This is a genomic window from Shewanella woodyi ATCC 51908, assembly GCF_000019525.1.
Taxonomy (GTDB): Bacteria; Pseudomonadota; Gammaproteobacteria; order Enterobacterales; family Shewanellaceae; genus Shewanella; species Shewanella woodyi.
The window spans coordinates 4,440,710-4,498,380 of record NC_010506.1; the positions used below are offsets into that span (position 1 = coordinate 4,440,710).

General features: G+C 44.2%; 45 protein-coding genes, 10 tRNA genes and 1 pseudogene (2 of these 56 running past the window's edge). 16 read left to right on the top strand and 40 right to left on the bottom strand.

Annotated features, from left to right (window positions below):
• The 3 genes from SWOO_RS18745 to SWOO_RS26090 all read left to right on the top strand — a co-directional run.
• Nucleotides 1–848, top strand: partial view of a ketopantoate reductase family protein gene (locus SWOO_RS18745; RefSeq protein WP_012326243.1) — the 3' portion only. 112 nt of this gene lie to the left of the window's left edge; 848 of the gene's 960 nt are visible here — the last part of the coding sequence; its start codon lies off the left edge, out of view; it ends in the stop codon at nt 846–848.
• Nucleotides 849–1,004: 156 nt separating this feature from the next.
• Nucleotides 1,005–2,489: a sodium-dependent transporter gene (locus SWOO_RS18750; RefSeq protein WP_041418265.1), complete on the top strand. Its 1,485-nt coding sequence runs from the start codon at nt 1,005–1,007 to the stop codon at nt 2,487–2,489.
• A complete protein-coding gene (locus SWOO_RS26090; RefSeq protein WP_195742814.1) occupies nt 2,486–2,587 on the top strand; it encodes a MetS family NSS transporter small subunit in 102 nt (33 codons plus the stop codon). The genes SWOO_RS18750 and SWOO_RS26090 overlap by 4 nt, the downstream gene beginning before the upstream one ends.
• Nucleotides 2,588–2,620: 33 nt before the next feature.
• On the opposite strand, the gene SWOO_RS18755 is transcribed toward SWOO_RS26090, so the two are convergent.
• Nucleotides 2,621–4,069, bottom strand: a complete 1,449-nt coding sequence (locus SWOO_RS18755) for a sulfatase (protein WP_012326245.1) — start codon at nt 4,067–4,069, stop codon at nt 2,621–2,623.
• A gap of 69 nt (nt 4,070–4,138) precedes the next feature.
• Nucleotides 4,139–5,623: a sulfatase family protein gene (locus tag SWOO_RS18760; protein WP_041417796.1), complete on the bottom strand. Its 1,485-nt coding sequence runs from the start codon at nt 5,621–5,623 to the stop codon at nt 4,139–4,141.
• 397 nt (nt 5,624–6,020) lie between these two features.
• On the opposite strand from SWOO_RS18760, the gene SWOO_RS18765 reads away from it, so the two are divergent.
• Nucleotides 6,021–8,210: a cytochrome c3 family protein gene (locus SWOO_RS18765; RefSeq protein WP_012326247.1), complete on the top strand. Its 2,190-nt coding sequence runs from the start codon at nt 6,021–6,023 to the stop codon at nt 8,208–8,210.
• A gap of 86 nt (nt 8,211–8,296) precedes the next feature.
• Here SWOO_RS18765 and SWOO_RS18770 read toward each other — a convergent pair whose 3' ends face one another.
• The 6 genes from SWOO_RS18770 to SWOO_RS18795 all read right to left on the bottom strand — a co-directional run bounded on the left by SWOO_RS18770 (nt 8,297) and on the right by SWOO_RS18795 (nt 19,113).
• On the bottom strand, nt 8,297–9,382 hold the full coding sequence (locus tag SWOO_RS18770; protein WP_012326248.1) for a hypothetical protein: 1,086 nt from the start codon (nt 9,380–9,382) through the stop codon (nt 8,297–8,299).
• Between the two features lie 444 nt (nt 9,383–9,826).
• Nucleotides 9,827–11,296, bottom strand: a complete 1,470-nt coding sequence (locus SWOO_RS18775) for a sulfatase (protein ID WP_012326249.1) — start codon at nt 11,294–11,296, stop codon at nt 9,827–9,829.
• 1 nt (nt 11,297) lies between these two features.
• Nucleotides 11,298–12,878, bottom strand: a complete 1,581-nt coding sequence (locus tag SWOO_RS18780; RefSeq protein WP_012326250.1) for a sulfatase family protein — start codon at nt 12,876–12,878, stop codon at nt 11,298–11,300.
• Nucleotides 12,878–14,704 (bottom strand): alpha-1,3-galactosidase-related protein, encoded by a 1,827-nt coding sequence (locus SWOO_RS18785; RefSeq protein ID WP_012326251.1) that lies wholly within the window; start codon nt 14,702–14,704, stop codon nt 12,878–12,880. Before SWOO_RS18785 ends, SWOO_RS18780 begins: the two co-directional genes overlap by 1 nt.
• A 12-nt stretch (nt 14,705–14,716) precedes the next feature.
• Nucleotides 14,717–16,201 carry a sulfatase family protein gene (locus SWOO_RS18790; protein WP_012326252.1) on the bottom strand — a complete coding sequence of 495 codons (1,485 nt, stop codon included), beginning with the start codon at nt 16,199–16,201 and terminating at the stop codon, nt 14,717–14,719.
• A gap of 227 nt (nt 16,202–16,428) precedes the next feature.
• Nucleotides 16,429–19,113: a TonB-dependent receptor gene (locus SWOO_RS18795; RefSeq protein WP_012326253.1), complete on the bottom strand. Its 2,685-nt coding sequence runs from the start codon at nt 19,111–19,113 to the stop codon at nt 16,429–16,431.
• A 296-nt stretch (nt 19,114–19,409) separates the two neighbouring features.
• Between SWOO_RS18795 and SWOO_RS18800 the strand changes: the two genes are divergently transcribed.
• On the top strand, nt 19,410–20,864 hold the full coding sequence (locus tag SWOO_RS18800) for a sulfatase (RefSeq protein WP_012326254.1): 1,455 nt from the start codon (nt 19,410–19,412) through the stop codon (nt 20,862–20,864).
• A 58-nt stretch (nt 20,865–20,922) separates the two neighbouring features.
• Nucleotides 20,923–22,494, top strand: coding sequence for a sulfatase family protein (locus SWOO_RS18805; protein ID WP_012326255.1), 1,572 nt, complete (start codon nt 20,923–20,925; stop codon nt 22,492–22,494).
• A gap of 93 nt (nt 22,495–22,587) precedes the next feature.
• On the opposite strand, the gene SWOO_RS18810 is transcribed toward SWOO_RS18805, so the two are convergent.
• The 6 genes from SWOO_RS18810 to SWOO_RS18835 form a co-directional block, all read right to left on the bottom strand.
• Nucleotides 22,588–24,090, bottom strand: a complete 1,503-nt coding sequence (locus SWOO_RS18810) for an arylsulfatase (RefSeq protein WP_012326256.1) — start codon at nt 24,088–24,090, stop codon at nt 22,588–22,590.
• Nucleotides 24,087–25,274, bottom strand: a complete 1,188-nt coding sequence (gene galK / locus SWOO_RS18815) for a galactokinase (protein ID WP_049774490.1) — start codon at nt 25,272–25,274, stop codon at nt 24,087–24,089. Before galK ends, SWOO_RS18810 begins: the two co-directional genes overlap by 4 nt.
• Before the next feature lie 285 nt (nt 25,275–25,559).
• Nucleotides 25,560–26,570, bottom strand: coding sequence for a UDP-glucose 4-epimerase GalE (gene galE, locus SWOO_RS18820; protein WP_012326258.1), 1,011 nt, complete (start codon nt 26,568–26,570; stop codon nt 25,560–25,562).
• Nucleotides 26,571–26,848: 278 nt separating this feature from the next.
• The gene (locus tag SWOO_RS18825) at nt 26,849–27,763 is read right to left on the bottom strand and encodes an SMP-30/gluconolactonase/LRE family protein (RefSeq protein WP_012326259.1); all 915 of its coding nucleotides are present in this window, start codon (nt 27,761–27,763) and stop codon (nt 26,849–26,851) included.
• 109 nt (nt 27,764–27,872) lie between these two features.
• Entirely contained in the window at nt 27,873–28,820 is a 948-nt protein-coding gene (locus tag SWOO_RS18830; RefSeq protein WP_012326260.1) for a 2-dehydro-3-deoxygalactonokinase, read from the bottom strand.
• A complete protein-coding gene (locus SWOO_RS18835) occupies nt 28,821–29,588 on the bottom strand; it encodes an SDR family NAD(P)-dependent oxidoreductase (protein ID WP_012326261.1) in 768 nt (255 codons plus the stop codon).
• 441 nt (nt 29,589–30,029) lie between these two features.
• On the opposite strand from SWOO_RS18835, the gene SWOO_RS18840 reads away from it, so the two are divergent.
• Nucleotides 30,030–30,767 (top strand): FadR/GntR family transcriptional regulator, encoded by a 738-nt coding sequence (locus tag SWOO_RS18840; RefSeq protein WP_012326262.1) that lies wholly within the window; start codon nt 30,030–30,032, stop codon nt 30,765–30,767.
• A gap of 96 nt (nt 30,768–30,863) precedes the next feature.
• On the opposite strand, the gene SWOO_RS18845 is transcribed toward SWOO_RS18840, so the two are convergent.
• Complete coding sequence (locus SWOO_RS18845; RefSeq protein WP_012326263.1) at nt 30,864–31,709, bottom strand: LysR family transcriptional regulator; 846 nt, start codon at nt 31,707–31,709, stop codon at nt 30,864–30,866.
• A 167-nt stretch (nt 31,710–31,876) separates the two neighbouring features.
• On the opposite strand from SWOO_RS18845, the gene SWOO_RS18850 reads away from it, so the two are divergent.
• From SWOO_RS18850 to SWOO_RS18860, 3 genes are all read left to right on the top strand, one after another.
• Entirely contained in the window at nt 31,877–32,257 is a 381-nt protein-coding gene (locus tag SWOO_RS18850) for a DUF413 domain-containing protein (protein WP_012326264.1), read from the top strand.
• Nucleotides 32,244–34,262 carry a flavohemoglobin expression-modulating QEGLA motif protein gene (locus SWOO_RS18855; protein ID WP_012326265.1) on the top strand — a complete coding sequence of 673 codons (2,019 nt, stop codon included), beginning with the start codon at nt 32,244–32,246 and terminating at the stop codon, nt 34,260–34,262. The genes SWOO_RS18850 and SWOO_RS18855 overlap by 14 nt, the downstream gene beginning before the upstream one ends.
• 391 nt (nt 34,263–34,653) lie before the next feature.
• Nucleotides 34,654–35,295, top strand: coding sequence for a phosphatase PAP2 family protein (locus tag SWOO_RS18860; protein WP_012326266.1), 642 nt, complete (start codon nt 34,654–34,656; stop codon nt 35,293–35,295).
• Nucleotides 35,296–35,310: 15 nt separating this feature from the next.
• Here the strand turns inward: SWOO_RS18860 and SWOO_RS18865 are convergent, their stop codons facing one another.
• From SWOO_RS18865 to SWOO_RS18890, 6 genes are all read right to left on the bottom strand, one after another.
• Nucleotides 35,311–36,183, bottom strand: coding sequence for a multidrug transporter (locus tag SWOO_RS18865; protein WP_012326267.1), 873 nt, complete (start codon nt 36,181–36,183; stop codon nt 35,311–35,313).
• 289 nt (nt 36,184–36,472) lie between these two features.
• Nucleotides 36,473–38,029, bottom strand: a complete 1,557-nt coding sequence (locus tag SWOO_RS18870) for an AbgT family transporter (RefSeq protein WP_012326268.1) — start codon at nt 38,027–38,029, stop codon at nt 36,473–36,475.
• 524 nt (nt 38,030–38,553) lie between these two features.
• Nucleotides 38,554–39,402, bottom strand: coding sequence for a 3-deoxy-8-phosphooctulonate synthase (gene kdsA / locus SWOO_RS18875; protein WP_012326269.1), 849 nt, complete (start codon nt 39,400–39,402; stop codon nt 38,554–38,556).
• Between the two features lie 75 nt (nt 39,403–39,477).
• The gene (locus tag SWOO_RS18880; protein WP_012326270.1) at nt 39,478–40,731 is read right to left on the bottom strand and encodes a DUF819 family protein; all 1,254 of its coding nucleotides are present in this window, start codon (nt 40,729–40,731) and stop codon (nt 39,478–39,480) included.
• Nucleotides 40,732–40,857: 126 nt separating this feature from the next.
• A complete protein-coding gene (locus tag SWOO_RS18885) occupies nt 40,858–41,646 on the bottom strand; it encodes a transglutaminase family protein (protein ID WP_012326271.1) in 789 nt (262 codons plus the stop codon).
• Complete coding sequence (locus SWOO_RS18890; protein WP_012326272.1) at nt 41,646–42,041, bottom strand: SirB2 family protein; 396 nt, start codon at nt 42,039–42,041, stop codon at nt 41,646–41,648. Before SWOO_RS18890 ends, SWOO_RS18885 begins: the two co-directional genes overlap by 1 nt.
• 232 nt (nt 42,042–42,273) lie before the next feature.
• Between SWOO_RS18890 and SWOO_RS18895 the strand changes: the two genes are divergently transcribed.
• On the top strand, nt 42,274–42,705 hold the full coding sequence (locus SWOO_RS18895) for a GNAT family N-acetyltransferase (protein WP_012326273.1): 432 nt from the start codon (nt 42,274–42,276) through the stop codon (nt 42,703–42,705).
• Between the two features lie 125 nt (nt 42,706–42,830).
• Here SWOO_RS18895 and SWOO_RS18900 read toward each other — a convergent pair whose 3' ends face one another.
• Complete coding sequence (locus SWOO_RS18900) at nt 42,831–43,964, bottom strand: hypothetical protein (protein WP_012326274.1); 1,134 nt, start codon at nt 43,962–43,964, stop codon at nt 42,831–42,833.
• Between the two features lie 403 nt (nt 43,965–44,367).
• Between SWOO_RS18900 and SWOO_RS18905 the strand changes: the two genes are divergently transcribed.
• Nucleotides 44,368–44,670: a DUF6482 family protein gene (locus tag SWOO_RS18905; RefSeq protein WP_012326275.1), complete on the top strand. Its 303-nt coding sequence runs from the start codon at nt 44,368–44,370 to the stop codon at nt 44,668–44,670.
• Between the two features lie 142 nt (nt 44,671–44,812).
• Nucleotides 44,813–44,945, top strand: a pseudogene (locus SWOO_RS26520) (IS110 family transposase); the annotation flags it as partial.
• 22 nt (nt 44,946–44,967) lie between these two features.
• Here the strand turns inward: SWOO_RS26520 and SWOO_RS18910 are convergent.
• The 5 genes from SWOO_RS18910 to hemA all read right to left on the bottom strand — a co-directional run bounded on the left by SWOO_RS18910 (nt 44,968) and on the right by hemA (nt 50,852).
• The gene (locus SWOO_RS18910) at nt 44,968–45,369 is read right to left on the bottom strand and encodes a hypothetical protein (RefSeq protein WP_041417797.1); all 402 of its coding nucleotides are present in this window, start codon (nt 45,367–45,369) and stop codon (nt 44,968–44,970) included.
• A gap of 328 nt (nt 45,370–45,697) precedes the next feature.
• Complete coding sequence (locus SWOO_RS18915) at nt 45,698–46,921, bottom strand: ISL3-like element ISShwo4 family transposase (protein ID WP_012325263.1); 1,224 nt, start codon at nt 46,919–46,921, stop codon at nt 45,698–45,700.
• Between the two features lie 681 nt (nt 46,922–47,602).
• Nucleotides 47,603–48,445: a peptide chain release factor N(5)-glutamine methyltransferase gene (prmC, locus tag SWOO_RS18920; protein ID WP_012326276.1), complete on the bottom strand. Its 843-nt coding sequence runs from the start codon at nt 48,443–48,445 to the stop codon at nt 47,603–47,605.
• Nucleotides 48,446–48,500: 55 nt separating this feature from the next.
• Nucleotides 48,501–49,586 carry a peptide chain release factor 1 gene (gene prfA / locus SWOO_RS18925; RefSeq protein ID WP_012326277.1) on the bottom strand — a complete coding sequence of 362 codons (1,086 nt, stop codon included), beginning with the start codon at nt 49,584–49,586 and terminating at the stop codon, nt 48,501–48,503.
• Nucleotides 49,587–49,601: 15 nt separating this feature from the next.
• Nucleotides 49,602–50,852, bottom strand: coding sequence for a glutamyl-tRNA reductase (hemA, locus tag SWOO_RS18930; RefSeq protein ID WP_012326278.1), 1,251 nt, complete (start codon nt 50,850–50,852; stop codon nt 49,602–49,604).
• 270 nt (nt 50,853–51,122) lie between these two features.
• Between hemA and lolB the strand changes: the two genes are divergently transcribed.
• From lolB to SWOO_RS18945, 3 genes are all read left to right on the top strand, one after another.
• Nucleotides 51,123–51,764 (top strand): lipoprotein insertase outer membrane protein LolB, encoded by a 642-nt coding sequence (gene lolB, locus SWOO_RS18935; protein ID WP_012326279.1) that lies wholly within the window; start codon nt 51,123–51,125, stop codon nt 51,762–51,764.
• A 2-nt stretch (nt 51,765–51,766) separates the two neighbouring features.
• The gene (ispE, locus tag SWOO_RS18940; protein ID WP_012326280.1) at nt 51,767–52,621 is read left to right on the top strand and encodes a 4-(cytidine 5'-diphospho)-2-C-methyl-D-erythritol kinase; all 855 of its coding nucleotides are present in this window, start codon (nt 51,767–51,769) and stop codon (nt 52,619–52,621) included.
• Between the two features lie 70 nt (nt 52,622–52,691).
• Entirely contained in the window at nt 52,692–53,639 is a 948-nt protein-coding gene (locus SWOO_RS18945; protein ID WP_041418273.1) for a ribose-phosphate pyrophosphokinase, read from the top strand.
• Between the two features lie 335 nt (nt 53,640–53,974).
• Here SWOO_RS18945 and SWOO_RS18950 read toward each other — a convergent pair whose 3' ends face one another.
• The 13 genes from SWOO_RS18950 to ychF form a co-directional block, all read right to left on the bottom strand.
• Nucleotides 53,975–54,388, bottom strand: a complete 414-nt coding sequence (locus SWOO_RS18950; RefSeq protein WP_012326282.1) for a hypothetical protein — start codon at nt 54,386–54,388, stop codon at nt 53,975–53,977.
• A gap of 11 nt (nt 54,389–54,399) precedes the next feature.
• Entirely contained in the window at nt 54,400–54,861 is a 462-nt protein-coding gene (locus tag SWOO_RS18955) for a hypothetical protein (protein WP_229377253.1), read from the bottom strand.
• A gap of 150 nt (nt 54,862–55,011) precedes the next feature.
• Nucleotides 55,012–55,086 (bottom strand) — tRNA-Gln (locus SWOO_RS18960).
• Nucleotides 55,087–55,134: 48 nt separating this feature from the next.
• Nucleotides 55,135–55,219: transfer RNA gene (locus SWOO_RS18965), tRNA-Leu, on the bottom strand.
• A gap of 84 nt (nt 55,220–55,303) precedes the next feature.
• A tRNA-Gln gene (locus tag SWOO_RS18970) sits at nt 55,304–55,378 on the bottom strand.
• Between the two features lie 22 nt (nt 55,379–55,400).
• Nucleotides 55,401–55,485 (bottom strand) — tRNA-Leu (locus SWOO_RS18975).
• 99 nt (nt 55,486–55,584) lie between these two features.
• Nucleotides 55,585–55,659: transfer RNA gene (locus SWOO_RS18980), tRNA-Gln, on the bottom strand.
• A gap of 48 nt (nt 55,660–55,707) precedes the next feature.
• Nucleotides 55,708–55,792, bottom strand: a tRNA-Leu gene (locus SWOO_RS18985).
• Between the two features lie 125 nt (nt 55,793–55,917).
• A tRNA-Met gene (locus tag SWOO_RS18990) sits at nt 55,918–55,994 on the bottom strand.
• Between the two features lie 20 nt (nt 55,995–56,014).
• Nucleotides 56,015–56,089, bottom strand: a tRNA-Gln gene (locus SWOO_RS18995).
• 48 nt (nt 56,090–56,137) lie between these two features.
• A tRNA-Leu gene (locus SWOO_RS19000) sits at nt 56,138–56,222 on the bottom strand.
• Between the two features lie 194 nt (nt 56,223–56,416).
• A tRNA-Met gene (locus tag SWOO_RS19005) sits at nt 56,417–56,493 on the bottom strand.
• A gap of 277 nt (nt 56,494–56,770) precedes the next feature.
• On the bottom strand, nt 56,771–57,671 hold the 3' portion of the coding sequence (gene ychF / locus SWOO_RS19010) for a redox-regulated ATPase YchF (RefSeq protein WP_012326284.1). 191 nt of this gene lie beyond the right edge of the window; the window shows 901 of its 1,092 coding nt (coding positions 192–1,092); the start codon falls outside the window, past its right edge — the gene reads right to left on this strand; the stop codon is at nt 56,771–56,773.

A 57,671-nucleotide genomic window follows, 5' to 3' on the forward strand; every position in this document is an offset into this window, starting at 1 on the left:
TTACTAGAAAAGAGACATTGAGTAAGCAAACGCTTACTTTCACCTCCCTTGAAAACAAGGTTAGTGACTCAGAAGCTCAACTCCTCTCCAGCGCAACTCAGTTACACTCAGATGATCAACTTGCCAGCACATTAGCTGGCACAGAGCTCATCATAGTGTGTGTTAAGGCTTATCAAGTCAGAAGCGCCATCGATGCTATCCTCTCACGGCTACCTAAACAGTGTCATATCCTACTGCTCCATAACGGAATGGGCCCACACCTTGAAGTCGCCAAACAGCTATCAACTCAAGGACTAAGTGTCGGCACCACTTCTCAAGGTGCGCTCAAACTCGCCCCTTGGCATATACAACAAACTGGTTCAGGTAGCACTCAGTTCGGTCATGTGAGCGGCTCAAAACTGCCAGAAACACTCAAAGCGCTATTGCTAAATGCCATTACACACAGCCAATGGTGCGATCCCATATTACCGCTGCTTTGGCAAAAATTGGCCATCAATGCAGTGATTAACCCGCTGACCGCCATTGAACAGTGTCGCAACGGTGACTTAGCAGCTCCCCACTATCAGACAATGCAGGGTAAAATCATCTCAGAGCTTGTTGAGGTCGCCCATGCTGATGGAGTAGAACTCGACAAGTTAGTGCTCACAAACCGAATAGATGAGGTGATAAAGCTCACCGCCAATAACTTCTCCTCCATGCATCAAGATGTGGCAAATAAGCGGCAAACAGAGATAGAGGCCATCAGCGGTTATATTATTAAACGAGCAGCCATTCATGGGCTTACATCAGAGGCCAATCAGCAGCTTTTCGAGCAAGTAAAAGTCCTCGAGTCCCGCTACCTCAGTTAAGCCCCATTGAGATAGACCTCAAGCTTAAAACTCAGTATTTTTCTCAACAACTAGAAATAGCCATAATTAGCCTCGAGTAAATTAGCCCTAGACGCCATACTTCTTATCTGTCTACTATGATGGAATAATAAATAGACAGATATCATGGTAGAGTTTATGAAAAGAGAGCAATGGAACTCGCGAATAGGCTTTATTCTCGCCGCCGTAGGCTCGGCAATTGGACTGGGGAATATTTGGCGCTTCCCCTATATGGCCTACGAGAATGGTGGCGGAGCCTTTTTTATCCCCTACCTTTTCGCCATGCTTTCAGCCGGGATCCCATTTATGATAATGGAGTTCAGTCTAGGACATAAACTCCGAGGCGCTTCACCTAAAATTTTCTCTAAATTAGGTGAAAACTATGGGCTCAGGCTCGAATGGTTGGGCTGGTTTCAGGTCTTTATCGCCGCCATTATTGCTATCTACTATGTAGCTGTTATCGGTTGGGCTATCTCCTTTTTCAGCTTCTCATTTGATCAAAGCTGGGGGGGCGACACCAACGCCTTCTTCTTTGGCGAATACCTTAAAATTGGCGACCACTCCCCCACCAGCCTAGGCGGTTTTCAACTGCATATCGCCATCCCTATGGCCATTGCTTGGTCGATCACCTTTATGGCCATATTTACTGGTGTAAAAGGGGGCATTGAGCGAGCCAGTAAGATAATGATGCCACTGCTCTTTTTTATGGTATTAATATTGATTGGACGAATCGTCTTTCTACCTGGCGCCCTAGAGGGACTTAACTACCTGTTTCAACCTGACTTTAGTAAAATCATGGATGCAAAAGTCTGGTCAGCAGCTTACGGGCAGATCTTCTTCACTTTAAGTGTTGGCTTTGCCATCATGTTGGCCTATTCGAGCTACCTTCCTGAAAAGTCAGATATTAATAACAACGCCTTTATGACGGTGCTGATAAACTGCGGCTTCTCAATACTTGCAGGGGTACTCATCTTTGCCATCTTAGGTTATATGGCACAGGAGCAGGCAAAGCCCCTAACCGAAGTGGTCTCATCTGGGGTCGGTTTGGCTTTCGTCACCATCCCCGCAGCAATTAACTTACTTCCAGCCCCCTACATTTTTGGCCCACTCTTCTTCTTTGCCTTAGTCGTTGCGGGGTTAAGTTCCCACATATCGATTATTGAAGCGGTCACCTCCGCCCTGATTGATAAACTCTGTATGCCACGTAAAAAGGCGGCCATCATAGTGTGTGGCAGCGGCTTTATTATCTCCATGGCGTTTGCCACCAATGGCGGATTACTGCTACTGGATCTAGTTGATTACTTTATTAATAATGTCGCCCTACTCTTTAGCTGCTTTGCAGAGCTGATAATACTGGCTTGGCTGTTTAAGATTGCCGATGTTCGAGAATACGCGAATCGAATATCTGATTTCACCATTGGCAGCTGGATGGATCTCTGTCTGCGCTTTATCAGTCCCGCCATGTTAGCGATTATCTTAGTTAAAAACCTGATCAACACGGTCAACAACGGTTATGGTGATTACCCCATTACAGATCAGCTGATATTGGGCTGGGGACTTATCGCCTTTATGTTGTTTGTCTCCCTTATCATCAATCTAGCATCCAACAAGGAGGAGCTATGAGTACTGGCGCCTTAATCATGATGACATTAGCACTACTGATAACCTGGGGCGGCGCAGGGGTATGCATCGCTATTGCGATGAAAAAATCCAAAACTTAATCCAGTATAAAAAGCCCCTTTCGGGGCTTTTTATTACTCAAGCAAGCTGACTTGCTCGATATCATTATCACGATACCACTCATCCAGTAGTGCAAGTAAATGCGCTCGTCGCTTAGGCTCTAACTGCTCAAGATTGACCTGCTCAGCGATGTCATTGCTTAGGTTGTATAACTCCACCCTATCTTGCTCGTAAAAATGCAATAGTTTCCAATCTCCCACACGAATAGCGGCACTTGGCTTGTTACCGCTGCCATGATAATGCGGATGATGCCAGACTATGACTCGCTGCTTAGCAAGTTCAGGCTCCTCATCCAATAAGAAGATATCTGAGCCATCAATCCCCTCTGGGATCTTAGCACCAGCAACATTAGCCAATGTTGGATAGAGATCAGCCGATGTCGTCAAGGTATCGTGCTGACTCTGAATTTGCTGACCGGGTTGATGAATAAGCAGAGGAATACGCACTCCCCCTTCATAGACCCAACCTTTACCAGAGCGCAGTGGTAGATTGGCAGTCGATGTTACTCTTTCATCCCCCTGATGACGTGTTGAGAAACCACCATTATCAGAGGTTAGTACCACCAAAGTGTTCTTATCTAGCCCCTGCTTTTCAAGCGACTCAAGTATACGGCCAACAGACTTGTCTACCGCCCAGATCATGGAGGCGTAGTTGGCATCGACTTGATTTATCTGAGTTCGGCTTTGATGGCCCTTATCGATTAGAAAAGCTTTCTCACCTGCCACGGTATTGGTTTTCTCCTTAAAGTAAGCCAACTTATCAGGCCCCGCCTGCAGGGGAGTATGCACCCCGTAATATGACAAGAGGGCAAAAAAAGGTTTCTCATGCTTTTGAGATAAAAAGTCTATGGTTTCATCGGTCAGCCGCTTAGTCAGGTGCTCACCTTTGTTACGATTCGGAAGATTAGGGTTTTTATAGGGATCATAATACCCACCAGGTGGAGAGCCACGATGCATGCCACCAATATTGATATCAAAACCTTGATCTGTCGGTAGGTAGCCCTCACCTCCCATATGCCACTTCCCCGCAAAAAAAGTCTCGTAGCCTTGGGATTTAAAGGCTTCGGCTAAGGTGAGTTCAGTTAATGCCAAGTGATCTGCTTTCCACGGTTCCTTCAACTTAGGAGACTTAGCTTTATAACCTGGAAAATGGGTCGTAATTTTGAGTTTACTGGGGTGTTTTCCCGTCATTAAGGCTGCACGAGAGGGAGAACAAACAGGGGATGAGGAGTAAGCTTGAGTATAGAGCCGACTCTGTGATGCTAAAGCATCTATGTTTGGAGACTCGTAATATTGACTGCCATAGGCGCCCAAATCTGTCCATCCAAGATCATCTATCAGCAGGACAAGCACGTTTTGATCAGCGCCATTAGATGACTTCTCAAGTTGCAATTCAGGTTTAGAGTCAGCAAACGCACAGAAGCTGACAAGGCTTACTAATAAAAGAGGATAGTGTTTCTTCATCACAACAGATCCATATTATCAAATTAACATCATAGCTGGGCTCGATTAAGCCCTGCTAAACACAGAGATTTACTTAACTTCTAGCTGCTCCCAATAACGTTTGTCCCAGCCAGCTGGCTTTGCCAACGTATCAAACCAGACTTTGTAATCCGCAGTCAGTTGCTTCACAACTTGAGGATGCTTATTGGCAATATCGTGGTGCTCAGCATGATCTGTACTCACATTAAACAGCTCAGTCTTCTTGCTATCGGCCCAATATCTAAGCATCCACTCACCACTTCTGACGGCCCAAGCAGGCTCTGCGGTGGATTTGTCATCAATCTTCTTCCCCTTGGCATCACGAATGAATCCCCAGTGATGAGACAACTGACTTGCCCAGAAAAGCTGACGCTCATCCTCTTCAACCCTCTTCAGCTTAGGCAGTAAATTGTTTCCATCAAGATTGTCTGATAAATCCACACCAGCAGCTGCGAGAGCAGTCGGTATCAAATCCATTGAAGAGATAACGGCATCATCAACACGCCCACCATTAACTAAGGCTTTAGGCCCCCAAATGACGACAGGAACCCTAGTACCGCCTTGCCATACCTGTCCCTTATAACCGGTAAAAGGGGCATTGGCAGGTAGAGGGAAAGGCTTACCACCCGGCGCACCATTGTCACTTAGAAACATGATGATGGTGTTGTCTAGCTGACCATTACTGTCCAACTGCTTGATAATTTTGGCCACTCCTTGATCTAACGCGTAGAGGTAGGAGTAGAAATAATCCAGATATCGATCACCACTGTTAAAAGGTGCCTGATACTCTTTGGGAGCTGCCTTATTTAAGGGGCCGTGTACGGCGTTATAAGCCATATAGAGGAAGAAAGGCTTACTCTTGTCTTGGTTAATGAAATCAATAGCATGATTGGTCAGCTGATCGGTCAGATAGCCTTCAGCCTTCACAGGTTTACGATTAAGTTCGAGAATTTTGGAGTCATAATAGGGGGTGCCTGAACGGTCAAAACCGAAAAAGAAATCGAACCCACGATCTAGCGGGTGCTGAGCTAACGTATAAGAGGCTTTTTTCTCTCCCTTTGTCAGATGCCACTTACCAACAGCGCCAGTACGGTAACCCGCTTTACGGAAGTTGTTTGCCAGTACATTTTCCTCAACGGGTAAACCAGCAGCCTTAACATCTGCATTATTATATATACCAAACCTTTGCGGGTAGCGACCAGTCATCAAGGCTGCTCGGCTAGGACCGCATAATGGGCTAGGAACATAAGCATTAGTAAAGCGAACCCCTTCATTGGCTAATTGAGTTAAGGTTGGCGTCGCTTTTTTTGCGTAAGAACGAGCAAGCTCTGGTTTATGACGCTGACTATCCCGTTTAAGATTTTGAGGGTTATAGCTATCAGCTGTTGCCAAGTCCAGGTTCATGGCCACATGACCAAATCCCATGTCATCAGCCAACACGATGACAACATTGGGCGGTGTCTGCTGCGCTGCTATAGCTGAGCTACCAAGCATCAGACCCATCAAGCTCCAGCGTAAGGAGGTTATTAAACTCATGACTTCTCTCTTTCGTTGCTATCATTATCATTTAGGTTTGAAGATTCACCTTAACAATTAAATACTATTTATAACACATAAAGGTCAGGGCTTTACCTTTTTTTACAAATCAGCCACATTTAGATCTACCTGTGTAGTGTGGCACTAGAGCCCTTATCACCTAAACAACTTAACCGACTAATTAATAAAACAATAAATTAATAACCGACTTATATTCCAGTCAAGATCTCCTTGGCGATAGATTCCCTGACAGGGTGATTTAAAAGCGGACAAGCAATGAAATATTTAACAAGTGTATGGTTCTTCCTCTATAAAATATATATGATAATTAGAAAATAATAACATCTTGGCAGTCGTTCCTCTTGCAGGTATTGGTTGCAAAAGACTTGGAGTCATTGTGCTGCGTTTCTCTATTCTCATCATGCTAATCTTATCCCTTGAGCTCTCTGCCTCAGAAAAAGCGCAGCCAAAAAGTAATGCTAGCTGCATCGGCTGCCACCAACCGGAAGCTGGCCATTGGCAACAATCTGATCATGCTAAAGCGATGGCAATTGCAACTGAAGCCAATGTACTGGGCGATTTTTCCTCAGTCGACATCAAGCACTATAGCCAGAAAGCTCATTTTCACCGCAAGAGTGGAAAATACTTTGCCGATATCAGCTATGACAAAACTGAAAAGCAGCAGGGTAAAGCTAAACAAAGCTTTGAGGTAAAATACAGCTTTGGCCACTACCCCTTGCAGCAGTATCTGGTTGAGACAGGCAAAGGAAAGCTACAGGTGTTGCCATTTGCATGGGACAGCCGACCAAAAACTCAAGGTGGACAGAGGTGGTACCATAACTATCAAAATGAGGAGATCGCTCCCAACGACAGACTACATTGGAGACAACCACTACAGAACTGGAATGGCATGTGCGCTGATTGTCATTCTGACGGACTCAAACGACACTTCTCTTTAAATGAGCAATCTTTCGATACCCAATGGGATAATATCAATGTCGGTTGCCTATCCTGCCACGGGGATATGTCGGCCCATAGCCAAGCGCAAACAACCAAGAGTCGTAGCCCAAGTAAGTTATCACTCCGCGATAACCCCATGCATAGAGACGATAAAGGAGTATGGAAACGAAAAGTCGAGGAAAAGGTAGCCACTTGGCACGGAGAGCCCAGAGATAACCGCTTTATGGAAACCTGCTTCGCCTGCCACTCCCTAAGATCGCCACTAACCGACGGAATAGAAGCGCAAAAGCCGTTTCTGGATCAATTCTCCCCTAGATTTATCAATGCCCCCAGCTATTATCCTGACGGCCAAATTAAGGAGGAGGTCTATGTGTATGGCTCCTTTATGCAGAGCAAGATGCAAGCTGCTGGCGTCAACTGCCTAGATTGCCATGATAGCCATACCATGAAACTTAAAGCTGAAGGGAATAATCTCTGCCTGCAGTGCCATAGCCCAGCGCACTTTAATACTCAAGAGCACCTTCACCACAAAGCGGGAACCGCCGGCAGCCAATGTGTCGATTGCCATATGCCGCAAACTCGCTATATGGGCGTTGATGATAGACGAGACCATAGCTTTAGTATTCCGCGCCCTACATTGAGCAAACAAACGAGCTCGCCTAATGCCTGTAATCGTTGCCATCAAGATAAAGACTCCAGCTGGGCAGCTGCACAATTAAAAGATTGGTTTGGCGGTGAAAAACAGCTAGCGCCAAACCAGCTTGCACTCATCTCCCTTAGAGCTGGGGAGGCAATCTCCCCAATCGCCCACACAAAGATAATCGATGACACAAGTATTGCAGCTATCATCCGTGCCAGTGCAATCGAGCTACTACCTATGACCCATGATACCGCCAACGTTAGCTGGTATCAGTCCCTACTCACCTCATCAGAGCCACTTATCCGTTTAGCTGCAGCGGAGCAAGGCTACCTGTTGCCTGATAATATTCGAGCACAGGTACTATCCCCTTTATTAAACGATCCACTACGCTCTGTTCGTGTCGCAGCAGCAAGAACCCTTAGCGCTGATACAAAGCTAAAGGCAACTCAAGAGCTAACCTTTTCTAATGAAGTCAGCAGTTGGCGAGGAGAGGGAAGATTGAATCTGGCACTACAACATCTGGCAATTGGCCAATGGGAGAAAGCAGAAACCCAGCTTATCGCCAGCATTGCCACCGACCCCTACTTCGATCCAAGCTATATTAATCTGGCAGATATCTACCGAGCAACCGGACAAACCAGTAAGGCCAATAACACCTTTAAAGAGGGGCTATTACATAACCCTAACTCTTCGGGCCTACATTATGGATTAGGTTTACACCTCATCAGAGCTAAAGATTATTTAGCTGCTGAGAAGTACCTTGAGAACGCAGCCACACTAGCCCCTCAAAATGTGCAATATCAATATGTCTATCTGGTGGCATTAGATCACAACGGCAAAACGACTGACGCCTTGGACTACCTTAAACGATATTTCTCAAGTTATCCCGCTCATCCACAACTTATCGATACAGGCATTAGCTTTGCCCGAAAACAGGGTCACTTGAGCATGCTTAACTACCTGCAACAGTTGAAAAATACCAAATGATAAAGTGATTAGTATTTAAAGGAAGAAAACCAGAAGCTGTCATGACTTCTGGTTTTTGTTGTTGGAAAAGACTTAGCTGTTAGCTGTTAATTGTTAGTTTTTAAATTTAATCTAGCATCTTGCATATCATCGCTCTGCAGATAAGTAGCGCTAACCTTATTCAGTGCTTTTAACTTAGGCAGCTCAGCCATTGCAGCATGCAAACGATCTGCACCATGATCAATCGCAAGATGAATATCCGTTGCTACCGTTTCCGTTTGCACATAAATAAGATTACCTGCATCGCCTTTTTGTCTCAGGTAATAAGTCACATCGGTTGTCTTGTTTTCATCACCAATATCACTCACTCCCAAAGAGTTATTACCCAATATGCAACGCCCTGGTGCGCGCTCTATGCAGTAATCCATTAATGTATTAACAAACTCAGGTTTCTTTGCATTACCATTTTCATAGTCCTGCCACATATTGTAAGCCATACCAATGTGCGTTTTTGGCCACTTGCTTGCAGCGACACGTATCTGCCACTTAAGGCAATTTTCATCTTTTAGCAGAGTTAGCCCGTTATCACGCATGATATCGATATTCTTCTTACCATCATCACGGCTATTATCCCTTGGGTTTCTCCACATAGTTTCAGCGTTATGGGTCATACAACCAGAAACTGCAACCTCTCTAAGTAAAGGGTGACTATCATATTTAGCAGCGAGCTTTGTTTGGAAGTTTGACCATAGTGGGCGAAACTTTTTCGCTTTCCAGAAAAATGGCATATAGCCTTCTTTACCATTTTTATATTGGGCAAAAAACTCGCCAGTCTCATCACCAACCCAGCCTGGTGAGTAAATCCCTGCAAATACCCTTAATTTAATCCCCAGTTTATTCGAAGGGTTGGCGTTATTCCACGTAGTAACTGCCGAGATAGCTTGGTCGATGACGTTGTTTGCTCTGATCGCACCATCTTTATTCGGTTGCAGGTGTGCCCACTCGGCTTGAACAACAATACCATCAACGTGCCTAGCCCAAGTTGAGCCGTTGGGGTTATCAAAGTGATTACGTTCACCAACAGTCCCGCTGTGATCTCCCCTAAGTACAAAACCTTCTAGTCTATCTTTTGCGTCAACTTGCACAATATGGGCAGCTAAGCAAACCAACACGCTCGCTAATATTCGTTTCATTATATTCTCCTTTTTACTCTTGTTATTAATGATAGACAGCAACCCTGTCTGCAATAACAAACAAAGTTGAATAACTTCTGACTATAACCACCGCCTAAATGGTTAACTTTCGCTCAAAAGCACACCATTAATAACACATGTAATATTTATATTACAAATAATTCACACCCAGACAAACTCAACACTGAAATTGGGCAAAAAAAACCGAATTCAGGGCTTAACAAACCTGAATTCGGCAAACAAAAGGAAAACTACAAATTAAACCTAGCAATAAGGCATCAATATAAAATACTTCAGGAATGCCTGTCCGAGCCTCCTAAAGCAAAAAGTGCAGCGGTGTCGCTTCAGCCCCACCAACTCATGGAATGTTGATGAAACTGACTCACTCCTCCTATCAATCGCTGCACTAAATACTGATAGGAGAAACTCTTTAGTCCCTTAGCATCAGAGCAGATCTGGTCGTTTAAGTATTGGGTTAACTCCCACATCCATCTGCCACTCTAATAGGGTTTGCTTTAACTGAGCGACACGCTCCGGTTGCTGCTTAGAGATATCAGTGGTTTCAGCAGGATCGGTGAGCAGATCATAAAGTTCAGTTTTACCAGAGACAAAAGCAACCAACTTCCAACGTTTGCCAATAACGGCAGCATACGCATCTTCATAGTTGCGATATAAGATCACATGTTCGCGACTTGATACCTCTCCCTTCAACATAGGTACTATGCTTTCACCGTCCAACTCTTTAAAACTTGATGGGTCTCCACCGGCAATATCGACAAATGTAGGTAGGATATCTGTTGATAGCACCAACTGCTCTGATATTTGCGAGTTAGGTGTGACCCCAGGCCAACGCACTATGAGCGGCACTCTGGCACCGCCTTCATACAAGGCTCTGCCTCCAATTTTGCCTCCGCGAAGAGGGGCGTTGGTAAAGTATCCGCCTTGATCTGAGTAAAAAATAACAACGGTATTGTCCGCTTGTCCTGAATCTTCCAAGGCTTGTAGAATACGACCGACTGAGGTGTCTAAAGACTCAACCATACTACCGAAATTTGCATACCTCTTATCTAAACCTCGGTCTAAATATTTTTGAGTAGCCGCCTTTGGCCCTTGATGCGGTGTATGCACTGAGTAGTAGAAATTAGTCAACATAAAGGGCTGATCTTTATCGTAACCATTGATAAAGTTCACAACATCATCGGTTAAACGTTCGGTTAGATTCTTACCTTTGGGTGCATCGGGATAGGGGTTACGATATGCTTCCCAAAATGGTGCGTGATAACTCTTAGGGTGACCTGCTGTCGATACTCCGAACTGCTCATCAAAGCCCTGCTTTATTGGAAAATAATCCTCTGATCCCAGGTGCCATTTCCCAGAAAACGCTGTGTAATAACCTAAAGGCTTAACCGCTTCGGCGATGGATGTCACCTCCAGCGGTAGATAGTTCCTGGAGGGTTCTTGAGCAGGATCTGTCGGCAACAGATGAAACTCTTTCGTCGCTCGATGAAACTTATCAAAACCTAGCTCAGTTTTGCCATCGGGAATATGCCTTGGCATCTTCAGTCTCGCGGGGTGTTGCCCAGTGATAACAGAGGCACGACTCGGGCTACAGGTGGGCGATGCAACATAAGCCCGAGTAAACTCAAGACTTTGATTTTTCAAACTATCTATGTTTGGTGTATCCCAACGAGCCGTGCGGTAACCTAAGTCTGTCCAGCCCAGATCATCTGCAAACAACAATAAAATATTAGGTTGTTTCTGAGCCTTTTCGACTGACTCAGGGCCAGGCTCAGTAGCTATGGCGACAACCTGAGACGTAACCGATTCGTTTGTTGGTGAACATGCTTGTAGCAACCCTATGATTATAGGTACTAATACGCTACAAAGTGCTGTTTTACGGGTATTCATTGTCATTTTACTCTCCGGCACTGCTCTTTACTGTTTTGCTCTCATCCTTAAAACGCTTTGGATGATTAAACATCATGGCTTTAAACGATTGGCTGTGTTTGTTTCGTAATAGCTCTGAATTAAATAGATGCTCTGGTGGCGTTAATCCCTCTACACGGATTGGGGCTGGTTTATCGGCTTGCCAAACCTGTATGCTTTGCTGCATCGATTTGACCTTAGCTTGATACTCGGTCATCCCTGCCAAATTATGATTTTCAAGGGGATCATTAGCTAAATTGTATAACTCAAGCTTCCCTTTCTTGCCCGCTTTGGCTGGCATAATGAGCTTAAAATCCCCCTCTATGAACATAAAGTCGGAGCGTTGAGAGAATGCCCTATTTTTCCAATTTTTAGCCTCTCCGGCAGTGAGGGAAAGTAGAGATTCTCCCTGCATGCCCCTCGGCGCCTTGATATCAAGCATCTCCAATAGGGTCGGCATAACATCGATACTCTCCACCACTTGCTCAACCACCCTACCGCGATTCATTACCTTGGCATAACGGGTGTGCTTACCTGCGCGAATAATCAATGGAATACGACTTGAGCCTTCATGCATGACGCCTTTAAACCACTTACCATGGTCACCAAGCATATTGCCGTGATCTGCAGTAAAAACCACTATGGTATTGTCAGCGAGCCCTGAGCTATCTAAGTAACTCAGTACTCGCCCCACATTGTCATCTACATTAGACACATGGCCGAGATATTGAGCCGTTAAGTCCCGCATCATCTGCTCATCATCAATCAGATGGCGAGACTTACCTTTTATCTTCTTTTCCAGCGCCACTTTGCGCTCGGCTTTAGCACTTGCAGGGATCACAGGCACTGGCAAGGTTTTTGGGTCATACATGGACGCATAAGGCTCAGTTACCATGTAGGGGCTATGGGGCTCGTTATAACTTAAAAATAAGAAAAAAGGCTTCTTCTCCTTTCTGGCCAGATAATCCAACGCTTTGTCCGTCAACCAATAGGTCTCAAAATCCTCTTTACCGAATCTGTATCGCCCCAAATCATGGCCTAGAGGATCCTTTGGGTAGGTGACGCTGCCTTTAATAGGCTTAAATGCATCATCACCATGTTTAGCCACCATATACTGACGATAGGTTTCCAAACGATTTGGGCCTTCGCTGCTACGTGCCCAAAACTCATCGAACCCCCAATCGTGCCACTCAGGATAGAAATGCAGCTTCCCCGATATCGCGGTGCGGTAACCTTGGTGTTTCAGTATTGTCTGTAGATCAACCTCTCCATCATTGGCTAAGGCCTGTTTACTGTTATCTATGACCCCATGGACATGGGTATAGCGTGAGGTAAAAAAAGATCGTCGTGATGGTGAACAGATTGGAGCCACTGTATAAGCGGTTTTATAATAGGTGCCCTCTGATGCAAGCCTATCCAGATTTGGGGTTTTCACAACAGGGTGTCCCGCCACGCCCATCACGTTCCACTTCATCTCATCTGTCATGATAAACAGTAAATTATCTTGAGCTTGTGAGCTACTAAAGGGCAGCAAACACACTAGGACAGAAGCGAGTAATAAACGTCCCATTACCCCTCCCCCTCCAGCTTTCCGCTACCAGAGACAAGCTGACCATCGATAAAGAGAAGCTCACTGTGTCCAAAACCAATAAAATCATTGCCCTGATACACAAAATTACTGGAACGCTCAACATGAATGGGTGCAAAAGCACTCTTCCTTTCAGGGTACTCACTGGTTTTCACTATCTTGTTACTCACAAAGGAGATCCCTTGAGTACGGCTGGTAGTGAGAACTCGCTCGTTATAAACCCGGAACTCATTTTGATAGATCTTCACATTCTGGTGATAGGGAGTGGTCGCTTTACTCTTTCTACCTGGAACAATATCGATGGCAGAGCTGTCTTTAGCATAGTTACAGTTATCGAAGATATTATTACGGATCTCGACCGACTCAACTGGCCCAGACTCGTACCACTTTAGTCCGCCCGAACCTATCTTTATCGCCATCATAGGCGTACTGAAATAGTTGTTCTCAACAATGATCTTCCCAGAGACGGTCAACAGGGCACCTCGTGCTCGGTTACCAGTAAATCTGCAACCGCTTATCATCACGTGGTCAGGTTGCCAGGTCATATTATCCAACACATCATCTACCTTAAGTGCTGTATCTAGCGGCTCTTTAAAGCTCACAGTCCAATACTTGGCATCTTGACGCACGGTTTTATCGACAACATTGTCATGGAAAACATTCAAGACACTGTCGCTGAAGTTCACTTTACTACCAGGTTTAAAGATATCGATCCCTAGCTGCTGATAATGTACCAACTCAAACGTGATTGTGTTCGAGTCATGTATCTCTGCAACCCTGGCATACATACCATGCACATTTGTGCCATCATCAATCTGGCCCTGGAACAGACAATCTTTGAGGACGACATGTCCTTTACAGTTGATAAAATGTGTCGCATCGACGGTAGTAGAAACCGTACGTCCACTGCCATCTTTTGGGTGAATATTCACATTATCCAGTTTAATACCGTCCGCAAGCTGAGCGATGACGCCCATGGCGCCAGAGTGGTGGATATCAATATTCTCCAGCCAAGTATTTTTGGTGTCCTGCACTGAAAAAGCGGGCCAATCTCGCCTCTCCTGCATAAGAAGCAGAGTATTGCCCACCTTGGGCCAAGTGGGATACTTACCTTGTAAACGCAATACACCAGGGCGGATCTCGGTCGTCACAGGTTGGATCTCACGCTGAAAATTGTCTCGGGCCATATAAGCTTGCTTCTGTCGTTTAGTATCAAACTCCAGCAAGTTTTTAATCACAGGGTTTTCAAAACCTTCCCCCACAAAAATAAAACGTCCATTCTCGACCTTGTAGCTAAAACCATCTTTAATCTTAAGATCGACATAGCTCTCCTTTTTATTCACCGCTTCGACAATACCTTCACAGTGAAATGGCACATCCCAATCCACAGAGAAATTTTTCAAGGTAATGCCGCTAGATTCACGAACAATGACAGGCACCATGCCGCCATGAAAAACGAAACGGGATCCCTGACCATCTATGATCAAGTTTTTAAACTCTGTCAGCGGAAAAGCCACTGGCTTAATACCGTCATCGTTGTTGGAGATATAATAGAAATCTCTATCTGCCTTGGTACTCCAAAAGTCATATCGTCCCAAAGGAAATATAAGGGAAGTACCAGGATGTTTTTTACAATATGCCAGCGCCTTTTGTAGCGCAGGAATAGCGTCATCGCCCGAGTTTGGTCTAAGTCCAAAATCTGTGATTGATACATGTTTTTCAGTCGCCAAGGAGTTTGATACACAACCAAGCGTGGTCGATGTAGCCATCATGGCGGAGATAGATTTAATAAAAGTACGTCTTTGCATGATCACACTCCTCTATTTACTCTTATTGCCACTTAACTGATGGCGGGTACGGTAGCTTTGGCACTCTGGGCTTTGGCATTTGTCATGGTAGAAATCCAGCACCTCTCGGATACCATTATCGGACTCAGGGAGCTGACCTTTATCACCCGTCTCCTTAACCCAGTTATTTAGAATTCCACGCATCTTGGTTAATTGACTTTTATAGGCCCCAACACCCGCTAAATTACTGACTTCATGGGGGTCATTATCCAAATCATATAACTCTTCAGCAGGCTTACGCTCAGCCATTAACTGCGCCTCAATCTCATTAAACTCTCCAGCTGCGAAGGCTTTTTTATACTCCTTTACCAGAGGCCATTTATCACGGTACTGCGCTTGCATATAGGGACGTTCGGGGAAGTAATTTCGGATATATTTAAACCTGTCGGTGCGCACTGAACGCATCTTTTCAAAGGTATAGTCACAGCGATCTCGAGCAGAGATAACCCAAGGCTTAGCTTGGTAGTCTGCAGCAAAGAAGTTTTCAGTTGTCATATATGCTGGAATATCGATACCGGCAAGGCCTAAGCTACTACCACCAATATCAAGACCGCGGATCAACTCCTTACGCTCAGCTCCTAGCTCACGTAACTTGTCGTTACCATTCATCCAGCTGATCACTAAAGGAACTTGAAGGCCACCGTCATAGAGGAACTGCTTATGTCTCAACAGTCCCATGCCGTGATCAGTAAAGAAGAATACGATTGTATTTTCCAGTAGGTTATTATCTTTGAGCTCTTTAACTATCTCTCCCACATCAAGATCTGTCAGATGGATATTCTCATAGTGGCGCGCCCAAGCGTCGCGAGTTAAAGGTTGATCATTATAGTAAGGCGGAAGCGTCACGCTGGCGCGATCGACTTTAACAGGGGGGTTCTTGACTTTATATTTCCCGCCACGTAACTGGATCTGACCAAAGAAAGGCTTACCAGATTGAGCTAGTCTTTTACCCCAATCGAAATCTGGACCATTTTTTGCCCCTTGATGACCGGCTATCGGGCCTGGATGTAGAGAGTATAATTGGCTGCGATCGTAGTGAAAGTTGTAATCATCCTTACCAATATTAAAGGTTTCGTAACCGTTATCGCGAAATAGCTCAGGTACCGTTTTATGACCTTGGGGTAAAGCAATAGGGTTATAGTCGAATCGGCCACTACGATGGTTATGGAAACCTAAAGTGGTTTGCATCTCACCAGAAATAATGGCGGAGCGGACAGCAGAACAAACTGCTGCTGGCATTATCACCTTATCAAAGCGTACCCCTTGGCTCGCAAGCTGATCAATATTTGGCGTCGGTACAGTCTTGTCACCATAAGCCCCCATCCAGTCATTCATATCTTCCACATAGATCCACAGAATATTGGGCTGCTTTGCTATCTCTTTTGAAACCTTATCGCCCTCTGTGGCCTGACAACCAACCATGAATAACAACAGGATGATGACAATTCCGATACGCATACTTTATCTCCGGTTACAGCTACTCTGTTTACTGCAGAACAGCTTTTAATTATAAGCTTAACAAGAATAATACTATTAATAATACAATTAATATTCAACCCATAATTGCAACAATAATATAACTTTACAGTGTTTTACATTGGCAGCTAGAAAGCACACGTAAATCCCTGTAAAAAAAGAAAAGGCTTCAATACATGAAGCCTTTTTTATTCAATCAAAATATATAGTTAAAAGCGGTAACTCAAACCTAAGTGGAATCGACGACCATACACATAGTTTTCATACAAGCGTTCATCAAACTCTGAGAACTGACTTTGCTCCGCCTCGGTTAAATTAATCGCATTAAAGCTAACAGTTAGGTTTTTCAAGATATCGTAGCTAACCGAGTAATCCAGCTGACCATAAGCATCACCAAAAACCACATCATCTTGACGACCATCAGGATCTAACAGGTACTTACCACGGTAGTTGTAAGCAAGACGAGTACTGAATGAGTCTTTCTCATAAAAAACAACGGCGTTATAGCTGTTCTTGGAAAGCCCCGGCATACCAAAACTATTGCTCACGCCCTCTTGGCTAAAGTCTGCATCGCTATCTTGATAGGTGTAGTTTAGGTTAACACCAAAGCCATTAAGCAAACCTGGTAGGTAATCAAACATATGCTGGAAAGCAACTTCATACCCTTTAACTTTCGCTCCAGCTCCATTGACCGGCGTTATCAATTCAACATCCTGACCATCGTCATTAACAGAATCAACTCGGGTATCAAAGATAAAAGAGTCGACATCTTTATAGAAACCCGCCACCGAAAAGAGGGAAGCCTCATCAAAATACCACTCTAATGACAAGTCATATGCAGTAGCACGGTAAGGGTCTAGCTCTGGGTTACCACCTCGAATCTTGATAACCCCATCAATATCGCTTATTGCGCGGTGAGCAGACAGATCAGACAGTGCCGGACGAGACATCACTTTGGCGACAGCACCACGTAATACAAGGTCGTCTGATAAACCCAGTGCAAGGTTCACGCTAGGCAGCAGATCGCTGTAATCATTCTCAACGGTTCTGTCTACGACAAGGGTTTTCTCATCAGCATCCAGAGCCATCCCTTTGGATTCAACATCAGTTTGGATATAGCGAGCGCCAAAATTACCTCTCAAGGGCATGTCACCAAACACTTGAGTCGCATAATCAAAACGAACATAAGCAGCCTGAGTCTGCTCGGTAACATCATAGGCAAAATCAGCAATAGGCTTAGTGGTTAAGTCTATCCCCTCCTCTACAGCAGCATCACGCAATGCAAATAGATCCGTTTTTGACCAAGCTAAGCTAGATTGCTCGGCATCTGAACCTGCATACAGATCTGAAACTGAGTCATTAAAAAACTCATTCAAACTGCGTCCAGCAAACTTTTTCACTATAACTTCATTTTTAATTCTAGTTTTGTTCTGATCTTTAAACATGGCGCCAAACTTAACGCTACTGAGAAACTCAGAATCGAGTTCACCTTTAACATCAAATTTAAATGTGCTTTTGGTATTTTCAATATTGAATAACTGCACACGTAGATTCGCAGGCTTATTCTGGTAGAGCTCACTGTCACCTGGATTTAAGGCTACACTATCAGGCCCAATAGCTTCTTTTTTCTTATCCTCGAAATAATTGATAATAGGAAATTGGCCGTTAAGTGAATAGTCCAGATCAAAACGTTGATCTGCCTCAACAGTAGAGCGGATATTATTATCAGTATTGCGCTCTATGTGTGAATGACCAATTTCAGATGAAAGCTCCCAATTATCATTGAGCATATAACTTCCACCTAATGTGGCTGTAATGGTTTCAGTCGTCTCCTCATTATACCAAGCGCTATTAAACACCTGAGCACTATCTACCTGCCCTGCAACTAAGGTTCCGTTCTCATTTATTACTGCAGAATCAGACCCATCTAAAATCGCATTGCTTGCCTTTTTAGCGACAGGGAATCGAGTTTCTAAATAGGTTTCGTCACGGATCTGATTTAACTGGCTATAGAGCACATCAAGGTACAACTCAGAGTCATCTGATGGAAGAAGTTGAAAAGAGGCTGTTGCACCAGTGCGGGTACGCTCTTTAGTACCACTTTGATGACGAATACGATTCAAGTATGAAAACTCATCTCCTACTTCTGCGCCATCAACTAAACCGTCCTTCTCTGCGACTTTATGCTCGCGCCAACCCCAACCACGTAAAGCTTCCTCTTTTAAGGTACGTACAGAGTGGTTCGCAGACAGTAAAAAACCAAAGGTTTCATCTTCATTCTTACGACTAATCATGCCTGACAAGCGAGGCTCAGTCTTACCCGTTAAGTCAGAGTAATCAGCAAATGCCGACAATTTAGCTTTATTATCCTTAAAATCTAATGCTCTTCGAGTCACTAGGTTTACCGTGGCACCAATCCCTCCCTCTTCCATATCGGCGGTAGGGCTTTTGATAACCTGAAGAGCTGACAGATGCTCTGAAGCAATCGTATCAAAAGAGAATTCACGCCCTTCGCTAGAAGCACTAGCCTGACTTTGGCCATTGACAGTCACATTGGTCAATCCTGGATCGACACCACGCACACTGACTAATGCACCTTCACCGGAATCACGGGTCACAGTGACGCCAGTCACACGTTGAAGTGCATCGGCGACATTCTCATCTGGTAGTTTTCCGATATCTTCAGCAGATATCATATCCGCCACTTGATTGGCATATCGCTTATCGTTGAGGGCTTTTTTCAAGCTAGACTTGATCCCCCGCACCTCAATGACCTCCATCTCTTCTTTCTTGTTTTGCTTCTGAGCATCATCGGCTGCAAACGCTTGCCCGGATAAACCGGAAATAACACTGATACACGCCAAAGATACCGCACTCTTACGGAACCAAGCCATAAATCCCTCCCTCAATCTATTAGTTATAGCAGTAAAAAACTTTATTCAGGCAGAGATAGAATCTTAGTTGCCAAGATAACGTTTCTATTTATTATGATTTATAGTATTAATAAACTGGTAAGAATAAAAAATCAACAATAATTAGCGATAAATTAATAATTAATTAACAATCGAAAGGGGGGAGTAACAAGATTTAGTACAACAAAAAAAGTAACAAATTACAAATAATTCACTTAAAAACAAATAGTTAAGATAATTACCAATAGTAAGTAATCCCCCAGTAATTGGAGAGTGACTTGAAAACCAACAAAACGCTTTTAACAGCACTTTTACTTGGGCTAGTGATAAGCACCAAGTTAAACGCATCATTTTCTCCCTTAAAAAAGGAGGAGAGCAAGCTTAAGCAGGCTAATGTTGTCATCATCTATGTCGATGATCTCGGCATTATGGATACAGGCATCTACGGTTCGGCCCAATATCCAACCCCCAATATCGATAAGCTAGCCAATTCAGGGGTTCGATTTACTCAAGCATATGCCAATGCCGCCAATTGTGCTCCCAGTAGAGCCAGCCTAATGACAGGTCTAACACCAGCAGAACACGGTATCTTAACCGTAGGTAGTTCTGAGCGCGGAGAGAGTCAATATCGTAAATTAATTCCTGTCACCAATAACACCGAACTCAATCCTGATCTCACCACTATTGCCGACCTATTTAAACAGCAAGGATACGCCACTGCCGTCATCGGGAAATGGCACCTTGGTAAGACTGCGCCCACAGAGTACGGTTTTGATACTGCCATTGCAGCCTCCCATTTAGGTCATCCCCCCAGTTACTTCTATCCCTACAGTAAAGGAAAACGCAAACTCATAGGGCTTGAAGAGGGAGGGCTTAAAGATGAGTACCTCAGTAACCGAATAACTCGAGAGGCTGTAAACTATATCTCATCACAACGGCAACCTTTCTTTCTTTATCTCCCCTTCTACGCTGTCCACACTCCGATAGAAGCCCCAAAAGAGTGGGTCAACCAACACAATGCCAGACAGCAAGCTGGAGAGATCAAGAGCGCAGCTTATGCGGCGATGATCGCCAACCTTGATAGAGATGTGGGTAAGCTTCTACAAGCCTTAGATAAAAGCGGACAGCGTGAAAATACCTTAGTGGTGTTTGCATCCGATAACGGCGCCTATGATCCCGCCACCTCATCTCTGCCTTATCGTGGCTACAAAAGTAGCTTATTTGAAGGGGGTATTAAGATCCCACTTGTTCTCTCTTGGCCCAAACAGATACCACCGAATAGTCAAAACAGAACTCCAGTGCAGATGAGCGATCTCTTTTTAGGTATAAAACACCTCCTGCAGCCTAAACTAGCGCTCCACCGCCAAGATATCATTTCACTAGCCGAGCAAGGCAAGGAGCAGCCAGAGCGCCCCCTTTACTGGCATGCTCCTATCTATATCGATCAATTTGCTCCCTATCGTGGTCAACCTAACCATCCTTACTGGAAACACACACCTGCAGCTGCAATACGCTTAGGACACTATAAATTAATCCACAGCTATGAAACGGGTAAACAGCTACTGTTCGACCTAGACAAAGACAGCCAAGAGAAAAATAACCTTGTTAATCAAAACCCTGAAATAAGAGAGAAGCTGTTTAAAGCCTTGCAACAGTGGCAGGAGTCAGTGAATGCCCCCATGGTTTCTGAATTAAACCCTAACTATCAATCTCAAGCTACTAGCCACTATTAAAGTTGCAAAGCCACACTTAATATATTATTAATAAGACAATTTAACTTATGGAATAGATATGATGACCTTTACTCGATCAGTGCTACTCACATTGATTACAGGAGCACTTGTCGGCGGATGCAACTATGCAGAACAGCCGATACAACCCGAAGCTAATGCCAACTTAGCTTCCACCGAATTAGGTAAACCTAACTTAGTGATCATCTATGCAGATGATCTTGGTTATGGTGATATCAGCAGCTATGGAGGCACCGGAGTCAACACCCCCAATATCGATGCCTTAGCAGCAAAGGGACTTAGGCTAACAGATTCTCACGCCTCAGCTGCAACCTGCACACCGTCACGTTACTCCCTACTGACAGGAGAGCATGGCTTTCGCTCCGATGCAGCCATTTTACCCGGTGATGCACCGCTATTGATTAGCCCCAAACAAGCCACGCTACCAAAACTACTCAAACGTGCAGGTTATGCATCGGCTGTTATCGGCAAATGGCATCTAGGATTAGGTTATGGTGACGTTGATTGGAACCAGGCTGTCAAACCAGGTCCTCTTGAGATTGGTTTTGACTACAGCTTTCTTTTACCCGCTACTGGTGACAGAGTGCCAACGGTATTTTTGGAAAACCACCATGTATTAGATCTGCAAGCGACAGATCCTCTCTCAGTAAGTTATCAGGAGAATATTGGCACGCTCCCCACTGGCATCTCACACCCTCAGCTGTTAAAGATGAAAGCCGATCCCCAGCACAGCAATACCATAGTCAATGGTGTCAGCCGCATTGGTAGCATGACTGGCGGCGAGTCCGCTTATTGGATAGATGAAGATTTTCCTGACATCTTTACCGCCAAAGCCGTCGACTTTATTCGAGAACATAAGGATCAACCATTTTTCCTATTTCATTCAATGCATGATATCCATGTCCCCCGTTTACCCCATAAGCGTTTCCAAGGGAAAAGCGGTATGGGCCCCAGAGGAGATGCAATAGTTCAGCTGGATTGGATGACAGGACAGATAGTTAAAGAGCTAGAAAAACAAGGCATTGCTGAAAATACTATCGTCATTTTCACCAGTGATAATGGCCCAGTACTGGATGATGGTTACCATGATAATGCCGTTGAGATGTTAGGCAATCATAAGCCTTCTGGGCCATTTCGTGGTGGAAAATACAGTGCATACGAAGCGGGTACCCGCGTACCTACCATCGTCTATTGGCCTGAACATATTCAGCCTAAAGAGAGTGATGCATTAACCACACAAATTGATATCTACGCATCTATGGCTGAGTTACTGAGACTCGATTTAGTAGAAGACGAGGCCATAGACAGTATACCTCAGCTGGATGCCTGGTTAGGCAGAACAGAGAACGGACGTGAATTTTTAGTAAAAGAGTCCGTTGGAACCATCTCTCTGCGTCATGGAGAGTGGAAATACATTCGCCCATTTCTCGACGATGCTTTACCTGATTGGCTCAAGAACAAAGATATAGAGGTAGGATTACAAAAGTCGGAGCAACTATACAAATTAACAGATGATATGGCTGAGCAACATAACTTAGCAAACAGCCATAGTGATCGGGTCAATAACATGAAACAAAAGCTAGAGCAGATCATCGAATCTGGTTATCGATAAAACTTTAACCTTATTAATTTACGATTGAGATAATCTAGCCAAAACAGAAAGGAGCCTTCAGGCTCCTTTCTGTTTTCTGCAACTTAAAAAGCGCTAGTTATACGATTGAAAATTCCATGGTAGGTGAGGCGAGCGTTGACGCTGGGCCATAATCATCTCTGCTTTCTTTACCAGCTCTGGGTGCTTAGCAGCAAGGTTTTGACTCTCTGACGGATCCTCTTGCAAGTTGTACAGAGCGGTCGCACCGAGCTCTAATGCACCCTTGCCTCTCTCTTTACTGTAATGCCTAATTGCCTTCCAGTTTCCCATCACCACAGCTTGTGAAGGGTTACGGCTGAAGAACTCCCAATATAGACTTTCGTGCTGCTGATTTTGAGGTTTTCCTAACAAGGTTGGCAACATGGAGATCCCCTGAATACCTTCAGGCACACTCAGATCCAGCAACTGTGCAAACGTTGGTAACATGTCCCAAAATGCCGATAGATGATCACTCTCGCTTCCTGCAGAAATATTACCAGGCCAGCGAGCAATTAAGGGCGCGCGGATCCCACCTTCATACAGGGTAGCTTTTTCTCCTCTAGCACCTGCCGTGCTATTAAAGAAGTTGATATCAGAGCCACCAGCGGCGGTAGCACCATTATCACTGGAAAATAGGACGAGTGTATTGTCATCCAATCCAAGCTCTTTCAGCATCGCCATAATGTCACCAACATCCCTATCCATTCTCGATATCATCGCAGCGCGAGCCGCTCTAGGTTTAGGGTGGGGTGTATAAGCACGGGGTTCACCAAGTCGGTGCGCAGTCTCATCAAATTGATAGCCATCCAGCTCTTTATCCGGGATCTGAATTGCGGCATGGGGAACAACAAAAGGAACGTAAAGGAAAAACGCTTCATCCCTATTTTGACTAATAAACTCCTTAGCTCTGGCTAAGATCTTATATGGCGCGTAATCTTTGCCCATATACTCCCTGTGATCGCTCTTATCACGGTCAAGCTTAGGGTGAACATTAATAGCTGGGTTATCTAACCTAGCCACCTCATCACCATCCCAGAGGTATTGCGGAAAATAATTATGGGCATGACGCTGATCAAGGTATCCATAAAACTGATCAAACCCCATCGCCTTTGGATTACCACTACTTTGTAACGAGCCTAGGCCCCACTTACCAAAAGCCCCAGTTTGATAACCCGCCAGCTGAAACAGATGAGCCAGCGTGATGGTGCCTTGGGCTAATGGATATTGGCCTTGGTACTCGGGAGAATCAGGTTGATCCATAAGTTGAATATTGCCTCTGATATCTGTATGCCCCATATCCCGTCCAGTCATCAAACTTGCCCGGGAGGGAGCACACACGGAGCTGCCAGCATAGTGACGAGAAAAACGCATCCCCTCAGCGGCAAGTTTATCGATATTTGGAGTGCGAATATGTTGCTGTCCATAACTGCCCAAGTCACCGACCCCTAAGTCATCAGCTAGAAAGTAGATAACATTAGGTTGTCTATTAACTTTAGGCTCAATATTGCTTTGACTACAGCTTGTGACCATGATGCTACAAAGCACCGCCACGCTCAGCGTTGTGCAGCGACACTTCATGGTAAGAACTCCTCGTTCACTAGAGCTGACCTGCTTGTGCCTAAGGTCGTCATTAAGCCACCAGCCGCATTAACAACATAGATAGTCTCCTGTAAACCAAAGTATTTATTGTACTGGCTTGAAACTGCCTCAACAATCTTAGGTACATCCCCATGACGACAAATACAGATGACCGCACCGCCAAAACCACCACCCGTCATCCGAGTCGCACAATCTGCTCCCAATGCACTATGACAAATATCCACTAAACCATCAGTAACGGCGACGGTAACCTCAAAATTATCCCGTAGTGAGGTGTGCGACTCAGCCATCAGTTCGCTAAGCACTTCCAGATTATTATCTTGCAGGGCTTTCGCGGCTTGCAATACACGGCGGTTTTCAGTGATAACATGGTGAGCACGCTTATACTCATTTAGCGTCATCAAGGCCCTACTCTCCTCAAGCAGACTCAAACTCGCTTGACGTAAGGTTGAAACTCCCATCTTTGCCGCCGCATTCATGCAGTCTCTGCGACGCTGGTTATATTCGCTTTCAACTAACTTACGCGGAAAATTAGAGTTAATAACAATTAATGCCAACTCTTCTGGAACAGAGAAATGTTCAATAGCAAGGCTCATGCAGTCAATCATCAGGGCTTGATTTTTAATGGCTTTCGCTGAAACCAGTTGATCCATGATCCCACACTGACAACCTAAAAAGTAATTTTCAGCCTGCTGACCTAAAAGCGCAATCTTCTCAAGGGTCAAGTCAAGTTCAAAAGCTTGATTTATAGCGCCACCTAACGCCACCTCTAACGCCGCAGATGATGATAAACCCGCCCCCTGTGGCACATTGGAGCTAATCAAAATGTCCATGCCACCTAACTGATAACCTGCCATTTTATAAACATATGCTATCGCACGAATATAGTTCCCCCAGTGGCTCATCCCATGTGAGATTGCTGGAGCCAGCTCAAACGCCTCGCACTCATCTGGATAGTTTGTAGAATAAGCCATAATGATATTATCGCTACGCTTACGATAAGCCACATAAGTTCTGAACGGCAAAGCGCAAGGCAGAACATATCCATCATTATAATCGGTAAATTCGCCAATTAAATTAACTCTTCCCGGCGCACTGCTAACCCCCTCGACAGTTCTGGAAAAAAGTGACTCAAATTGCTCAAATAGTTTATAAAGATCCACGATAAATCCTTCTTTTAAATTACCAACACTCGCCATAGCAAGCCGTATCATTACTGCTTCTGTGTGCTTTGATCGACTAGGAGGAGTTTCCAAATTAGATTATTCACCTAGTCTAATGACATGCCGTTTTACTTACTCATAGTCCACCAGATGGCTCCTCTTCTAAGAAAGAAACCTCTACTTGTAAGCGCTCTTTTTTCATTTTTTATTGACCTATATAACGGCTCACCACACTAACCACAGCTGCGAGGCTAAGAGACTGGCCTAACAAACAAAAACAGGTGGTTAAACTCCCATTGGGTATTTTGACTGCCAACGCCAAACATCCGCAGTCATCTGGGTTAAATCTCGACTGGCCTGCCAATCAAGTTCATGCTGAGCTAAGCTAGGATCGGCATATGAGCAGGGAATATCGCCACTGCGGCGATCGGCTATTCTATAGGGAATGGCTTGCCCACTCTCTTTAGAGAAACTGTTAACCATCTCTAGCACTGAATATCCTTGACCCGTTCCAAGGTTGTAGGCATAGAATCCTTTTACTCCCCTCTTTCCTTGCAGCGCATGAACATGGCCGGCAGCTAAATCCATCACATGGATATAATCCCTAACGCCTGTGCCATCATCTGTGGGGTAATCATCACCAAACACCTGTAAAAAATCTCGTTTGCCAACGGCAACCTGAGCAATATATGGCATCAAATTATTGGGCGTACCCATAGGGTTTTCACCCAATAAACCTGAATCATGAGCACCGACAGGATTAAAATACCGTAAAGAGATCGCCTGCCAATTCGCTATAGAGGCACAAGTGTCACGCAGGATCTGTTCGACCATCACCTTGCTCCAGCCATAGGGATTTGTCGCACGAATGGGGTGACTCTCGTCGATAGGAATATAATCAGGATCGCCATAAACTGTGGCCGATGAGCTAAATACTATGTTGCGTACAGCACTCTCTTCCATTGCTTTGAGTAGGGATAAGGTACCGCCTACATTGTTATCGTAATAACGATGGGGCTGCTCTGTGGACTCACCCACGGCTTTTAATGCAGCAAAATGGATAACAGCAACGCATTGATGCTTAATCAACACCTGCTGCAACAGAGCTGTATCGCGAATATCACCTTCAACAAACGAAAGCATTTGTCCACTGATCGTGTATATCTGCTGTAACACGCCAGCACTCGAATTAGATAAGTTATCAAAAATAACAGGTTCAAAACCCGACTCTAGCAGTGCTAAACAGGTATGACTGCCAATATATCCCATCCCGCCAGTAACCAAGATTTTGTCCATGTAGCCCCATTTCAGTGATGATTATCTTGTTTCACTTTAATTTATACTATAAATACCATAAAACACAAGATCATTAATCATCTTTATAAAAAGGCACTACAAATCAACTTAGTAAAACTTTTACTGAGATGATTTGTTGCATCGCATTGATAAAGAAAAGGGGGGCTCTTAAAGGAAAAAGGGGAAAACTAAGACTTAATAGCAGAGAAAACGTCACAAACAGAGGAGCTCTATAAAGGAGTAGTCGAAAGGGAGTTGATGCAATTTTAAAGCTGGCACTATAGTTGGTAATGAGGGGTTGGTAGACCTCGAACACCTCTCAATTGATACACAAGCAGATCACCGGCTAACGCTTGTGAATTTAACTGTTGTGACGACAACCCCTCACGAGCCGTTGTGACAAACAGCAAGTTCATCTGCTCACCACCAAAAGCCACGCAACTAGGCTGACTAACAGGTAACTTGAGTATAAATTGGATATCACCATCAACAGAGTAACGCACAACTCTTCCGCCTCCCCACTGCGCACTCCAAAGACTTCCATCGGAATCGACAGTCGAGCCATCAGGATGAATATGTTCCGCAGTAGTAGCAAAGGTCTCAACAGGCCCCAAAGAGGCTTCTTTAGCATCAAAAGAGTGCCGATAAATACGATTTTTAGCTGAATCAGCACAGTAGAGCCAGCGATTATCTAAGCTCCAAGCAAGACCGTTAAGTATTTGATAGCCATCGCCCTGCCATTGGCACTGGCCTTTATTTATACAATAGAGACTTCCTGTATCCCCTTGTGCAGTTTCCTCCTCAACCATACTGCCACACCAAAAGCGTCCCTTGGCATCAACCCTGCCATCATTCATCCTATTTTCCTGTAGTGATAACTCAGGACGGGCTAACCACTCAATCTCAGGCCCCTTACCTTCAAAGCGGTAGAGCGCAAATCCCGAGGCGAAAGCGGCCAGTATCAGCCCCTTAGTCTCAGTCAAAGCAAAACTGCAGAGACGCTCTGGCATATGCCACTGACTCAATTTGTGACTCTGAGGTTCAAAGGCGTATAACATCTTCCCTTCGATGTCAGTCCACCACACCTGTTGACTCAGCGTGTCCCAAATAACCCCCTCTCCTAGCTGATTAGCCACAGGTACTGAATAAAGAAACTTTGCCGTTACTTCATTGCTCTCATTATCAAGCTGCATAGGTACCAACAAGAACCAGAGCTGAGTGAAGGCTTCTGCCCCCTCTGATTATAGAAGTCATGGATAGCGCCAATTGAGTCCTCCCATGTTCATCTGTTTTTGCCATATTTCAGGCCGCACTCTTAAACACTTTCCGATAGATGGCACTAAAGCCTCTCAGGCAGGTCTCTTTCTCCTGTGTAGAGTGGACAGTGATACCTTTCATCTTCAAGGTTTGACTAAATAACTCACATAGAGGGTGGCTGCCGATCAAACTGATCGAGGCAAGCTCATCGATCCGCCACTGGGGCGCCATCAAAGCTGCACGAACATCGCTGCCAATTAACAAACCTGATAGATAAGATTTGGCATGATCTGCATCAAGCTTACCTTGTACTTGCAAAGTACGAACACTAAATAGCCCATGAACAAACTGTCCCAACTCACTCTCAAGGGTTAACTTAGCACCTTGCTCAAAAGCCCTAATATCAATTTCTGATTGTTGCTGCTGAATAAGCACACTGTGGTGGCAAAGTAGATCGAATAATTCACCTGTAATGGCGGTTTTAAATACCTTAATCTCCCCCTCTTCCACCAGCACCCATTTAGTGTGAGTACCAGGTAAACACAATAGATGTTTACCACGTCGATGAGAGTCATCCATTGTCAACCAGCCCAATACATGGGTCTCCTCTCCACGCATGACATCAGCATGGCCGTCAGGCTCTTCACAACTAACCCCTGGAACCACAAATATTGAATGGCCGTTTGACTCAAATTCGAACAGCTCTTTGGTCACTTCAAGAGGGGGGACAGGACATGATATATAAGGGGTTTCATGCCAACCTAGACTGGAGCCGATATGACCAGACATCAGTACAGGTAAAGCACCATATTGAGCACTCCAGTGACCAATGACACTGTTTAATGCCGCTTCAAACTGCTGACTAACTTTGGCTGCACCTGGGCCCAATACTTGCTCAATAACCTCAAGCTCACCGCCATTATCAAAACAGAGATACGCCCTGAGAAAGCTGGCTCCCCAGTCAACCACAATCACATCAGCTTGACGGCGCACTTATACTCTACCGCCATCAATAACCATGCATTGGCCCGTTATCAGTTCGCTATCTTCAGAGGTTAAAAACAGTGCTAGCTTGGCGATATCTTCAGGAGTGATCCGTTTCTGTATCGCCACCTTTTCCATCAGCTGTTGCTCTTGCTCTGGTGATAACCACTGCTCTAGTTGCCTCTGTGTGGCCACCCAACCGGGTACAATGGCATTGACTCTTACTCGACTCTCACCATAATCTTTTGCCAGCGCCTTAGTCATGCCAGCAATCCCCGCTTTCGCAGTGATATAACCCGCCATATTGCGCTCCCCGATATAAGCCATATTGGAGCTAAAGTTGATAATGACCCCCTGTTTGCGTTGCTTCATGACCAGATAGGCGGCCTGTGAGGCAAAAAAAGCAGAATCCAGATTGATAGCCATGCACTGTTTCCATTCATGTTCATCAACTCCATCTGCATCATGTCGACTATCATTACCTACGTTATTAATTAATATATCCAACTGACCAAGCTTTTGATCTTGCTCGGTGATCATCTGTTGCAACTGCTTAGTGTCAGTGACATCCAACAGATGAAAAGCAACCTGTTGACCTCGATTAATATCCAAACCTTGTAGTAACGCTTCCCCGGCATCACGATTTGTATCCACAAAGGTGACATTCGCCCCCTGCTCCACAAATGCCCTAACTAATGCAGCTCCTATACCGCTGGCACCGCCGGTAATAAATACCCCGCGCCCTCCAAGGCGATAATCTAGCTGTGAGATGGTCATATATTTACTCCTGATAGACGGCCTATAACAAACAAGAACTCTATAGTTTACATTTACACAACATAGCCTATTAATCTATGTTGGATAAAACCATCTTTAACCTCTCTCACTAAAAAATTTCGACCGAAACAGTGTAAACCTCCGACATATCCCCTTTTAAACCAAATCATAGTGGCCCTCAGTAAGGAAAAATTTACATTACAGCTTATGTCAGAGTAACGTTACCGCCTTATTTATCACATTAATACGACATTAAAACAGTGTCAACTGAATGATAAATCTGACTGACTTAAAGTTTAGGATGCACTTTTTTGCCAATGAAATTTAATTTATCTGTTTTCCAGATAGCTGTATCTAAGGTAGGATGGGGGTATTACTATCTGGGTTGCAGAATATACTCCCTAGATAAAACAATTATTTAAATGATAAATAAGAAACCTTATGAACTTTCGTGAGAAACACAATTTAACTCATCAGCTGACTCATGATCTCGGAATGGAGGTTGTGAAAGGAAACTATGCTGTAGGCGGTGGCCTCCCTTCAGAAGCTGATATCTGCTCTTTATACAATGTCAGCCGTAGTGCTACACGTGAGGCTGTAAAAATGCTTTCAGCTAAAGGCCTTATCACCTCACGCCCCAAGCAAGGCATTCGTGTTATGCCTGAACACAACTGGAATCTATTTGATACTGATGTATTGAGCTGGATATTAAGTAGTAAACCATCGATTCAACTTCTTCATGAATTCACTCAGATGAGAGTTGCTATTGAGCCACAGGCCTGTGCTTTAGCGGCAGTTCATGCCAATGCAGAGCAATTAAGAAATATTGAAGATGCGCTCAATCGTATGCGTGACGCCGATAATGGTTTAGATGATCCGCTAGAAGCCGACATCGCATTTCACACTTCGATTCTTGAAGCCAGCTGCAATCGTTTTTTTTATCAGCTAACCAACTTTATTGCTACAGCGTTAAGAGTAAGTATTCGCTATACCAATAAGATTAAAGGTGTCCATGGAGCCGATGTTCTTAAGCATCAGCATATTCTCGATACCATTAAATCCAGAGATTCTGAGTCTGCCTATAAAGCCTCAAAAGAGATCCTTGATGAAGCAATTGAGTTGATTGAAACTCAATTTGTTGAGCGAACGATTAGCGTGCCTGTTGTCAACGCAGACTAAGCCTTAACAGACTCTTCATCTTGCCTTAAGGCAATCGATGTTTAAGCTCATAATAAAATCGGCCAACTGGCCGATTTTTCGTTCCAATAGACCAATCTAATTGATACTTTTTTTCACCAAGCGCTCAATTTTTTCAATAGCATCCAACTGTAACGTATCTCGTCTATAACTTAGGTAAACAGGCCTATCCCACGGCTCTGCTCCCCTAACAAGATTCAATCTATTATCTTGTAAGTAAGGGGCTGAAATGGACGTTGGCAGATAGGCAGCTCCCCCCTTTTGCAAAATAAACTCTAGCGCAATGCGCCCCGTTGATGTTCTCAAGTAAGGCGCTGGCATCTGACTGTGACGCTCAGCATGCTCAGATGAGAATCGAGTCCCCCAGTCAACATAAATATAGCGCTGAGACAATGCTTCATCCACTGAGCATTGAGAGGTAGATACTAACTCAAGCTTAATATCTGTCACTTTCTGGCTAACTAGCTCATCACATTTTAGTGGCTCGAACGCAAACGCCATATCTAAAGTGCGCTCCAGCAACTGCCGATTTAGTTGTTCACGACTTAGGGCTTCGGCCTGAAAAGCATAACCACTAAACACCTCTGTTACTTCAATTAAGCACTCTTGCAGATACGCATCCCAAATGTTGGGAGTACCAGCCATGGTCAATTGTAGGCTTCTATTGTCAGCAAGGGATAGCTCATTCTTAGCTTGTGCTAACGTGGTCACCATCACTTCAGCGTAGGCAATTAACCTCTCTCCTGATGTCGTCAACTTGATGCTATTTCTATCTCGAATAAACAACACTTGATCGAAAAATGACTCAAGCTGCTTAATCCTAGCACTCACGGCAGCTTGAGTGATGTATAGGTTCTCAGCTGCCCGACCAAAATGGCGAGTTTTCGCCACCTCTAAAAAGGTTTTAAATACTTTAACGTCCATCGCGATCTCTAATATCGACTCCAGTTGGAGACGGCTTGAGAATAACAATAATCTGTTATGGTGACGACAAAAATATATTGTTTCTCTTTTAAGGGTAAACCCCCTAATTTCTTGAGTCATCTAACTTATGCAATCCAGTTAATTACCATCATTTTTTGGGGTTTAGAATGTCTGAAGATTCATTTCGTTTTGGTCAAAAATGTTTCATCGATAACATCAATTTTCCACGAGGTTTTAGAAAGTCTGGTGACTTTACGCTAGCCGAATCTGAACTGCTTAGTCTTTATGGTGACACCTTACTTGGCTTAGAGTCAGGTCTGCTCGCACCAGAGACGATAGAGGAGGAGCATTTTGTACGCACCTTGACTCAGCCCCATAAAGCAAAAACAAAAATAGAACTAGTGTGGATTAAATACATGAAGCTGACTCGAGAGCCTAGACGTTTTCACAGCTTAAACAGCACCCACTCCTACAAGGTTCCAAGTGAGATAATGCCAGCCGCAAGCATGAAATTTGAGGAGGCAGGTCAGCTAGATGCAAATATATAGCCTTGAAGAGGTTTTAACCTTCATCAAAAAAGGAGAGGTTTTCTCAGGAAAGCTCTCCACCTCAGGCTGCTTAATCAAGATTGAGGAGTACCTGCCTGTTGTTTGTAGTGCTATCCATTCAGGTCATCATCTAAGAGATGACCTGCTAAAGCACTGCCGGCTCTCGGATGAGGAGCGTGCTCCCCATGAAGCCAGACTCACAGATGATCTTATCGCTTCGCAACCAATCACCTTAGTCGCTCTCGATTCCAGACTAGAGTATGATCTCGATTGCCCTAAAGCCCTGTCGACATCCTATAAACTAAGCGTCAAACAGAAGCTTTGGGATAAGCCGATGAGCACTAAACAGCGCTCAGTAAGCCATGCCAAACACGATGAGTTCTTCCAAATCTACAAAGCCCTCATTGCCAAACTAGAGTCACAGTTCGGTAAAGTGATTGTGTTTGACTTAAAGGCCTACACACCGAACGACTCCGATACATCAAGCCCGCTATTTGATATTACAACGACTCAAATTGACCTAACGAGATGGCAGTCAGTCGTCAATAAATGCCGTAGTGAGCTAAAACAAGTCACAGTGCCTAATACAGAGTCTAGTGCGGATCTCGACCTAATTCATCGAGGAAGCGGCTACCTAACTACGTACACTAACTCACATTTTGACCGCACTTTAGTACTGCCGATTCAGGTGAAGAAAGTCTATATCGATGATCAAAATGGTGACCAGTTTCCTCTGGTGCTTGATTCATTGAAGTTAGGATTAAAACAAGCATTAAGTGAAACCAGCGCCTTCTTCCAGCGTAGAATTAACCTTAAGAACCGAGTACGCAGTGCCGATATGTTGAGCTCGGCTATAGAGCCCGCTGTGCTCAATGTCGATGCCGCGATCTATAAGCTGGCACAGAGAGTTGGCATTCTAAAATATGTAAACCCAGTTAATATCACAGCTGAGCGCCGTCGTTTTGAGCGTGCCCCGAGTCGATTTACACCAAACTTTCACTATCGTCAGTTACCTATCGATGCCAATGGGTTTAAGCAGAAGCTTTATCGCATCCCAATCGAAACCATCTCAGACCCTGCGATGAAGCAGCTCTATTCAGATATGATCCACTCCTTAAGTGAGCAGGTCGATCTGTTATCTACCGTTGGCCAGGAGGCGTTTTTATATAACTCACTACGCCACTACGGTAGACCCGATGCTTTGTCGATCAACAACGCTAAATTTCTTCTGTACGCAAAAGAGATTGCAGAGAACAGTGGCGAGCTCATGGACGCTAAAAGTGCCTGTGAACTGATGAAAAAGCAGGCAAGTGATTGGGGAATGAAGTGTAAGGTCAACTTAAGTACGGCGATTCTGGCTCGTGCTATGGTCAGCTCTGCCCCGCCTCAACTTAAAGTGAACACAAACGCTCAATTTAGCTATGCAGAAGTTCAAAGGCTTAACCACCATGAACTGGGCGTGCATATGGCGACAACCTTAAACTCTCGCCAGCAAGCACTAAAAGCACTGAGATTAGGTTTACCTGGTGCGACCCAAACTCAGGAAGGCTTAGCGATAATGGCCGAGTACAATGCTGGTTACATGGCCCATGGTAGACTCAACACCCTCGCCTACCGCGTACTGGCCGTTGACTCCATGCTAAACGAGCAGAACTTCTATCACACCTATAGCTATTTAACCGATGAGCTGGAGATGAATAGAGGCGATGCCTTCGTAACGACAACTCGGGTCTATCGCGGTGGCGGTTTAACCAAAGATCATCTCTACCTCAGTGGTTTTGTTAATATCAAACAGTTATCTGCTGAACGTGATTTAACCAACCTTATGGTAGGCAAAACCAGTGCTGAGTATCTCGATCTTATTGATGAGCTAGTGCAAAGAGGTTGGCTCACAGCACCTAAATTTGTTATCGATGCAGGTCAAGACAGAGCGATTGAAGCTAGCAGTGCGGAGAGTGAGCAATCAGCAAGCTTAAGCTACTTAATTGACAGTTTAAGAAGTTAATCTCAAAATAGTTGAAGCATAAATGCATGCAGCTCTTAGCATGCATTTATCTTTATAATGATTGGTTCAATACCAACCATTATAGATAAGTGCTCGACTCAGAGTGCTTTTGGGCAAACTAATTCAAGGCGAATGAATAATAGAATGGTCTTTCCCTTGTGAGTTCATTCAACGCAGAAGTAGGCAGCCAAAAACACTCCTTACAGGCGAGTTTTAGCACTACTGATGCTGCATTAACGAGCTTAACCGTAGAATAACTATGCTCCTCACTCGTTGCTTAGCCTCAGAAGCGCTAAACTCTCACTGAGCGACCACACCTTTATAATGATTGGTATTATATCCAAAAAAGGATAGATTAGGCGCCACTAAATCTGTATTTCGAGTGATACTCATGCCTTCGACTCAAGCTCCCCACCCTTTGTTTTCCCTTAAAAAAAATATCATCTTCTACGCAGTGATGCTTTGTATGACACTACTGAGCATACTCTTTATCGACCGCCATCTGGCAGATTTTATCCATCAACATGAGGTTGCAAACTCATTCACTAAGTTACTCAGTAATATTCCGGCACTACTCGAAACATTAGCCGCCATCGCCTTACTATGCTGCTTAGTCCCAAAACTTAGAAGCAAACTATCTGCTCTAGTCATTCATCTGCTTTTTACTCTGCTCTTGGCCACTGTGATACGTTTCGGCGCAAAAGCCCTGTTTGGTAGGACTTGGCCTGAGACTTGGGTCGATAATAACCCCTCTTGGATAAATGATCGCATAGAAGCATTTCATCCGTTTGCTGAGGGGGTAGCCTATAACTCCTTTCCATCGGGCCATGCCCTCTTCACCTTTGCTCTGGCCAGCACGTTCTGGTTTCACCTGCCCCGTTACCGCCTATTTTGGGCAGCCTGTATGTTAGGGGTATTTATCGGTCAGTTATCTCAAAACTATCACTACTTAGGGGATCTATTAGCGGGTGCAAGCTTAGGTGTTGTTTGTACGCAACTCGCCTTCACCGTCGCTCAAAAGTGTCACCGATAACTTTCGAGACTGTAACTAACTCCACATCACCAAAATGGCAGCCAGGGCAATCAAGATTAAGGCCAACATATCCTTAATTTTGACTCGCTCCTTAAGCCAAAACATGGCAATAAACAGAGTAAAGAATACCTCCACCTGGCCTAATGTTTTAACATAGGGGACCGCCTGTAAAGACATGGCACTGAACCAGCCTACAGAACCCAAACAGCTGGTAGAGCTGATAAGTATCGTCTGTCTGGGACGCTGCCAAAGCCCCGCTAATGTGGCCCTCTCTTTCACGATAATGTAACCCAGTAATATCAAGGTTTGAAGTGAGATAACTAAGAGCAATACCCAAGCCGCTCTGTGAGGAAAAGGTAAGCTTAAGCTCAGACTCGCCTCACGAACCCAGAGCGAAGTTAATGCAAATGCGCTGCCGCATGTTAGGCCAATCAGCGCTGTGGATAAGGAGATATCCCTTAAGCCTTGGCGACTGCTCATCATAAACACCGCCACACCACCAATCGACACACCTATCCAGCCCAGCACAGAGAGTTGAGTTCCGAAAATACACAATCCAAGTACCGCTGCCACCAACGCCTCACTCTTGGCTAAACCTGCTCCCACAGCAAAGTTCTTCAGCTTGAAAAGCTTAACCAGCAGAGCTGTCGCTAAGATCTGCATCACTGATGCACCTATAATGTAGAGAACAAACTCAACAGTGAAAACTGGCAATGCCACTGATTGCCACAGGTACAACCCAATGAGATAACCCCCAGCAATCGGCCAAGCCCAAATAAAGCGCGCTAAAGTCACGCCAGCAACACTCACCTCTTTGCTAAGCTGACTCTGAAATGCATTGCGCCACGCCTGCATAAAGGCTGCTAACAAGGTAAAAAAGATCCACATATACTCAAACTACCTAGAAATGCTAGTTTCAGAGGTGTTGTGCGAGTTCACGTCTAAACGCATTTGCATAAAAAGTCCCCTTTTAAAGTCAATGCAACAACGAAGTTGCCCTGCATAAAGCCTTCGTTGATGGGGATTCAGCAGGAGAATTAGTGCTAAGCATATCCCATGGGCAGGGTATGAACAGGGGGTTATAAATATACTCACTATTAGTCAAATTAATACCAATCAGAAAAAAGCCCCAACGTGATGTCGGGGCTTGAAACTAACAGGAGCTCACGATTTAAGACTAATAAGTGTAGCTAGCACCAAGACCTAGTGGGAGTCCAAGTGACCAATACAGAAGTAACCAAGCACTCCATATCGCTAATAAGCAGAGGCTGAACGGTAACATCATGGATATCAGGGTTCCAATGCCTATATTTTTCACATAGCGTTGACAGTAGACCACCACTAAGGGGAAGTATGGCATCAAAGGCGTAATGATATTAGAGCTCGAATCCCCGACTCGATAAGCGGCCTGAGACAGATCTGGACTAATGTTCAACTGCATCAGCATAGGCACCAGCACAGGTCCGATTAATGCCCATTTAGCCGATGAAGACCCCACGAATAAGTTCACGAAACCCACCAAGAAGATCATGCCAATCACAGTCACTTCAGCCGACAGGTTCATCGCCTTAAGCGCTCCCGCGCCCTCGACCGCAATTAATGCCCCAAGGTTAGAGTGAGAAAACGCTGCCACAAACTGGGCACAAAAGAACGCCATTACGATGTAGTGAGACATGCCGCTCATGGACTTAGACATCGCTTGCACAACATCAGCTGAGCTTTTAAAGGCGCCAGTCATATAGCCATATACTAAACCTGGAAGCATAAAGAAGATGAAGATCAGCGGTACAATTGACTGCATCAAAGGCGCTTTAAAGCTAGTTAAGGAACCATCAGCATCACGTAGCGTTGAAGTTTCAGGCACGGTTAACGAGAAGAAGCCGACAATTGCCACTAGCATCACTAAGGTTGCCACACGGAACGCTTTAATCTCGAGTGGTTTCTCCTCTTCCATCGCGGGAAGATCCACCTCTTCACGATTAACCTTATGAGTACGATTTAGGCGTGGCTCTAGTACTTTATCTGTTAGATACCAGATAACCAGCGTAATAGGGATACAGGAAGATGCAGCGAAGAACCAGTTATTTAGCGGGTTAACTTCAATGTTAGGGTCAACGATTTGCGCAGCAGCTTGAGTAAAACTCTGCAGTAATGGGTCGATACCTGAAGGAATAAAGTTGGCACAAAAACCACCAGAGACACCAGCAAATGCAGCTGCAATACCCGCTAATGGATGACGTCCTACGGTAAAGAAGATCACACCAGCAAGCGGAATAACCACCACGTAACCTGCATCGGTTGCTGTATGAGAGATAATTCCCACCAACACCACGGCCGGCGTTAACAGCTTAGCAGGGGTAATTCTTAACATGCGTTTTAGCGCAGTGTTGATAAATCCGGAGTGCTCAGCAACCCCAACCCCCAACATAGCCACTAATACCACACCGAGCGGCGCAAAAGCGGTAAAGGTTTTCACCATACTGGTTAAGAAGCCGGTTAAGGCTTCTGGACTCAAGAGGTTATTCACCTCAATAGGCATCTGGGTTCTAGGATCGATAGCTTCAAAGCTAACCCCAGATAACAGAGCCGATAACCCCCAAACTGCAAACAGCAAAATTAAAAATAACATGGCGGGATCGGGAAGCTTATTACCAACCCTTTCAATGCCATCTAACGCTTTGCCTAATATACCTTGTGGCCCTTCATCAGGAAGCACCTGTTTGTCTGCTTTCATCATTCAACCTATTTATTATGCTCTTTCACTTTTAAACTATGCCATCCATAGAGGACATCACTTAATCGTGTGTATTTTTTTATAACTTACTAGAATAAATGTCTAAACTGTATCGAAACTTAATTTACATCGCTCAAAACAATAAAACCAATCGGTATAAGAAGTTGACCTACTCAGAGTTTTTTTGGGAAACTAATTCAAGGCGAATGAATGATAGAATGGTTGTTCCCTTGTGAATTTATTCAACGCAGAAGTAGGCAGCCAAAAACACTCCTTACAGGCGAGTTTTAGCGGTGCTGATGCTGTGTTAACGAGCTTGACCGTAGAATGACTATGCTCTTCACTCGTTGCAAACCACATGGATGTGGTGAATGTCATTAATGCAGGAGCAATTAAAGACCTTGCCTCAGGACCGCTAAACTTTCGCTGAGAGATCAAATCTTTATACTGATTGGTATAAACCCTGACATGATGCAGGGTTCTATTTATTAAATTAGCCTAAAACGGCTTAACACACTCAGAAGTTACTTACTGGTATCAATCGCATCGAATGACTTAACTAGGTCATCCACAGCCTTCATCTGAGTTAAATACGCTTCTAACTGGTGCAGAGGAAGTGCACATGGACCATCACATTTAGCGTTATCTGGATCAGGGTGTGCCTCAATAAACAGACCCGCTAATCCTAGTGCCATACCACTACGAGCAAGTTCAGTGGCTTGTGCACGACGACCACCAGCACTATCAGCACGTCCACCAGGGCGTTGCAGTGCATGAGTCGCATCGAAGATAACTGGGTAACCAGTCTGTTTCATCTCATCCATACCCAGCATGTCGACCACTAGGTTGTTGTAACCAAAGCTTGATCCACGCTCACACAAAATGATCTCATCATTACCCGCTTCATTAAACTTAGTGATGATATGACGCATCTCATGAGGCGCTAAGAACTGCGGCTTCTTCACATTGATGATGGCACCTGTTTTCGCCATAGCAACCACGAGATCAGTTTGACGCGCTAAGAATGCGGGCAACTGAATAATATCAACCACTTCAGCAACCGGTGCACATTGATGGATCTCATGGACGTCGGTAATTAATGGTAAATTAAAGGTAGATTTGATCTCCTCAAAGATCTTTAACCCCTCCTCCATACCTGGGCCACGATAAGAGTTGACTGAAGAGCGGTTAGCCTTATCGAAAGAGGCTTTAAACACATAAGGGATCCCCAATTTCTGAGTGGTTTCGGCATATGTTTCTGCAATCTTCATTGCCAAGTCACGGGACTCAAGCACGTTCATACCGCCAAACAGCACAAAAGGCTTATCGTTTGCGATCTCGATTGAACCTAAACCTATGGTTTTATTACTCATCAGTACTTCTCTCTTAAAGAGCCAAGGCTGTGCCTCGGCGTTAATCAATTCAATTTTTAGGCAGAAATATCAGGCCTAGCTTGCCACTATTTGCAAGATCTGGCCACACATCCACGCCATATAGGTGCCCACAGCATAGCCTAATACAGCCAGTAATACACCGACTGGCGCCAATGCAGGATGGAATGCTGCTGCAACCACAGGAGCAGATGCCGCGCCGCCCACATTCGCCTGACTTCCCACCGCCATATAAAACAGTGGTGCTTTTATCAATTTTGCCACAATCAGCATAAAACTGGCGTGAACCAGCATCCAGATAATACCGATAGCGAAATACCACAGATTCTCTGCATCAAATAATTTAGAGACATCCATATGTAAGCCGATGGTAGCGACCAAAATATAGAGGAAAGCTGAAGCAACTTTAGATGCACCAGCAGCCTCTAGATGACGTACAGGGCTAAAGGACATCGCCAAACCTATGGTCGTCACAGTCACGATCAACCAGAAAAACTTAGAGGTCAAGCTGTAATCGCGAGTCCAAGGGTAGTTAGCTTCAAAGAATGGACCTAAGAAGTCGGCAACCACGTGGGCAAGGCCTGTGACACCAAAACCGACCGCCACTATCATCATCAGATCGTTAAGACTAGGAATACGGGCATTTTCAGCATGGTACTTCTCAACTTTATCCTTTAACGCTTCAAGTGCTGAAGTATCTGCGCCAGTTTTAGCATCTATCTGCTTCGCCTTTGATGCCATAAATAGCAAGACCGCCATCCAGATATTGGCCACAATAACGTCTACTGTAACCATAATAGAGAAGATATCACCGCCAGCTTCATAGATCTCTTTCATCGCCGCTTGGTTAGCACCGCCACCGATCCAGCTCCCCGCCAGTGTTGTCATTCCGCGCCATACCGCTTCTGGTCCCTGCACACCAAGAATTTCAGGGTGAATAGCCGACACAATCAGCAAGGCAATCGGGCCACCTATCACGATACCAACAGTTCCCGTCAGGAACATGATGATCGCTTTAGGTCCCAAAGACATAATGGCCTTAAGATCGACACTTAAGATCAATAAAACTAAACATGCTGGCAGTAGATAACGCGATGCTACAAAGTAAAGCTGGGAAGTATGACCGTCGATAATATTGAAAGTATTGAGCAGTGAAGGTAAGAAGTAGCACATTAGCAGTGCCGGAATAAAGGTATAAAACTTGGTCCAAAATGGATGCTTACTGTGGCTAGTATAAAATACAAAACCCAATACAAGGGCCAATATTCCTAATCCAGTGGCATCGTTGGTCACTAATGCAGTGCTACTCATCCTAGTATAATCTCCCATCCATAATTATTATTGTATTTTTTATTTGTTGATTTTATTTGTATTTATTTTTATACGATCAAAATATAAGACGGTAGTCCCTGAACTACCGTCATCAAGCTCACTAATCTAGTGATAGATCTCCTGCTCCTCTCTTAGCTCTTTCAATTGCATCTTCACCAGTTCAATCACAGGATCATGAGGACTGTTATCGACGAAATGCTTGAGATCGGCAGCAGCGACATTGATGCAACCTAACTGCTGAGCAATAAAAGCACGCTCACGGTTAAGATTGAGATCGTCTGGGTGCCACTGCAACAACAAGTTACAGCACTCCAGAGCTGGTTCAAACTTATGGGAGACGATACAGCCCGCTTTAAGCTCATGGATCATACGTGACACCAAACGCTTTAAACTAACTGGCTTAAGGTAACTTGCCTTAAATGGCACACCATTACCTAGCTCACCTCGAACTAACACATGCAGTTGATGACGGGTTAACTCGCTACCGTTCATAGGATCGATATACTTAACCACACCATCAATTCGACTAGACAGCACCGTTGTTCCTGGAAGTAATAAAGGTTCCAGCTTTAGATCTAACTGCTTGGCTAATAGCATCAATACCGTGGCTAACGTGGTGCTATTTCCCTGACGGCTGCTGATGCAGGTTCCAAGATCGGCAGCCTCAACACTAAAATAGGGCTGACGTATGCAAAAGCCTAAATCTTGATAAAACCAACGCAGTAACCCCGCAAGACGTTCGTGCCTATCCACCACATAGTGACTAAGCACAGACCCTGCTAACTCAAGCCAAGCCCAATTAGCTGACTCAGCTTTTGAAAAGTTCAGATGAGCGCCGATCTCAAATGCCATTTCAGGCAGTGCAATCTCATTTTTAAGAGGCAAAGTGGTCATTATCCTAACAACATAGCTTGTTTAAACATGGCAAGCTTAGCAGCATAAACCACCCAAGCAATTGCACCTAAAGCCGCAAAGGTTTTGAACAACTTATTGCGGTTAGCTTTTAACGCAATCGTCGCTAAAAGTATGTAAGCAACAACTGCACCTAGCTTTTCTGACAGCCAAGGATCCACAAACGGATACTGCTTGATGATGAAGCAAAGTGTTAGGCCTGAAAGAAGTAGAAAAGTATCTATTACATGGGGAGCTATTTTAACTAGCTTCTTCTGCATGATAGGAGAGTCACGAAGATGTAGTGCAAAACGCACGATAAAAAACAGCACACTTACCGCAACAAGCGTTAAATGAAGGTGCTTAATCGCCGGGTACAGATTATTCAAAGTTTCCATTTTAATACTTACTTTGCTGACAAAGGCGGTAGTGTACCCGATCCCCTTAATCTAAACCAATATCATGCTCATAAACTCTGCAAATGAGCAGAAAACAATCGAAAAATTCAGGCCAAGCTGATCCTCATTAAAATCAGCACTTCTCACTGCTCAATTAAGTGGTTAAAACAGAGCCAAGTTGTGTCAGTATTTCAAAACTAATTTATGCTAACTACAAAATAAGGAGAACCTAATGTCCCAAACTGCTACACGTAAGTTCACACTCGATGAAAGCAAGGAGTTTGCCAATGCAGTTGAACAAAAAATTGCTGAATTTAATTGGCAACAATGGGAGGTTTCAGAGCGCTTACCTTTAGGCTTGAAGCTCGAAAGTGAAACAGGGGAACTATTAGCGGGTTTCTCGGCTCGAACTTTCGGTAACTGGTTGCAGATAGACAACCTCTGGGTATCTGAGTCACTCAGGGGACAAAGCATAGGTGCACAACTGCTTACAGAAGCTGAGTCTATCGCCATAGAGCGTGGCTGCATCTACGCAATCTTAGACACCCTAAACTTTCAAGCCCGCCCCTTCTACGAAGCCAGAGGGTATACCCTCCAATGGACTCAAGAAGCCTACCCCAAAACAGGCTGTAAGTACTTTATGGTAAAACACCTTACAGAATAAATAGTACCTATATGCTGGCAGAAACTAAACATATGCAGGAATAAGAAAAAAGCCCTAAATGAGTCAAACTCAACCTAGGGCTTATATAAGTTTCAAAATGATGGATTAAACCACTAACTAACAGGCTAGTTCTTTAACTTAGTACGCTTTTTCTGCATAGCACTACTACCTAAATAACTATCATCATACTTCTTAAACGCTTTTAAAGTAGGAAGCTCTATCATCTCAACATGGCTGTTCTTAATTCCCCAACCAATAATATTATGAATTAAACCTGAGCCTTGGATAATTTTAACATCTGTCTGGAAGTAGAGCGGAGCCTTGGAACTACTTCCACGGTATTTACTGGCGGCATAGTAGATAGCATGTTGATCATTGTTAAATGCGTCAGCATCTTTATCTTCCTGCTCAAGGCTGTTATTACCACTGATACAACTCCCAGCTTTACGACATGTCTCAACAGTCTCTTGCATTACACTAGTATTTAATGGCCAGTCAGAGCGAGAAGGTTTTGACGACATCTTCTTAAACTGTCTGAAGTGTGGGCGTGCCACAGATACCCAAGTATTGTCCCACTTCCCTGCAACTGCATTTATTTGCCAGTTTTGACAAGTACGATCTTTTTGCCAAGTAAGACCAGCATCAATCAAGATATTCATATTCTGATACTCACCACGAGCACGATGCATATCGGCATTTTTTATCATACAACCCGATATCGATACCTCTTTGATTAACGGCTCTGAATCATATTTAGCAGCCAGTTCATGATGAAGCTCTTTAAATCGAGTCTGAAAAGCGGTTTTCCAAAAATGGGGAAAATCACCATCGAAACTGCTTCCCTTGAAATCCAATGTGGATGAACCTGCCTCATTTTTAACCCATTGTGGGGTATAAATACCAGCGAATACACGTAGCTTAATGCCTAATTTATTATTCCCAGGAACACTATTCCAAGTTTCAATATCATCAATAGCTCTTTCAATCCAAGTGGTATCTAATGCAGCTCTCTCTCCAGCTCTTAATGGAGCATTGGGTTGTAAAGATGCCCACTCTAGCTGCACAACAATACCATCAACATTTTTACCCCAATTTGTAGGCTTTTGTGAATCCGCTACATTTGGGTTGTCGTAACCGCTACGAGTGCCAGGTGCTTTTGATACATCACCACGGGTATAAAACCCAGAAGGTCTCTCTTTAGCTTCTGTTTCGACGCTGATACCTGCGCCAATGAGTCCTACCGTTACTAGGGAAAGCATAAAGTAAAACTGATTTTGATTTTTTCAGTTGGTACATAATTGCCTCTTCATTCTGTATATTCATGTTTTAATTATTAAATTCATATCAACAACAATAAATACTACATTTATACCGACCAAATACTATTTATAGTATTTATAAGATACGAAAAGCTAAGTTAACACCGCTGGTAATTTGGGTCAATAAAACAATAAACCTACTGAAAAAACCAAGATAAAAAACGCAGATAAGATGAAAATCGACATAGATTGGCAGTTACGCTGGATATGATTAATCAACTCTATACCCACTTTTGTGAAACTGTTTTAGGGACATTGTGGGGAAATAGGGCGTCATTTGTTTAAATTATGAACTTTTTTTATATTTTAAACGTATTCACTACTAATAACTAAGGAGTCAATAATGGATATTCATTTTCAAGAAAGCAGTCAGGTTCAAGAAACATCTAAAATCCAACAGTTTTCACCAAAGATTATTGGTGTTGCTGACTCAACTCAGTATCTAGTAGGTGCAATTGACTGTAAAAATAACTTCGTTGAGTTAAACGAGGAGAAACGCATTAGATGCTTTAACTCACTCGCTCAAGCAAAAGATCTCCTTCGTAGCCATCAATACAAAACCGTCGAACTTGAATATCAAAGTGCCTACGATGAGATGTGCGGACTACCAAGCTGTGACAATTACAAAGAGCTGATACAGCTCTAAATGATACTGACTAAAAGTATGCGGTTAGAAAAACACAAACGCCATTGGCATTAATGAAATACCAACGGCGTTAAATTCTTTACTGACAACAGTACCGCTCAAGCTAACTCAAAAATTACCAATGCCTGTCCTCATTTATTCAATGGCAGCAAGAAAACCAAAGAAAGTCGCGATAATTGCCTGTATCAGGAAGATGGTTGTAACGTTAAATTCGATGCTAAGAGATGGCCCTTTTTTTGGGGAAAGTGTGGGAAGCGCCAAAAGCTCAAATTTAGCTATTGACGCCATAGTCTCTTGTTAGGTTTCAACTTTTCGCCAATGCGACACTTGGTAAATTAGATACGCAGACAAGCCAAGGCTTAAAAGATGAAGGGGCGCTCCCAAGAGGTTTACAGAGCCATGTAGCAACAGGATAATCACACCACAAACGAAGCCTCCAATAGCTAAACCAGCCCCAACAACCCCAAGTGCAAGGCCTGTAACCAAACCTCCTAAGGGCATTGTTCCAATATAGTCGGAAACTTTATGCAGCCGAAATACCATCCCTATTACGAAGCCAACTATGACCGCCTTAATTGGTTTCATTAATTCAACATTGAAAACTACAGCAACCTCCTCCAACTCCGTCTGCGGCAATAAGGCAAACATCAGGCAAATAGGAACCAGCCATAATGAATAAAGGTAGTGTTTGATAGTCATAGTAAACCTAACAGCTTATTGATTAGCAGCAGGATAATGTTCCAGTCTGCTTGGTTGTTTTTTGTTAACCTAACACTGGTAACTCACTGTTGTAAATGGGTTACTTTTAGTAGAAGTTAGACAAAATACCATAAATCACCCGATAAAAAGATGCGTGGGTGTTTATGAGGTCCGCATAACACTTTTGGCACTCTCTCAATACTTTGATATTAAATAGAATAAAAATATTTACTTGAGTTATCGATGCGTCACCCCTCCATTTCGTGCATCTTTTTTAGGCAAGTTATCTCGATATCAGTTATAACTGTATGTATGCGGCTCTTCGCTGTTAATGGTGGAACTCCATATCCAACTTCCCAAAGTGGAACAGTATTGCTCGCTTAAATCGCTCTGTATTTCTATACCCCATGGCTTTTACTCTCAGCAGCCTTATTTGACTATTGATAGCTTCTGCTAGACCATTTGAAACACCAAAACGCATCGCATTAAGTATGCCCCATAATTTAGACTCAACTGTTTCAGCTACGGACATTAAAGGCTTGATATTAGTTGCCTTAATTAAAGCTATCCATTCTAGCCATCTCTGTTTAGTGCCCCGAACGCTGTTGCTATACCAAATGTCACGAGCTTGCTCTTTAAAGTACCAAGCAAGGGCTGTATCCATTAATGAAGGCACTAATTTATTAAGTCTCTCTTGGCTATGGGCAGGTAAGTTGTGCCTTCGTTTAAGCCAAAAGAAACGTGTGCGATGAGCCTCTTGTCTCATTGAGGGAGACAGCCTGTATATTTCATCTCTTCGTATGGCATTGACAGCTTCAGTCAGTAATTTAGCAATATGGAAATGGTCAAATGCAATCCGCTTTTCAGCGTCAGGAAATGCTGCTTTTGCTGCTGAAATATAAGCAGGGCTCATGTCCATACAGATGGTCTTGGTTAGCGAAGTCGTGTATGAAGGTAATTGCTCAAAGCAAGCGTTAAAACTGGCCTTAGAACGACCATCTGCAACGGCTAATACTTGGCCTTGAGAGTTGGATAGAACAGTGACATAGTCACGCCCTTTTTTAATCGCTGTTTCATCAATTAACAATGCTTCAGTTGAGTAAGTTGTACGATGTGCGAGCCCTCTCGCGACCGCTCGTTCCATTATTCGGTCAATGGCTCCCCAACTGAGTTTAAAGAATTTACTCACAGCATTTAACGTACTCATTGCTAGCATCTTCAGTACCCTCATTTCTAGCAATTCAGTGTACCGACTACTTTCATGTGCCCAAGGGACTTGTAGTGTCTGATAGCCATGTTCAGGGCAGTGAACTCGAGGCACTTTTGAGTGGATTAGGGTTTCAAATTGACAAGTATCTAAATGACGCCAAGTTCGAGGACGAGAATCATAATGTCGGCCAGCTTGCTGGCAGACAGGACAAACGAGATCACCGTTATGAACATAGTCCACAACAACGGTAATACGTTGAAGTTCTTCATCAAGTTGAACATTAGAGACTAACCAAGGGACTTCTAAACCTAATACCTTTTGGTATAAAAGCGTATCGCTCATGACGGTGGTAAAAAGTGGAATTGTATTGAGGAGTTTATATTAAAAGTTACGTCTTCCACCACTTTCGACGAAGAGCCATGTATGCACAGCCCTTGTAAAAGAGGCATTATGTCATCAGAAGATAGGACAGGCATAACTTATAGACTATGCAAAACCCTTTCATATTAGCTTTTCTATAGCCAAAGCTTTACGTGTTAGCGGTTTACCCAGATAAGTCAAAATCGAAGGGATAATCTTGCTTTAAGAACAGTAAGTGTAGATGCGGCTGCGAGCTTCCAAAACAGGGATGTTTTGGTAGAGCCCACAAGGACGTGCTTGCGGCGCCTCGCAGAAGTATCTACACATAAGCACGCTGCCAGCGATAGATAACTATGAAGGTACGACCTTCAAACAAACTATCCAATAACATAAAGCTGGATCCTACTTTTAGCAACAAGAGGGAGTTCAGGATGACGGTAACAATACTTTAGCCAGAAAATAAATCAGATAATATAATCAGCCTTCATTCGAAGGCTAACAAGTTTTGTCGTTCTACAAACAAAAACGCCATTGGTATGAGAGCTACCAATGGCGTTCTAATTCACCTTATTCAAAATACGCTCAGGGCTGTTAATTTAAAGCAGGCTCAGGGCTGTTCAGCCTAACTCAAAAAAGCAGAACCAGCCGATGCCCCGGCGCCCACTATCTTGGCCAACGCCCCAAAGTGCAGCGATCATTACTACCAAAATCTCGCACTGTGGCGACATTCTCATAGCCAAGCTCGATCATCTTATCCCTAAGCTGCAGTGCCTGACCAAAGCCATGCTCAAGCAACAAGTAACCACCTGGTGCAAGATAATCTCGAGCACAATCGGCGATATGGTAGAGATCGGCAAAACCATGTTCAGGCGCAGTTAAGGCACTGTGAGGTTCAAACCTAACATCCCCCTCTTCAAGATGAGAGTCCTCTTCATCTATGTAGGGAGGATTAGAGACAATCAGATTGAAATCGTAACAGTTAACCGAATCAAACCAATCACTTTGAATTATATCAACCTGAGGCAACTTTAGATGAGAGCGGTTAGCTTTGGCTAAAGCCACAGCTTCGATTATCTTGTCGACTGCGGTGATCTGCCAGCTTGGTTTCTCATAAGCCAGAGACAGGGCTATTGCGCCGGTTCCTGTGCCTAAATCAAGCACTTTCGCTGCTTCGGCTAATGGCAGGTTCAGGGCCGTTTCCACTAAGATTTCGGTGTCAGGTCTTGGGATCAAGGTGGTTGGATTAACCATAAATGGCAGTGACCAGAACTCACGTTCGCCAACAATATGGGCTATTGGAGTGCCGATAACACGTCTACCAACCATCTTGGTATAGTCATCTATCTGCTCTGATGTTAAGCGCTCATCAGGCCAAGTATAAAGGTAACCTCGCTGTTTATGTATGATATGCAGCAACATCACTTCAGCATCTAGCTTAGGTGTATCGGAAACATCAAGCAACTGAGGTGAGGCCCAGGCTAGGGCCTCAGAAAGTGTTTGGTACAAAGGCTGTCCTTAATTTGAAACCTTATTTAAATAGCTTTTAGCAAGACTCGTCGAGTTAGTCTTCAGCTAACGCCGCTAACAGATCAGCTTGGTTTTCTAATATTAATGGCTCGATAATCACATCTAGCACGCCTTCCATCACTTCGTTTAAGCGATATAGAGTCAGGTTGATTCTGTGATCGCTCATACGCCCTTGAGGGAAGTTGTAGGTACGTATACGTTCAGAACGATCGCCACTACTGACTAAGTTACGGCGAGTGCTCTCCTCTTCGCTACGACGCTTTTCATCTTCTACCGCTTGAATTCGAGCAGAAAGCACGCTCATGGCTTGAGCACGGTTTTTGTGCTGAGAGCGTTGATCCTGACATTCAACAACAATTCCCGTCGGGATATGTGTGATACGAATAGCAGAGTCGGTTTTGTTGACGTGCTGACCACCGGCACCCGATGCACGGAAGGTATCAACTTTTAAGTCGGCCTTATTGATTTCAATCGCTTCTGCTTCTGGAATTTCAGGCAGAACAATCACAGTACAGGCAGAAGTATGAACGCGACCTTGAGATTCTGTTTCTGGCACACGTTGAACTCGGTGTCCACCGGACTCAAACTTAAGTTTACCGTAAACACCTTCACCGCTAATTTTTGCGATGACCTCTTTAAATCCGCCATGTTCACCTTCATTGGTGTTCATGACCTCTATCTGCCAACGGTTGCTCTCTGAGTACTTGCTGTACATACGGAACAGATCGCCAGCAAAGATAGCCGCTTCATCGCCACCCGCACCAGCACGGATCTCGATAAAGGCATTATTATCATCGTTAGGGTCTTTAGGAAGCAGCAGGATCTGGAGCTCATCTTCTAGCGTTTCTAGTACAGATTTAGCTTCCTTCATCTCCTCTTGAGCCATCTCTTTTAGCTCAGGGTCGTCCTCATTAAGCATCTCTTTTGCAGCTTCAAGATCTTCTGTCGCTTGTTGAAAAGCGGTGAAGCTCTTAACGACATCTTCAAGCTGAGAATACTCTTTAGAAAGCGCACGAAAACGCTCCTGATCAGCGATAACACTCGGATCGCTAAGTAGAGCCAAAACCTCTTCGTTACGCTCAAGCAAGCCTTCAAGCTTGCGAATCACACTGTCCTTCATTATAAAACGCTAACCTTAGTTTTTATCTAATCCGAGCGCACTTCTAAGCTGGCCAATGCTATTCAAATCGCCTTGGCGGCTCGCTGCTGTTAAGGCTTGTGTTGGCGCGTGGATCAGTTTATTGGTTAGCTTATTTGCCAGTTCAAGTAATAGTTGTTCACTATCCCCACCCTGGGCTAACTTATTGATCGCACGCTCAACTAGCTCATCTTTAATCGCCATACTTTGGGTACGGTACTCACGGATACTGTCGACCGACTCTAACGATCTGACCCACTCCATGAAAAGATGTGACTCATTTTCAGCAATTACTTCAGCTTGCTCGGCAGCCTCTCTACGTGAGGCCATATTCTGTTCAATGATGCTCTGCAGGTCATCCACTGTATAGAGGAAGGCATCGTCAAGGTCGGCAACCTCGGCTTCAATATCGCGAGGAACTGCTATATCTACCAACAACATAGGTTGATGACGACGCTGCTTAAGCGCTTTTTCTACCATGCCTTTACCGAGTATAGGTAATGGGCTGGCGGTGGATGATATCACGATATCAGCCTTTGGGAGAAAATCTGGTATCTGTTCGAGTGTAATTGCAGTGGCCCCGAACTCATCACACATGCCTTCAGCACGTGAAAGTGTTCGGTTGGCAACAACCATAGAGTCCACACCGTTATCTTTTAGGTGTCTGGCAACCAGCTCTATCGTCTCACCAGCACCTATCAGCAACACCTTAGTTGAACTGATTGAGGAGAAGATATGCTTTGCCATACTCACGGCAGCAAAGGCAACAGATACGGCCGCAGCACCAATCTCGGTTTCTGTCCGTACTTTCTTTGCTACTGAAAATGTATTTTGAAACAGGCGATCCATAGTGATAGCAACTGAACCCGCCTCTCTCGCTTTAGCAAAAGACTGCTTCACTTGCCCTAAGATCTGAGGCTCACCTAAAATCAAGGAATCCAAACCCGAAGAAACTCGCATTAGGTGCTTCACCACCCCTTGGCCCTCAAACTTATACAAGCAGGGCTCCACCTCTTCGTGACTGAGTTGGTGATACTCTTCGAACCAACGAATAACCTCGGCCTCATCACCAGTATTGGTGTACAGCTCTGTGCGGTTACAGGTTGATATGATCACAGCTTCGCCGGTCTTGGTACATTTCGCCAAACTCTTCATGGCATCATGAATTTTGTCTGGAGAAAAGGCTACCTTCTCGCGTAGGTCGACCGTGGCTGTTTTATGATTAATACCGATTGCTACAAGGCTCATCTGACTCGTTCTGGTCTCTAGGCATCTCATTTATTGTCGTTCATTCTACTGAATTGAATGAACTAAAAACAGAATATGCTTAACAAAACCGAATAATAATCTTAATTCTTATCCGTTTTTATAATTAAGGTCACCTTTTAAAAGAGGTTAAGCTAGAACTCTTAAAAAGCTTACAAGCTTGATAGCGCAAGGATTTCAGTAAATTTGCTGATTTCCATTGTATTCTCATCAGGCACTCGTATCATATGAAACCATCAATATCAGCAATAGATGAATAATTTGAGCTACTTCACAAAAACCAAGCTTGTCTGGGTGATATTAAGCCTCTCTTTACTGTCAGCTTGTGCCACTAAGACTCCCGACAACCTGATCCCGGTTCAGGTTAATCATGTTTCACAAGCCCAAGCTTGGGAGATGCAGGGAAAACTCGCGGTCAGAACTGCCGATGATAAATTTAGTACCAACCTCTATTGGCTACATACTGCCGATATTAATGAGCTTAAGTTGACCACTATGCTCGGCACCACTTTACTCTCCTTAACAACCGAGGAGGGGGTCGCTAAATTAGAGGTAGACGGAAAAGTGTATCAGCATGATGACGCTCAAGAGTTGCTAACTGAGATCACAGGTTGGTCTATCCCTGTTAATGCCCTGCCCCTTTGGATAACAGGGCAAGCAGCTCAAGATGATAAAATTATCAATCAAGATCTCCAGTTAAGACCCACAGTATTACTTTCAGAAAAAGACTCACCACCTTGGAGGGTCGAGTTTAATAGCTGGCAAAAGCAAAGCGGCGCAGAGATACCAAGGTTGCTAGAACTCACCAGAGAGCAACTAAGACTCAAGATACAGATAAGCCAATGGCAGGCACTTTCGGCCACCACTTTAGCGACAAATAATCAGAAGAAATGATAATGAGCAACCAACTATCTTTAGGCTGGCCCGCACCTGCAAAGTTAAACCTTTTCCTGCACGTTAACCATAGACGTGAGGATGGTTATCATGAACTTCAGACACTTTTTCAATTTATCAGTCATGGTGATCTATTAGATTTTAAGGTCACCGATGACGGCTCACTGAAATTACACTCAAATATCGGTAACGTTGTCGCAGATAGCGATAACTTAATTCTGCGTGCCGCAAAATTACTTCAAGAGAGAACCGCAACAGAAAAAGGCGCTGAAATTTGGCTCGATAAACGCTTACCTATGGGCGGAGGAATAGGGGGAGGTTCATCGGATGCAGCCACCTGTTTAATCGCACTAAATGCGCTATGGCAGACCCATTTAAGTCGAGATGAATTGGCAGAATTAGGACTAGCTCTTGGTGCTGATGTTCCTGTTTTTATTAATGGTTTGTCTGCTTTTGCTGAAGGTGTGGGGGAAAAATTAATTCAAGTTTCTCCCAAGGAGTATTGGTACCTTGTTTTGGTTCCAGATGTGCATGTTTCCACAGCTGAAATATTCCAAGATCCAGATCTACCACGAAATACCCCCAAGTTAGATCTAGACTCATTAATGAGCAGCCCATGGAGAAATGACTGCCAAGAACTTGTCGTAAAAAGATACCCTCAAGTTGCCAAAACCTTAGACTGGCTGATAGAATATGCGCCGTCCAGAATGACGGGAACCGGGGCTTGTGTTTTCGGAGAATTCGAACAGCAGCAGCAAGCACAGGATGCCTTGGCTCAGTTGCCAAGTAACATGACAGGTTTTGTTGCTAAAGGGACAAACATATCGCCTTTAGAGTTACGTTTAGCGCAACTTTAAAGAACACTTTCTGGGGCAACCTTTTTTATGCCCCAGCCATTTAATGAAGCATACGCCTGAGGTTGATACAGTGCCTGACATTAAACTTTTTGCTGGTAACGCAACACCTAGTCTCGCTAAGAAGATAGCCGACCGTCTATTTTGTAAACTTGGAGACGCGGATGTTGGCGTTTTCAGTGATGGCGAAATCAGTGTCCAGATAAACGAAAATGTACGTGGTGCGGATGTCTTCATCATTCAATCTACTTGTGCACCGACTAACGATAACCTAATGGAGCTTATCGTTATGGTTGACGCACTTCGTCGTGCTTCAGCTGGTCGTATTACCGCTGTGATCCCTTACTTCGGTTACGCTCGTCAAGACAGACGCGTACGTAGTGCTCGTGTACCTATTACCGCTAAGGTTGTTGCTGACTTCCTATCTAGTGTAGGTGTTGACCGAGTATTGACCTGTGATCTTCACGCCGAGCAGATCCAAGGGTTCTTCGATGTTCCTGTTGATAACGTATTCGGTAGCCCTGTGCTGCTTGAAGATATGTTAGATAAGAAACTTGAAAACCCTGTCGTTGTGTCTCCAGATATTGGCGGTGTTGTACGTGCTCGTGCAGTCGCTAAGCTACTTGATGATTCAGACTTAGCGATTATCGATAAGCGTCGTCCTCAAGCAAACGTTGCTCAGGTTATGCATATCATAGGTGATGTTCAAGGTCGTGATTGTATTATCGTTGATGACATGATCGATACTGGCGGAACCCTATGTAAAGCGGCAGAAGCATTGAAAGAGCATGGTGCTAACCGTGTATTCGCTTACGCAACTCACCCAGTATTCTCTGGCAATGCAGCGAAGAACATCGCTGAATCTGTTATTGATGAAGTGATTGTGACCGATACTATTCCATTGAGCAAAGAGATCCAGGCACTGGATAAGGTTACTCAGTTGACCATGTCAACGCTGATGGCTGAAGCTATCCGCCGAGTAAGCAACGAAGAGTCTATCTCTGCGATGTTTAAGCACTAATTAATTTTATTGCGCATCAAAAAAACGCACTCACTGAGTGCGTTTTTTATGGCTAATACCAATCAGTATAAAGATTTGATCGCTCAGCGAGAGTTTAGCGGTCCTGAGGCAAGGCAACGAGTGAAGAGCATAGTTGCTCTACGGTCAAGCTCGTTAACACAGCATCAGAACCGCTAAAACTCGCCTGTAAGGAGTGTTTTTGGCTGCCTACTTCTGCGTTGAATGAATTCACAAGGGAACAACCATTCTATCATCCATTCGCCTTGAATTAGTTTGCCAAAAGACACTCTGAGTAGATCAACTTCTTATACTGATTGGTATAATCACCAGCAACATCACATAAAACTTTTTCTTAGTGCATCATCTCTGACAGCTTTAGTCACATCTAGGGCTATCTGCTTACGTAATCTAACTAACCAGTCATCCACGGTATCATCATCAACTTTACAGCTTCTCTTAGTACAATTAGGTCGCTGCGCCGAGATAAGCTCAATGGCAAGCGTTTCATCTTGCACTAAAAGCTTTGCTTGAACCTGATAATCTTTATAATTCAGATCGGCAAAGTAGCTGCCTGAGTCATTTTTAGATAGCTGCCAATGGTTACGCTTCATCACCTTTTCAAGCAGAGGACCAATATCTTTCACATACCCTTTAAATGGCACAGGATCTTGGTAACTATGTATCGCCTGGGCATCAAACACAGCCATTGAGCTTAAACCTATTATTAAACTTGCGATTACTTTTTTCATCTCATCCCTCACTACAGACGCATTAACTGTCTGGCGATACTCTTTCTAAGGTTTTTTATATAGTTATAGTAACCTCGACCATTTTTATAGCAGATATCATCAATCAAGTTTTTACACTCATAATCACCAAGAGCATCGTGGTACTTAAGCTGCACTAATGATTGGTTGTACTCAATCCTCATGACATTTGTATCGCCGCGATAGGTAAACCTTGCCAGAATATAACCTTCACCCTCTCCGTCATAGAGCCAAGCAATGCCTTTGGTTGTCAGCATCCCCTCAAGTATCGCGTAACGGATTTTATTCAGATCATCTGTCTTAGTGACTATCTCTTTATGAACGGCGTTTATATAGCGATCTGAGGACTTAGGTTTGACTTTTTTGATCTCGAGCGGCGCAGGTTCAGCCAGAAGCGATGAGGGGATTAATCCCCACACAAAAATAGCGAATATGATCATTTTAAAGCGATTCACAAAAACAACTCCCTTGGTAAAGTGAAGTATTAGAGTAAACCATATCGATACTCATGAGGAGGGCTGATTGACTTACAGATAACAAAAAGGAGGTAGTTTACTGAATTTTAGGCACAAAAAAGCCCGTCATAAGACGGGCTTTTTTGTATATGGCTGGGGTACCAGGATTTGAACCTGGGAATGCCGAGATCAAAACCCGGTGCCTTACCGCTTGGCGATACCCCAATCTAGCTTTTACAAACAACCTGCTAAAGCAAGTTATCTTTTAATAAATGGTACGGGAAGAGAGACTTGAACTCTCACACCTTACGGCACCAGAACCTAAATCTGGCGTGTCTACCAATTCCACCACTCCCGCACTACATCAGTTTTACATCTTGATTAAGATGCGTCAGTTTTACATCTTGATAGATGAAAAAACCTGTCATAGACAGGTCTAAATTGGCTGGGGTACCAGGATTTGAACCTGGGAATGCCGAGATCAAAACCCGGTGCCTTACCGCTTGGCGATACCCCAATAAAGCTATTTAAAAATTCGATGGTACGGGAAGAGAGACTTGAACTCTCACACCTTGCGGCACCAGAACCTAAATCTGGCGTGTCTACCAATTCCACCACTCCCGCATCGAACTTTGCTGCAAGTTTCCCTGCTTCATCTTCAATAGCATGAGAAAAAACCTCATTAACTACCGATGACAAGGTCAATAAATTAACCTTTTAAAATGGCTGGGGTACCAGGATTTGAACCTGGGAATGCCGAGATCAAAACCCGGTGCCTTACCGCTTGGCGATACCCCAATCAATCTTTTTAAAACCACAACAAGCCTTAGCTCATCATGTAAATAATGGTACGGGAAGAGAGACTTGAACTCTCACACCTTACGGCACCAGAACCTAAATCTGGCGTGTCTACCAATTCCACCACTCCCGCACTGCAACAGACAAAACCAGCGTGTTTGACATCAACACCACCACTTCCATACTGTAACCAGTTTTACATCTTGATCAAGATGACAGTATTCACTGCAACTCTTCATTTTTCATCTGAAGAAAAGATGGTAGCAATAGCGGGACTTGAACCTGCGACCCCAGCATTATGAATGCTGTGCTCTAACCAGCTGAGCTATATTGCCACATAAACCACTTTTAAAAATGGCTGGGGTACCAGGATTTGAACCTGGGAATGCCGAGATCAAAACCCGGTGCCTTACCGCTTGGCGATACCCCAATCTAACTTTTTCAAACAATCTGCCAGAGGCAAATCATCTTTAATAAATGGTACGGGAAGAGAGACTTGAACTCTCACACCTTACGGCACCAGAACCTAAATCTGGCGTGTCTACCAATTCCACCACTCCCGCACTGCATCTAGTTTTACATCTCGATTAAGATGGCAGCATATAGAATCTGGCGTGTCTAACATCAACACCACCACTCCCGCACTGCATCTAGTTTTACATCTCGATTAAGATGGCAGCATATAGAATCTGGCGCGTCTAACATCAACACCACCACTCTCAGACTACAGCTCTCTAGTTTAACATCTTGAGAAAGATGGTAGCAATAGCGGGACTTGAACCTGCGACCCCAGCATTATGAATGCTGTGCTCTAACCAGCTGAGCTATATTGCCATCGTTTTGTTTCTTGTCCCTCTTGCTGAGGAACGGGGCGTATTATGCTTATTCAGCTCATCTAGGTCAACAGCTTTTTTCGCTATTTTTTACTATTGCAATCGTTCGGCTATAACTTCGTCAAAGTGATGACTAGATGCGCAATTTAAGCCAGTTCCAATCAATTTTTGCCACCAAAAACTCACATCAAGTTAAAACAAAAAACAAAAATGGCTCAATTCTTCAATTGAGCCATTTGCTTTAGCAATATTAAAAGCTAATAAGAGGCTTAAAATTCCTATACGTTAAATAGGAAATGCATAACATCGCCATCTTTAACGATGTAAGTTTTACCTTCAACTCTTAACTTACCCGCTTCCTTAGCGCCAGCTTCACCTTTATAAGTAATGAAGTCATCGTAAGCCATCACTTGAGCACGAATGAAGCCACGCTCAAAATCGGTATGGATAACACCAGCAGCTTTTGGTGCACTCGCGCCAACAGGAACAGTCCAAGCACGCACCTCTTTAACACCAGCGGTAAAGTAAGTTTGCAGCGTCAATAGGTCGTAACCGGCACGAATAACACGATCTAAGCCTGGCTCTTCCAAACCAAGATCAGCCATAAACTCTTCGCGGTCCTCTGCATCCATCTCTGCAAGCTCAGACTCGATCGCAGCACAAACAGCAACAACAACAGCATTCTCTTTAGCAGCAATTTCACGAACGGTATCTAAATGTGGATTGTTTTCAAACCCATCTTCGGCAACGTTAGCAATATACATAGTAGGCTTAAGCGTCAGGAAGTTCAGATACGCAACGGCAGCTAACTCCTCTTTACTTAGCTCCATAGAGCGCAGCATGTCACCTTCATCAAGCACTGGGCGCATCTTTTCAAGTACAGAAACTTCAAACTTGGCATCGGCGTCGCCACCTTTAGCACGTTTGGCCTGACGAGTGATAGCACGCTCACAAGAGTCAAGATCCGCTAATGCAAGTTCAGTGTTAATCACTTCAATATCTGAAGCTGGTGAAACTTTATTAGCAACGTGAACGATATTGTCATCTTCGAAACAACGTACAACGTGACCGATGGCATCCGTCTCACGAATGTTAGCGAGGAACTTGTTTCCTAGACCTTCACCTTTAGAAGCGCCAGCAACTAGACCTGCAATATCGACAAACTCCATAGTTGTTGGT

What these genes read in the sequence shown, in the direction of transcription:
- SWOO_RS18785 (WP_012326251.1), bottom strand. Translation starts at nt 14,704, where the DNA reads ATGCAAAGACGTACTTTTATTAAATCTATCTCCGCCATGATGGCTACA.
- SWOO_RS18900 (WP_012326274.1), bottom strand. Translation starts at nt 43,964, where the DNA reads ATGCTTTCCCTAGTAACGGTAGGACTCATTGGCGCAGGTATCAGCGTC.
- SWOO_RS18760 (WP_041417796.1), bottom strand. Translation starts at nt 5,623, where the DNA reads ATGAGTTTAATAACCTCCTTACGCTGGAGCTTGATGGGTCTGATGCTT.
- hemA (WP_012326278.1), bottom strand. Translation starts at nt 50,852, where the DNA reads ATGAGCCTTGTAGCAATCGGTATTAATCATAAAACAGCCACGGTCGAC.
- kdsA (WP_012326269.1), bottom strand. Translation starts at nt 39,402, where the DNA reads ATGAGTAATAAAACCATAGGTTTAGGTTCAATCGAGATCGCAAACGAT.
- SWOO_RS18850 (WP_012326264.1), top strand. Translation starts at nt 31,877, where the DNA reads ATGTCTGAAGATTCATTTCGTTTTGGTCAAAAATGTTTCATCGATAAC.
- SWOO_RS18880 (WP_012326270.1), bottom strand. Translation starts at nt 40,731, where the DNA reads ATGAGTAGCACTGCATTAGTGACCAACGATGCCACTGGATTAGGAATA.
- SWOO_RS18855 (WP_012326265.1), top strand. Translation starts at nt 32,244, where the DNA reads ATGCAAATATATAGCCTTGAAGAGGTTTTAACCTTCATCAAAAAAGGA.
- prfA (WP_012326277.1), bottom strand. Translation starts at nt 49,586, where the DNA reads ATGAAGGACAGTGTGATTCGCAAGCTTGAAGGCTTGCTTGAGCGTAAC.
- SWOO_RS18770 (WP_012326248.1), bottom strand. Translation starts at nt 9,382, where the DNA reads ATGAAACGAATATTAGCGAGCGTGTTGGTTTGCTTAGCTGCCCATATT.
- lolB (WP_012326279.1), top strand. Translation starts at nt 51,123, where the DNA reads ATGAATAATTTGAGCTACTTCACAAAAACCAAGCTTGTCTGGGTGATA.
- ispE (WP_012326280.1), top strand. Translation starts at nt 51,767, where the DNA reads ATGAGCAACCAACTATCTTTAGGCTGGCCCGCACCTGCAAAGTTAAAC.
- SWOO_RS18795 (WP_012326253.1), bottom strand. Translation starts at nt 19,113, where the DNA reads ATGGCTTGGTTCCGTAAGAGTGCGGTATCTTTGGCGTGTATCAGTGTT.
- SWOO_RS18775 (WP_012326249.1), bottom strand. Translation starts at nt 11,296, where the DNA reads ATGACAATGAATACCCGTAAAACAGCACTTTGTAGCGTATTAGTACCT.
- SWOO_RS18810 (WP_012326256.1), bottom strand. Translation starts at nt 24,090, where the DNA reads ATGAAGTGTCGCTGCACAACGCTGAGCGTGGCGGTGCTTTGTAGCATC.
- SWOO_RS18790 (WP_012326252.1), bottom strand. Translation starts at nt 16,201, where the DNA reads ATGCGTATCGGAATTGTCATCATCCTGTTGTTATTCATGGTTGGTTGT.
- SWOO_RS18870 (WP_012326268.1), bottom strand. Translation starts at nt 38,029, where the DNA reads ATGAAAGCAGACAAACAGGTGCTTCCTGATGAAGGGCCACAAGGTATA.
- SWOO_RS18890 (WP_012326272.1), bottom strand. Translation starts at nt 42,041, where the DNA reads ATGGAAACTTTGAATAATCTGTACCCGGCGATTAAGCACCTTCATTTA.
- SWOO_RS18865 (WP_012326267.1), bottom strand. Translation starts at nt 36,183, where the DNA reads ATGTGGATCTTTTTTACCTTGTTAGCAGCCTTTATGCAGGCGTGGCGC.
- SWOO_RS18825 (WP_012326259.1), bottom strand. Translation starts at nt 27,763, where the DNA reads ATGCAGCTTGATAATGAGAGCAATGAAGTAACGGCAAAGTTTCTTTAT.
- SWOO_RS18950 (WP_012326282.1), bottom strand. Translation starts at nt 54,388, where the DNA reads ATGAAAAAAGTAATCGCAAGTTTAATAATAGGTTTAAGCTCAATGGCT.
- SWOO_RS18905 (WP_012326275.1), top strand. Translation starts at nt 44,368, where the DNA reads ATGGATATTCATTTTCAAGAAAGCAGTCAGGTTCAAGAAACATCTAAA.
- SWOO_RS18915 (WP_012325263.1), bottom strand. Translation starts at nt 46,921, where the DNA reads ATGAGCGATACGCTTTTATACCAAAAGGTATTAGGTTTAGAAGTCCCT.
- galE (WP_012326258.1), bottom strand. Translation starts at nt 26,570, where the DNA reads ATGGACAAAATCTTGGTTACTGGCGGGATGGGATATATTGGCAGTCAT.
- SWOO_RS18845 (WP_012326263.1), bottom strand. Translation starts at nt 31,709, where the DNA reads ATGGACGTTAAAGTATTTAAAACCTTTTTAGAGGTGGCGAAAACTCGC.
- SWOO_RS18885 (WP_012326271.1), bottom strand. Translation starts at nt 41,646, where the DNA reads ATGACCACTTTGCCTCTTAAAAATGAGATTGCACTGCCTGAAATGGCA.
- SWOO_RS18895 (WP_012326273.1), top strand. Translation starts at nt 42,274, where the DNA reads ATGTCCCAAACTGCTACACGTAAGTTCACACTCGATGAAAGCAAGGAG.
- SWOO_RS18910 (WP_041417797.1), bottom strand. Translation starts at nt 45,369, where the DNA reads ATGACTATCAAACACTACCTTTATTCATTATGGCTGGTTCCTATTTGC.
- SWOO_RS18780 (WP_012326250.1), bottom strand. Translation starts at nt 12,878, where the DNA reads ATGGGACGTTTATTACTCGCTTCTGTCCTAGTGTGTTTGCTGCCCTTT.
- SWOO_RS18755 (WP_012326245.1), bottom strand. Translation starts at nt 4,069, where the DNA reads ATGAAGAAACACTATCCTCTTTTATTAGTAAGCCTTGTCAGCTTCTGT.
- SWOO_RS18805 (WP_012326255.1), top strand. Translation starts at nt 20,923, where the DNA reads ATGATGACCTTTACTCGATCAGTGCTACTCACATTGATTACAGGAGCA.
- SWOO_RS18840 (WP_012326262.1), top strand. Translation starts at nt 30,030, where the DNA reads ATGAACTTTCGTGAGAAACACAATTTAACTCATCAGCTGACTCATGAT.
- SWOO_RS18860 (WP_012326266.1), top strand. Translation starts at nt 34,654, where the DNA reads ATGCCTTCGACTCAAGCTCCCCACCCTTTGTTTTCCCTTAAAAAAAAT.
- SWOO_RS18835 (WP_012326261.1), bottom strand. Translation starts at nt 29,588, where the DNA reads ATGACCATCTCACAGCTAGATTATCGCCTTGGAGGGCGCGGGGTATTT.
- SWOO_RS18750 (WP_041418265.1), top strand. Translation starts at nt 1,005, where the DNA reads ATGAAAAGAGAGCAATGGAACTCGCGAATAGGCTTTATTCTCGCCGCC.
- SWOO_RS26090 (WP_195742814.1), top strand. Translation starts at nt 2,486, where the DNA reads ATGAGTACTGGCGCCTTAATCATGATGACATTAGCACTACTGATAACC.